This window comes from Formosa sp. Hel1_33_131 (assembly GCF_001735745.1).
Classification (GTDB): Bacteria; Bacteroidota; Bacteroidia; order Flavobacteriales; family Flavobacteriaceae; genus Hel1-33-131.
This window is the reverse complement of the sequence record NZ_CP017260.1, coordinates 2,283,684-2,341,354: the sequence shown is the minus strand read 5'-3', so window position 1 is coordinate 2,341,354 and position 57,671 is coordinate 2,283,684. Positions and strand designations below refer to the sequence as shown.

General features: G+C 34.5%; 51 protein-coding genes and 1 tRNA gene (2 of these 52 cut by a window edge). 32 read left to right on the top strand and 20 right to left on the bottom strand.

The window, feature by feature from the left end:
• The 3 genes from aroC to FORMB_RS10785 form a co-directional block, all read right to left on the bottom strand.
• Positions 1–239: the start of a chorismate synthase gene (gene aroC / locus FORMB_RS10795; RefSeq protein ID WP_069677462.1), read on the bottom strand. 826 nt of this gene lie to the left of the window's left edge; only the first 239 of its 1,065 coding nucleotides appear in the window; its start codon is at positions 237–239; its stop codon lies beyond the left edge, outside the window.
• A 94-nt stretch (positions 240–333) separates the two neighbouring features.
• On the bottom strand, positions 334–1,470 hold the full coding sequence (bshA, locus tag FORMB_RS10790; RefSeq protein ID WP_069677461.1) for an N-acetyl-alpha-D-glucosaminyl L-malate synthase BshA: 1,137 nt from the start codon (positions 1,468–1,470) through the stop codon (positions 334–336).
• Between the two features lie 2 nt (positions 1,471–1,472).
• Positions 1,473–4,388, bottom strand: a complete 2,916-nt coding sequence (locus FORMB_RS10785; RefSeq protein ID WP_069677965.1) for a glycoside hydrolase family 3 N-terminal domain-containing protein — start codon at positions 4,386–4,388, stop codon at positions 1,473–1,475.
• A gap of 330 nt (positions 4,389–4,718) precedes the next feature.
• Between FORMB_RS10785 and FORMB_RS10780 the strand changes: the two genes are divergently transcribed.
• The 11 genes from FORMB_RS10780 to FORMB_RS10730 all read left to right on the top strand — a co-directional run bounded on the left by FORMB_RS10780 (position 4,719) and on the right by FORMB_RS10730 (position 17,307).
• A complete protein-coding gene (locus FORMB_RS10780; RefSeq protein ID WP_069677460.1) occupies positions 4,719–7,232 on the top strand; it encodes a T9SS type A sorting domain-containing protein in 2,514 nt (837 codons plus the stop codon).
• A 66-nt stretch (positions 7,233–7,298) separates the two neighbouring features.
• Positions 7,299–7,730 carry a hypothetical protein gene (locus FORMB_RS10775; protein ID WP_069677459.1) on the top strand — a complete coding sequence of 144 codons (432 nt, stop codon included), beginning with the start codon at positions 7,299–7,301 and terminating at the stop codon, positions 7,728–7,730.
• 270 nt (positions 7,731–8,000) lie between these two features.
• Positions 8,001–9,146: a tetratricopeptide repeat protein gene (locus FORMB_RS10770; RefSeq protein WP_069677458.1), complete on the top strand. Its 1,146-nt coding sequence runs from the start codon at positions 8,001–8,003 to the stop codon at positions 9,144–9,146.
• A 131-nt stretch (positions 9,147–9,277) separates the two neighbouring features.
• Positions 9,278–10,177, top strand: coding sequence for a hypothetical protein (locus tag FORMB_RS10765; RefSeq protein ID WP_069677457.1), 900 nt, complete (start codon positions 9,278–9,280; stop codon positions 10,175–10,177).
• Positions 10,178–10,566: 389 nt separating this feature from the next.
• Positions 10,567–11,043, top strand: coding sequence for an ASCH domain-containing protein (locus FORMB_RS10760; RefSeq protein WP_069677456.1), 477 nt, complete (start codon positions 10,567–10,569; stop codon positions 11,041–11,043).
• 110 nt (positions 11,044–11,153) lie between these two features.
• Complete coding sequence (gene katG / locus FORMB_RS10755) at positions 11,154–13,349, top strand: catalase/peroxidase HPI (protein ID WP_069677455.1); 2,196 nt, start codon at positions 11,154–11,156, stop codon at positions 13,347–13,349.
• A gap of 185 nt (positions 13,350–13,534) precedes the next feature.
• On the top strand, positions 13,535–14,017 hold the full coding sequence (locus FORMB_RS10750; RefSeq protein ID WP_069677454.1) for a DUF6428 family protein: 483 nt from the start codon (positions 13,535–13,537) through the stop codon (positions 14,015–14,017).
• A 386-nt stretch (positions 14,018–14,403) separates the two neighbouring features.
• Positions 14,404–15,123 (top strand): TlpA family protein disulfide reductase, encoded by a 720-nt coding sequence (locus FORMB_RS10745; protein ID WP_069677453.1) that lies wholly within the window; start codon positions 14,404–14,406, stop codon positions 15,121–15,123.
• A 77-nt stretch (positions 15,124–15,200) separates the two neighbouring features.
• The gene (locus tag FORMB_RS10740) at positions 15,201–15,752 is read left to right on the top strand and encodes a DUF3575 domain-containing protein (RefSeq protein ID WP_069677452.1); all 552 of its coding nucleotides are present in this window, start codon (positions 15,201–15,203) and stop codon (positions 15,750–15,752) included.
• A 300-nt stretch (positions 15,753–16,052) separates the two neighbouring features.
• The gene (locus FORMB_RS10735) at positions 16,053–16,745 is read left to right on the top strand and encodes an SIMPL domain-containing protein (protein ID WP_069677451.1); all 693 of its coding nucleotides are present in this window, start codon (positions 16,053–16,055) and stop codon (positions 16,743–16,745) included.
• Between the two features lie 7 nt (positions 16,746–16,752).
• Entirely contained in the window at positions 16,753–17,307 is a 555-nt protein-coding gene (locus FORMB_RS10730) for a methylated-DNA--[protein]-cysteine S-methyltransferase (protein ID WP_069677450.1), read from the top strand.
• A 2-nt stretch (positions 17,308–17,309) separates the two neighbouring features.
• On the opposite strand, the gene FORMB_RS10725 is transcribed toward FORMB_RS10730, so the two are convergent.
• Genes FORMB_RS10725 through FORMB_RS10700 form a run of 6 tightly spaced genes read right to left on the bottom strand, consistent with a single transcriptional unit; the run spans position 17,310 to position 22,514 of the window.
• Entirely contained in the window at positions 17,310–17,792 is a 483-nt protein-coding gene (locus FORMB_RS10725) for an ABC transporter ATPase (RefSeq protein ID WP_069677449.1), read from the bottom strand.
• Between the two features lie 21 nt (positions 17,793–17,813).
• On the bottom strand, positions 17,814–18,602 hold the full coding sequence (locus tag FORMB_RS10720) for a (Fe-S)-binding protein (RefSeq protein WP_069677448.1): 789 nt from the start codon (positions 18,600–18,602) through the stop codon (positions 17,814–17,816).
• 10 nt (positions 18,603–18,612) lie between these two features.
• The gene (locus FORMB_RS10715; protein WP_069677447.1) at positions 18,613–19,059 is read right to left on the bottom strand and encodes an LNS2 domain-containing protein; all 447 of its coding nucleotides are present in this window, start codon (positions 19,057–19,059) and stop codon (positions 18,613–18,615) included.
• 22 nt (positions 19,060–19,081) lie between these two features.
• Positions 19,082–20,374 carry a (Fe-S)-binding protein gene (locus FORMB_RS10710; RefSeq protein WP_069677446.1) on the bottom strand — a complete coding sequence of 431 codons (1,293 nt, stop codon included), beginning with the start codon at positions 20,372–20,374 and terminating at the stop codon, positions 19,082–19,084.
• 14 nt (positions 20,375–20,388) lie between these two features.
• Positions 20,389–21,351 (bottom strand): MlaD family protein, encoded by a 963-nt coding sequence (locus FORMB_RS10705; protein WP_069677445.1) that lies wholly within the window; start codon positions 21,349–21,351, stop codon positions 20,389–20,391.
• Between the two features lie 56 nt (positions 21,352–21,407).
• Positions 21,408–22,514, bottom strand: coding sequence for an N-acetylmuramoyl-L-alanine amidase family protein (locus FORMB_RS10700; protein WP_069677444.1), 1,107 nt, complete (start codon positions 22,512–22,514; stop codon positions 21,408–21,410).
• 181 nt (positions 22,515–22,695) lie between these two features.
• Here FORMB_RS10700 and FORMB_RS10695 point away from each other — a divergent pair, with 181 nt between their 5' ends.
• Both FORMB_RS10695 and FORMB_RS10690 read left to right on the top strand, forming a co-directional pair.
• The gene (locus tag FORMB_RS10695) at positions 22,696–25,326 is read left to right on the top strand and encodes a putative LPS assembly protein LptD (RefSeq protein ID WP_231925541.1); all 2,631 of its coding nucleotides are present in this window, start codon (positions 22,696–22,698) and stop codon (positions 25,324–25,326) included.
• A gap of 10 nt (positions 25,327–25,336) precedes the next feature.
• Positions 25,337–25,717 (top strand): RidA family protein, encoded by a 381-nt coding sequence (locus tag FORMB_RS10690; RefSeq protein ID WP_069677442.1) that lies wholly within the window; start codon positions 25,337–25,339, stop codon positions 25,715–25,717.
• Positions 25,718–25,721: 4 nt separating this feature from the next.
• Here FORMB_RS10690 and FORMB_RS10685 read toward each other — a convergent pair whose 3' ends face one another.
• From FORMB_RS10685 to FORMB_RS10670, 4 genes are all read right to left on the bottom strand, one after another.
• Positions 25,722–26,594: an N-acetylglucosamine kinase gene (locus FORMB_RS10685; RefSeq protein WP_069677441.1), complete on the bottom strand. Its 873-nt coding sequence runs from the start codon at positions 26,592–26,594 to the stop codon at positions 25,722–25,724.
• Positions 26,595–26,751: 157 nt separating this feature from the next.
• Complete coding sequence (gap, locus tag FORMB_RS10680; RefSeq protein WP_069677440.1) at positions 26,752–27,753, bottom strand: type I glyceraldehyde-3-phosphate dehydrogenase; 1,002 nt, start codon at positions 27,751–27,753, stop codon at positions 26,752–26,754.
• 27 nt (positions 27,754–27,780) lie between these two features.
• Positions 27,781–28,767 carry a 6-phosphofructokinase gene (gene pfkA, locus FORMB_RS10675; protein ID WP_069677439.1) on the bottom strand — a complete coding sequence of 329 codons (987 nt, stop codon included), beginning with the start codon at positions 28,765–28,767 and terminating at the stop codon, positions 27,781–27,783.
• A 160-nt stretch (positions 28,768–28,927) separates the two neighbouring features.
• Entirely contained in the window at positions 28,928–33,364 is a 4,437-nt protein-coding gene (locus tag FORMB_RS10670) for a translocation/assembly module TamB domain-containing protein (protein ID WP_231925540.1), read from the bottom strand.
• Positions 33,365–33,583: 219 nt separating this feature from the next.
• Between FORMB_RS10670 and tsaD the strand changes: the two genes are divergently transcribed.
• From tsaD to FORMB_RS10610, 12 genes are all read left to right on the top strand, one after another.
• Positions 33,584–34,606 (top strand): tRNA (adenosine(37)-N6)-threonylcarbamoyltransferase complex transferase subunit TsaD, encoded by a 1,023-nt coding sequence (gene tsaD / locus FORMB_RS10665; RefSeq protein ID WP_069677438.1) that lies wholly within the window; start codon positions 33,584–33,586, stop codon positions 34,604–34,606.
• A 5-nt stretch (positions 34,607–34,611) separates the two neighbouring features.
• Complete coding sequence (locus FORMB_RS10660) at positions 34,612–35,316, top strand: 16S rRNA (uracil(1498)-N(3))-methyltransferase (protein WP_069677437.1); 705 nt, start codon at positions 34,612–34,614, stop codon at positions 35,314–35,316.
• Positions 35,309–35,953, top strand: a complete 645-nt coding sequence (locus tag FORMB_RS10655; RefSeq protein ID WP_069677436.1) for a DUF4159 domain-containing protein — start codon at positions 35,309–35,311, stop codon at positions 35,951–35,953. The genes FORMB_RS10660 and FORMB_RS10655 overlap by 8 nt, the downstream gene beginning before the upstream one ends.
• Entirely contained in the window at positions 35,943–36,470 is a 528-nt protein-coding gene (locus FORMB_RS10650; RefSeq protein WP_335583322.1) for a TrmH family RNA methyltransferase, read from the top strand. The genes FORMB_RS10655 and FORMB_RS10650 overlap by 11 nt, the downstream gene beginning before the upstream one ends.
• 6 nt (positions 36,471–36,476) lie before the next feature.
• Positions 36,477–37,661 (top strand): THUMP-like domain-containing protein, encoded by a 1,185-nt coding sequence (locus tag FORMB_RS10645; protein WP_069677434.1) that lies wholly within the window; start codon positions 36,477–36,479, stop codon positions 37,659–37,661.
• 251 nt (positions 37,662–37,912) lie between these two features.
• Complete coding sequence (locus FORMB_RS10640) at positions 37,913–38,812, top strand: DUF6443 domain-containing protein (protein ID WP_157498154.1); 900 nt, start codon at positions 37,913–37,915, stop codon at positions 38,810–38,812.
• A gap of 27 nt (positions 38,813–38,839) precedes the next feature.
• Positions 38,840–39,406: an REP-associated tyrosine transposase gene (locus tag FORMB_RS10635; protein WP_069677432.1), complete on the top strand. Its 567-nt coding sequence runs from the start codon at positions 38,840–38,842 to the stop codon at positions 39,404–39,406.
• Positions 39,396–40,208 (top strand): hypothetical protein, encoded by an 813-nt coding sequence (locus tag FORMB_RS10630; RefSeq protein ID WP_069677431.1) that lies wholly within the window; start codon positions 39,396–39,398, stop codon positions 40,206–40,208. The genes FORMB_RS10635 and FORMB_RS10630 overlap by 11 nt, the downstream gene beginning before the upstream one ends.
• 35 nt (positions 40,209–40,243) lie before the next feature.
• Positions 40,244–40,918: a hypothetical protein gene (locus FORMB_RS10625; RefSeq protein ID WP_069677430.1), complete on the top strand. Its 675-nt coding sequence runs from the start codon at positions 40,244–40,246 to the stop codon at positions 40,916–40,918.
• An 84-nt stretch (positions 40,919–41,002) separates the two neighbouring features.
• A complete protein-coding gene (locus tag FORMB_RS10620) occupies positions 41,003–41,569 on the top strand; it encodes an REP-associated tyrosine transposase (protein ID WP_069677428.1) in 567 nt (188 codons plus the stop codon).
• A gap of 138 nt (positions 41,570–41,707) precedes the next feature.
• The gene (locus FORMB_RS10615) at positions 41,708–42,322 is read left to right on the top strand and encodes a hypothetical protein (protein ID WP_157498152.1); all 615 of its coding nucleotides are present in this window, start codon (positions 41,708–41,710) and stop codon (positions 42,320–42,322) included.
• Positions 42,323–42,533: 211 nt separating this feature from the next.
• A complete protein-coding gene (locus tag FORMB_RS10610) occupies positions 42,534–43,100 on the top strand; it encodes an REP-associated tyrosine transposase (RefSeq protein WP_069677428.1) in 567 nt (188 codons plus the stop codon).
• A 226-nt stretch (positions 43,101–43,326) separates the two neighbouring features.
• Here the strand turns inward: FORMB_RS10610 and FORMB_RS10605 are convergent, their stop codons facing one another.
• Together FORMB_RS10605 and FORMB_RS10600 are read right to left on the bottom strand one after the other, a co-directional pair.
• Positions 43,327–44,280, bottom strand: a complete 954-nt coding sequence (locus FORMB_RS10605; RefSeq protein WP_069677427.1) for a glycosyltransferase family 4 protein — start codon at positions 44,278–44,280, stop codon at positions 43,327–43,329.
• The gene (locus FORMB_RS10600; RefSeq protein WP_069677426.1) at positions 44,277–44,930 is read right to left on the bottom strand and encodes a CDP-alcohol phosphatidyltransferase family protein; all 654 of its coding nucleotides are present in this window, start codon (positions 44,928–44,930) and stop codon (positions 44,277–44,279) included. The genes FORMB_RS10605 and FORMB_RS10600 overlap by 4 nt, the downstream gene beginning before the upstream one ends.
• Positions 44,931–45,940: 1,010 nt before the next feature.
• Between FORMB_RS10600 and FORMB_RS13175 the strand changes: the two genes are divergently transcribed.
• From FORMB_RS13175 to FORMB_RS10575, 5 genes are read left to right on the top strand one after another with little or no spacing between them, the layout of a single operon-like run.
• Entirely contained in the window at positions 45,941–46,930 is a 990-nt protein-coding gene (locus FORMB_RS13175; RefSeq protein ID WP_197493471.1) for a sulfatase-like hydrolase/transferase, read from the top strand.
• A 5-nt stretch (positions 46,931–46,935) separates the two neighbouring features.
• Positions 46,936–48,336, top strand: coding sequence for a lipopolysaccharide biosynthesis protein (locus tag FORMB_RS10590; RefSeq protein WP_069677424.1), 1,401 nt, complete (start codon positions 46,936–46,938; stop codon positions 48,334–48,336).
• Positions 48,333–49,226: a RibD family protein gene (locus FORMB_RS10585; protein ID WP_069677423.1), complete on the top strand. Its 894-nt coding sequence runs from the start codon at positions 48,333–48,335 to the stop codon at positions 49,224–49,226. The genes FORMB_RS10590 and FORMB_RS10585 overlap by 4 nt, the downstream gene beginning before the upstream one ends.
• Entirely contained in the window at positions 49,226–50,170 is a 945-nt protein-coding gene (locus tag FORMB_RS10580; protein WP_069677422.1) for a hypothetical protein, read from the top strand. Before FORMB_RS10585 ends, FORMB_RS10580 begins: the two co-directional genes overlap by 1 nt.
• Before the next feature lie 18 nt (positions 50,171–50,188).
• Positions 50,189–50,563, top strand: a complete 375-nt coding sequence (locus FORMB_RS10575; RefSeq protein ID WP_069677421.1) for a 6-pyruvoyl trahydropterin synthase family protein — start codon at positions 50,189–50,191, stop codon at positions 50,561–50,563.
• Between the two features lie 42 nt (positions 50,564–50,605).
• On the opposite strand, the gene FORMB_RS10570 is transcribed toward FORMB_RS10575, so the two are convergent.
• The 3 genes from FORMB_RS10570 to FORMB_RS10560 form a co-directional block, all read right to left on the bottom strand.
• Positions 50,606–51,073 (bottom strand): tRNA (cytidine(34)-2'-O)-methyltransferase, encoded by a 468-nt coding sequence (locus FORMB_RS10570; protein ID WP_069677420.1) that lies wholly within the window; start codon positions 51,071–51,073, stop codon positions 50,606–50,608.
• Between the two features lie 12 nt (positions 51,074–51,085).
• Positions 51,086–52,618, bottom strand: coding sequence for a Fic family protein (locus FORMB_RS10565; protein ID WP_069677419.1), 1,533 nt, complete (start codon positions 52,616–52,618; stop codon positions 51,086–51,088).
• A 306-nt stretch (positions 52,619–52,924) separates the two neighbouring features.
• Positions 52,925–53,269 carry a hypothetical protein gene (locus FORMB_RS10560; protein ID WP_157498150.1) on the bottom strand — a complete coding sequence of 115 codons (345 nt, stop codon included), beginning with the start codon at positions 53,267–53,269 and terminating at the stop codon, positions 52,925–52,927.
• 258 nt (positions 53,270–53,527) lie between these two features.
• Here FORMB_RS10560 and FORMB_RS10555 point away from each other — a divergent pair, with 258 nt between their 5' ends.
• The gene (locus FORMB_RS10555; RefSeq protein WP_069677417.1) at positions 53,528–55,585 is read left to right on the top strand and encodes an acylase; all 2,058 of its coding nucleotides are present in this window, start codon (positions 53,528–53,530) and stop codon (positions 55,583–55,585) included.
• A gap of 121 nt (positions 55,586–55,706) precedes the next feature.
• On the opposite strand, the gene FORMB_RS10550 is transcribed toward FORMB_RS10555, so the two are convergent.
• Positions 55,707–55,771, bottom strand: a tRNA-Arg gene (locus FORMB_RS10550).
• A gap of 55 nt (positions 55,772–55,826) precedes the next feature.
• Between FORMB_RS10550 and FORMB_RS10545 the strand changes: the two genes are divergently transcribed.
• On the top strand, positions 55,827–56,936 hold the full coding sequence (locus FORMB_RS10545; RefSeq protein WP_069677416.1) for a tyrosine-type recombinase/integrase: 1,110 nt from the start codon (positions 55,827–55,829) through the stop codon (positions 56,934–56,936).
• Between the two features lie 48 nt (positions 56,937–56,984).
• Here FORMB_RS10545 and FORMB_RS10540 read toward each other — a convergent pair whose 3' ends face one another.
• Positions 56,985–57,671, bottom strand: partial view of an ion transporter gene (locus FORMB_RS10540; protein WP_069677415.1) — the 3' portion only. The gene runs 3 nt beyond the window's last position; the window shows 687 of its 690 coding nt (coding positions 4–690); its start codon lies off the right edge, out of view; the stop codon is at positions 56,985–56,987.

Below are 57,671 nucleotides of genomic sequence, written 5' to 3'. Positions count from 1 at the left end.
GGTGTACCAGTAGTAATCCCTTCAAAAATTCCAGATAAAAACTTAACGGTATCCGGTTCTTTTCGTTGGGTCACAATGTTGGATTGTCCGGGTTTCCGACGGTCCATTTCAAGCTGAATCGCTTCAAAATTAATTGTAATTCCCGCAGGGCATCCATCAATCACACCGCCAATAGCAGTTCCATGAGATTCCCCAAAAGTTGTCAGTTTAAAAATCGATCCAAATGCATTCCCTGCCATATACTAGTCCTTAAGTCTTTTAGAATGTAAAAGTAATTGTATTATTATAAAAACAAAAATTCCAACGCTACTAAGTGTCGAATCTTTTTACGAATTAAATTGAAATGCAGTTTTGGAGCGCTTCTTCATAAATAGCTTCGTAAAAAGGAACAATTTTGTGAATATCAAATTTAGTCGCCGTGGCTTGTGCCCCTTTTTTAAATACATCTAAAACAGCGTCCTCTTTAAGAATTTTTAGTGCGTTTTGAGCCATTTCATCAATGGCACCTACGGGACTTAAAAATCCAGAAACCCCTTGAATGTTCACTTCTGGAATGCCTCCAGAATTACTTGAAATCACAGGAACTCCAGAAGCCATGGCTTCTAAAGCCGCCAATCCAAAACTCTCCGTTTGGGAGGGCAATAAAAATAAATCACTAAAACACAAGATTTTATCCACTTCACTACTGTTGCCTAAAAACACAACTTTATCTTCTATTTTGTACGTTTCACAAAGCAGTTCGGCTTCCTTCCGCTCAGGCCCCTCGCCTACCATCATTAATTTTGCAGGAAGTTCTTTTTGAATTCTATAGAAAATTTCAATCACATCTGCAATGCGTTTGACAGGTCTAAAATTACTCACATGGGTAATCACACGTTCCTCAGGAAGTGCCAAAAGATCCCGATCACAGTCTTTATAAGTGTTTTTATATTTATCTATATCGATAAAATTCGGAACGACTTTAATCTCTTTTTTGGTGTTAAATAATCGTTGGGTATCTTCTTTTAAATTTTGAGACACAGAGGTCACCGCATCTGATTTATTGATGCTAAACGTTACCGCCGTTTTATAAAAAGGATGGCTTCCTACTAAGGTAATATCGGTGCCGTGCAAAGTAGTAACAATTGGGACATCAATGCCTTCTTCGTGAAGCATTTTTTTAGCCATATAGGCGGCATAGGCATGCGGAATAGCGTAGTGCACATGCAAAACATCAATTTTATGAACTTTGACCATATCCACTAGTTTACTTGACAACGCCAACTCATAAGGCTGGTAATGAAACAGCGGGTATTCTGGCACGTTGACTTCGTGAAAATGTACATTGGAACTCAATAATTCCAAGCGTACAGGTTGACTGTACGTAATGAAATGTATCTCATGTCCTTTGCGAGATAATTCTAAACCCAATTCGGTTGCCAAAACACCACTTCCTCCAAAGGTTGGGTAACACACAATGCCTATATTCATAATTATTCTATAATTGATTCGTAGATCAAACGTTGTATTTCCGTTCTAATGTTTTCTTGTGAAAGCCGATTCGGATCGGATTTCGGAAACGTTCTATTGGCCAAAAATACATAAACTATTTCTTCTTCTGGATCTGCCCATGCATAAGTTCCCGTAAATCCTGAATGTCCAAAACTCGTCATCGACAAACAACCACAGGTAGGGCCTTCGTCTTCTAATTGTGGTTTATCAAATCCAATGCCGCGACGGTTTTCTTGATCGCAATAATGACAGGTATTAAACGTCTTAAATGTATCTGTTGAGAAATAACGTTTCCTTCCATAAACCCCTTCTTGAAGATACATTTGCATCAGTTTTGCAACATCATTGGCATTACTAAATAAACCTGCGTGTCCACCAACACCATCTTGCATTGCAGCACCCATATCATGCACATATCCATGTACGGTATCATATCGAAAATAATCATCTATTTCTGTGGGAGTGATCTGGTATTTACTAAACTTCTCTAACGGTTTATAGGTTGTATAATTAGCCCCTAATGATTTATAAAAATGCTGTTGTACCAATGCATCCAGTGGTAAATTATAATGATTTTCTATAATTGATTTTAAAATATAATAAGGTAAGTCGCTGTAACGATATTCTTGTTCTTCGAGCAATTCTGAATTGATGATTCGATTTTGAATACTATCCCTAAAATCCTTTCGTAGATATAACTGTTCGTTTATTTTTATTGGAAATTTATTAGAAGGTTTAACTTTATAAAACTTAGGGTTTGGTTTTTGAGTAACAGAGTCTAAGGTAGATACATAAAATGGAATCCATGGTTTTAGTTGTGCAAAATGAGAAAGCATCTCCTGAATTGTAATGGCTTCTTTATTGGTGTTTTTATAGGACGGCAATAAGTCGCCTAAGGTAGAATCTAAACCAATCACTCCTGAATCAACCAACTCCATAAGCAAGGGAAGTGTGGCTAATATTTTAGTGAGAGACGCCACGTCATAAAGGGTATTAAACTTTACTTCAGATGCTTTTTTATAGGTGTGGTACCCAAACGATTTTTCGTAAATCACTTTTCCTTTGCGTGCCACTAACAATTGAATACCTGGGGTCATTTGTTCCGAAATAGCATAGTTCGCGATGGAATCAATTTTCTGTAAGCGCGTTGCATCCATCCCCACCGATTCTGGCAATCCGTAAGTCAATCGATTTAAGGAAGTGGTTGGTAAACCAGCGCCTGCTTTAAAGTTGATGCCACAACTCACAGGCAAAATTCCTTTGGCCGGCAAGGCTCCAAAAATAATTTGAGCGGCTTTTTGCTGCGCAATCGGACTGTTTTGATACGCCATCAGAATGCTTTCAAAGTTTTCAAACGTCTTGAAATCATTCAAAGCATACGGTTTTGCAAACAGGGTTAAAATCACGTTGTTGGTGCGTGCTATTTCATAAAGCCACACGAGTTCCTTATCCCTAAATTGATACGATTTCCAAGGGTTTGCATTGGATTTATGAAAGCCAACAATCACGGTGTTGTAGTTACTTAAAGACGTTATCAATGCATCTAAATTTTTGGCATTTACGACATCCACTTGGGTGTATTTGTTGAGTGTATTGACAAACGGGCTTGCATCGGTATCGCCCATATTGACATAGGCAATTTTGTGTAATTCTAAATTTTTGAGTGGCAAAACAGCTTTCTTATTTTGAACCAGCGTGATTGCATTTTCCATCAATTCCCCATACAACAGATCGTCTTTTTGGCGATTCAAATCGGCACCTAAATTGGTGGTATCGATGGGCTCAAATTGATGCAGTCCAACCTTGTATTTGGCACTTAATATTTTTTTGACAGAATGGGCTAAACGCTCTTCTGAAATAACGCCCGATTCCACGGCTTTCTGCAAAGCATCTATGCCTTGAGTGACATCATTAGACATGAGCATCACATCATTTCCAGCCAAAAAGGCTTGCAAATCTATTTCTCCGGGACTGCTAAAATTAGAAGCGCCTTTCATACTCAGTGCATCGGTAAAAATCAAACCTTTAAATCCTAATTTTTCTTTTAGTAAATCGGTGACAATTGGATAGGATAAAGAGGATGGATACTCGGGTCTTGAATCGAGATTGGGCACATTAAGATGGGCGACCATCACAGACGACAGTCCTTTTGAAATGAGTTGTTTGTAAGGATATAATTCTAGGGAATCAATGCGTTTGGCTGAGAAATTAATTGTGGGAAGTGTCTTGTGCGAATCGGAACTGGTATCGCCATGCCCCGGAAAATGTTTGGCATTTGCCAACACGCCTACGCTTTGCATCCCTTCCATAAACGCTAAAGAACGTTTGGTGACTTCTTCTTTTTCTTCTCCAAAAGAGCGATTTCCAATGATTGGATTTTTGGGATTGGTATTGATATCCACTACGGGGGCAAAGTTAAAATGCACGCCAATCCGTTTGCAATGCTCTCCTATTTGAACACCGGTTTGACGTATGAGGTCTAAATTTTTCACAGCTCCCAAAGTCATATTCCATGGAAAAGCATAGGTAGAATCCAAACGCATGCTCAGTCCCCACTCCGCATCCATCCCAACTAACAAAGGAATTTTGGAAGCAGCTTGTAGCTCATTATTTAGTTGGGCTTGTCGCACGGGGCCTCCATTGGAATAGATAACGCCTCCAATATGATTGGCAGTAATTTGGTTTAGAATCGTTTTTTTGGTGGCTAAATCTTGATTAGAAAATACTTGCACCATATACAATTGTCCAATTTTTTCTTTCAGGCTAAGTGCATTGTAAGTACTGTCCACCCATGTTTTTTGCAGCTCTACATCGGAAGTGTCCAAAGGAGAAGCCGATTCTTGAGCGAAAAGTGAGAGCGAAAAAATAAAACAAAAGAGTGTAAAAAAATGGCGCATAAATGGTTTTAAAAATAGTGGAGTTAAATCCAATACCAAGTTACTATTTTTAATAGAAACACTGAATGTTTTTAAGAGCAATTTAGTATTTGTGATTTGTTTTTCTAAATACGAACCCTCTAAATTAATAGATATAAACAAGTTAACCTTAAGATTTATTTGGCGGTTCCATTTATTTTATTACTTTTATAACAGACTTAGACCTCAAATAGGACTCTTCAATACTTTATAGTACCGAAAGTAAGATATTAAATTTCTGTGAATGATTATTAGAAAAATTCTGATATCTATTTAATACTAAATTTTAAACCTATACTAAAGCAACATATTATGAAAAAACAACTACTATTTTTATTTGGAAGCTTACTATTATTTTTTAATAATTCTATTGCACAAACCAACGATTGGCGGAATTCATCATTACAAGAAAGTGCCAACTATTATGATATTGTAGCGGAGAATGAAGCGAGATTACTTCCGCTAAGAAATCAAACGGACAGAAGAAGCAAAAAACAAGTCAAACAATTTGATCGTTGGGCTGCTTTTTGGAAAGATCGAATTCTAGCAGATGGTTCATTTATTTCTGCAGCTCATACTTATAATGCGTGGAAAAACGAAAAACAACGTCAAAATAATTTACGTTTAAATGGCAGAAATGTTAATTCCGTTAATTGGACTTTAATTGGCCCTTCAACACTACCGACATCTTCTATCCCTTATTATCCAGGAATGGGCAGACTTAATGCCATCGCTTTTAATGGTACTGATGTGAATACAATTTATGTTGGCAGTCCTGCTGGCGGTATCTGGAAAACCATAAATGGAGGAACAACATGGACACCAAAAGGAGACGATCTCGCAAACCTTGGGGTTTCAGACATAGTGATTAACCCAACAAATACTAATATTTTGTACATAGCAACTGGTGATTGGGATGGTAGACATAATAGGTCTATCGGAGTTTTTAAATCTACAAATGGCGGAGATGATTGGGCGAGTACAGGTCTTGCTTTTACTCTTGGTCAAAATGATATTATAAGCAAATTACTGATTGATCCAAACAATGTAAATACTGTTTTCGCAACCACAAGAAACAATATTAAACGAACAACAGATGGGGGTACCACTTGGACCGATGTGTTTACCGAAAGTTCTGCTACTTTCAATGATATTGCCTATAAGATTGGAAGTAACAGTGTTTTATATGCAACATCTATATGGGGTAAATTTTATGTCTCTACTAATAATGGTGCAAATTGGTCTCTAGCATCAAGCCCTTCATCTAGCAGGTTAGACTTAGCACTGACAGCAAACGATACTGATTTGATATTAACTTTAGATACTAATGGAGTTCTAAGAAAATCCATTGATCAAGGATCAACGTGGACAACCATCTCTACAATTTCAGGATATAATCCTCAAGGAGGTTATGATATGACACTTGCAATTTCACCTTTAAATAAGGATTTAATTTTAGCTGGAGGCATAGAAGGCTGGAGATCTTCTGACGGAGGGGCCACTTGGGAAAAATATTTAGATGGGTATTGGGTACAAGGAAATCCTTATTTTTACGTACATTCAGACCATCATGATATGAAATTTATTCCCGGAACCAATACTGCTTTTTCAGTTAACGATGGAGGAATATTTAGAGGAGATGCATCTATAAACACCCCATGGACAGATTTATCTTCTGGATTAGCAATTGCACAATATTATAATGTTTCTGGAACGCCTCAAAATGCTGGGAAACTAATAGCGGGGGCACAAGATAATGATATCGCTGTTTTTGATGGAGGAACAATTACAGGAGCAAATCCAGGAAGCGATGGCGTTGAAGGCTTGTGGGATTATTCAAACTCCACTATTGCTTGGACGTGTAGTCAAGCAGGATCAATGTCCAGAACTATGGACGGGTTTGTTAACTCACAAAATGTAGGAACGCCTTCTGGAGCTCCGTTTGTATGGGAATTAGAAATTCACCCAACAGTTCCAACTACTATTTTTGGAGGGTTTGGGGATATTTATAAATCTACAAATAGAGGCGATTCTTGGACGAACTTAAGCTCTGGAGTCGGATCAATAGAGTATATTTCTATCGCACCCTCAAACGCTGATGTCATATATGTTTCAGGAACAAATGGACTAGTAAAAAGAACAGCTAATGGCGGAACATCATGGACAGCAATTACCAAACCCCAAGTAGGAAATGTAAAAAGTATAGAAGTGCACCCGACGAATCCAAGCGAAGTATACATCGCATATTCAGGGTATCAGACTGGAAAAGTTTATAAATCTACAGATAGTGGAGCTAATTGGACTAATATTACAGGTTCTTTGCCAAACATACCAACGCACCAAATACGATACAAAACAGCTAGTACAGATGGAGAGCTTTTTTTAGCCACAGATTTAGGAGTGTATTACAGAACGAATACAGCTGGAGACTGGGTTAAATTAGGAACTGGACTACCTAATGTAATTGTTTACGATTTAGAAATTCATTATGCCACTGAAAAGTTAAGAGTCGCTACTTTTGGAAGAGGTGTTTGGGAAGCTCCAATAGATGCGGCGTCTTTAAATATAGAAAAAGAACAATTAGCTGAAAACGCAGTAAGTATTTACCCAAACCCAACAAAAAACAAGCGTTTTAATATTAAACTCAATAATTTAACTGGAGAAACAACCATCTTAATTTATAATGTAATTGGAGCAGTTGTTAAAGAACTTAAAACCAATTCCATTGAAGAAAACGTAAATCTTGCTTCCTTCTCAAAGGGGCTTTATCTTGTGAAATTCACTAACAACAATAAAAGTATTACTAAAAAAATAATTTTAAATTAAAACTTATCATAGAAATTATTGAAGTGAAAACGACTTCAATAGTTTCTATTCGTTATTAAATAACACATGAAGGCTACCTTGTTTCTCACACTCTATCTTTTACTTTTTTCAGGCTGTAATTCTTCTTTAAAATTAACATCTAAAATTAAGCAAACTGTTTACCCAGGTCTTCAATCTGAAAAAACATACACAAACTATGTTTTAAACTATTCTGTACATACAGATAAAACTATAAAGATTGATAGTATCGTTGTATTTAAAAAAGGGAAATGCTATAAAGTCAATTCTTATTTACTCAAAAAAGAATTGTCAGCAAGCTACTCAGAAAAAATTACCAAAAAAGGGAATTATATTTTAGAAATCCCTCTCAAAGAGGACTCTATTGGTGCTGAATGTAAAAACCAACAAGCTGAAATTAGCCTGTACTATATAGAGGGTTCAGTAGCTAAAACTATGTATCTCGACAATTTCGTAGCGGAACGAAAAACAAAACGATAACAAACACCGACAACAATTTTTATAGATAAATAAATCGCTTTCCATAAAAAAAAGGTGTAACCAACAACTCCCTAAACTGATAAATTTAAGCAGCTTAGCAGTAAAAAATATTTGGAAGTCTTATTTTTTTCATTACTTTTATCACAGACTTAGACCTCAAATCTGACTCTTCAAAATTGATAGTACCGAAAGTAAGATATTAAATTTCTGTGAATTTTAAACTCAGAGCATCTCTATGTATTAGACAGAGTTGTTCATAATTTATACGAAATGAATAAAAAAACAATCTTATCAATAGGATTTTTGGGATTAGCAATATTATGTTATTCCCAAAAGAAAAAAAAAGATATTGTAGTTACTGACGGCGTGAAAAACAATATAACAGCAACATCTACAGGAATGTACGAAGGCACAAAATCACTTAAAGCAAAATCATATTTTGAAAAGGCTTCTGATTTTTCAGAAAAGAACGATTTTGTTAACGCTGAAAAATTTTATTTAAAAGCAATAAAAGAAGATTCTCAATTTATAGAATCTTATGACAATTTAGGAAGAGTTTATAGAAGAATTGGAAAATTAGACAAAGCTATCAAATACTATTCAAAATCAATTGAGCTTTATCCGGATGGAATTATGGCTCATCAAAATTTAGCCGTCGTATTTGATATTCAAAAAAAATATGCTAATTCAATAAAGCAATACAAAGAAATATTAAGGATTTCTCCAAATAATGTTGAAGGCTTCTTTGGATTAGCAAATTCATATATGATGAATTTAAGCTTTGAAATGGCCTTGGAAAACGCATTAAAAGTAGTTAAAATTTATAAAGAAACAAATTCACATTATCTTAGTGAAGGTTATTATTTAACGGGTTTAATTAATTATCATAGTGGCAATAAAAGTGAAGCAAAAAAATATTTATTATTAGCTAAAGAAAATGGAGTAAACTTAAATCCTGCCTTAGAGAGTGAATTATTTGACGATAATTCCGATAGCTCTGAAATTACTTTAGTGACCAAAGAAGATTACGCTAAGTATGAACAAAAAGTTATTAGAGATTATAATTGGTTATTTGAAACACCCATTGATGTTAATCCCGAAAAAAGAAAAGAAACAAATGCATTTTTAATGCAGTGGATGTCGGGAAGTCCAAATGTGTCAATCGAATTATCTGAAAAAATAACTCCGTATTTGGATTGTTCAGAGTGCTTAATGATTTTTATGGCAGGATGGTCAAAATATACTTTGGAAACAAAAAAATTCAACAAATTTAAAGCAAACTTGACAGGTACTGAAAGCGTGATTGAATTTTATTTGTTTAATAAAAGTAAAATTGGAGAAAATAAAAAAATTGAAAAATTCGTGAAACTAAAAAAAGCAGGGAGGCTTGAGAAATATATAAGATCGAAAATATAGCTCTTGGGTCAAAGTTTGGAGACCTTACGGAATAGTAGGTATAAAGGAATCCAACATATTCGAAAACTTTTTGAGTTTCGAAGTTGTTAGACGTACAATACCCTGATTTTAAATTTTTAAATAAAATATCTATGAAAAAAACAATCATTTTAATCTTAATAATCTCATTTTCACAGAATATCTTGGGTCAACACTCAGATTATGAAAAAGGACTAGTAAAATTAGCGAAAATTTATAAAAATTTTCATTTCAGAAGTGACCCTCCGACTAATACTTATGAGGAGATTAATTCAATTTCTTCTAAAGAGCTTTTAAAAGCTAAGAGATTTATCTCAGAAATCGTTACATCAAACAATAAATTAACAACAACAGAATTCTTAAAAAAAGCTGACACTCTTACATTAAAAAATTTATATATTATTCGTGGAATTAACTGGAACTTGCACGAAGCTGAAGCAGAAGACAATTTTGTAATTATAGATTCACTTAAAAATGAAAAAACAAACTATTATGAATTAGTTTCTTGTTATTATGGAATGCTATTCTCAGCTGTTGGTAATAAAAATAAGCCATTTGATTTGTCTGATGTTAATTTTACATTGAAAGACTACAATCTAGATAACGATACTGAAAAAGGAATATTCTTTTTAAAAAGCATGAGAATCTTTGGTACTATGATTTGGGGTTATATTAATGTACCTAAACCACCTAACTTAAAAAAAGCACTTAGCTACATAGATAAATATCCTAAATATAATGGCTTGAAATATTATAGATACTCAGATTTAAACTTCAAGGATTTTAAAATAACCACAGACAAAAGAAACCCAAAAGAAAGTTTTAAAAAATACTATATCAATAAATATATTGAAACACTTCTATATCATTCTTATTGTTTATCTAGAAAGAAAAAATATAAAAAAGAAAAAAACAATTTGTTACTTGAATCAATTTTAAGGAATGATTCATATTGGATATACACGGAATATAAGACAACATTAGAAAAAATATTTAAAAAAGTTAAAGAATAAGAATGCCCTTTAAAACTCTATTCAAAATCAATAAAAATGACACTCATTAAAACACTAACTATTTCTTTCACTTTAATGTATTAAACCTATTCAGAACTAGTGATTGCACAAATTGTTCAAATTCAAGGTTTGATTATAGAATAACAAAAAGTGTGACAATGTCTCACTAATCATAAAACAGTCATCAATCCTCAAATTTATCTAAAAGGAGGTTATCTATTTTTTTTCTTGTCAAGCTGAACCTGCCTGTCGGTAGACAAGCTCGTTTCACCTTCTCAAAATTAATGATTTTAATACTTTGAGATTCTGAAATAAATTCAGAATGACAGACTTCTTAGTTTAAGAAAGCCTATTATTGAATTGGTAACATTATTATGAATTATTAAAAAATGACCAAAAAACTACACCCTTCAGTATCCGAACTATGGAACTATTATATTCTTAGCAACCCTAAATTTAAGAACACCCCCATTCCTGAATCTTACCATTTCTGTGATAATGAAAAAGATGCCAATGAATGTTTACAATGGGTTGTGGAGGGTGTAAAACGAGCTACGACTACTTCAATGTGGTGGTTTGAAACGAATAAGCATCCCCTGCCCAAAATTGGAGACCTCTATATTGTAACCGATTGGGAAGGAATAGCGAAAGCCATCATTCAAGTGCTGAAAATTGAAAAAACGCCTTTTAATAAAATCACCCCTGAATATGCTGAAATTGAAGGAGAAGGCGACAAATCTTTAGCGTATTGGAACAAAGTCCATTGGGACTATTACACCCGTGAAATGAGTGAAAAAGGAGAACATCCCAAAGAAGATATGCTCCTTATCTGTGAACAATTTCAAACCGTATGCATTAAAAAATAATTATAACCAAAAACAAAACACTTATTGAAGCATTGACAATATCTATAATGCATCGTGTTTTAATTCTTTGATTTTATCTTACATTTATCCCAATCCTAAACCTAAACATCATGAATGATTCAAATGAAAGTAAATGCCCGTATCTAAACGGACAAACAAAATCAACCAATGGCACAGCTAACAACGATTGGTGGCCAAACCGTTTAAACCTCAACAGTCTTCGATTGCATTCTCCAATGGTAAATCCTATGGATAAAGATTTTAACTACTCAAAAGCATTTGAGAGCTTAAACCTAAAAGAGATCAAAAAAGACATTTATGCATTGATGGTGGATTCACAAGAGTGGTGGCCGGCAGATTATGGTCATTACGGTCCCTTATTCATTCGGATGGCGTGGCACAGTGCCGGTACCTACCGAATGACGGATGGTCGTGGTGGAGGTTCTACCGGAAACCAACGTTTTGCACCCGTCAATAGCTGGCCAGATAATGGAAATCTCGACAAGGCTCGAATGTTGCTGTGGCCAATCAAACAAAAATATGGACAAAAAATATCCTGGGGCGATTTAATGATTCTTGCAGGAAATTGTGCTTTGGAATCGATGGGACTTGAAACCTTCGGTTATGGTGGTGGACGTGAAGATATTTGGCAACCCGAAGAAGATGTCTATTGGGGCAAAGAAACGGAATGGTTGGGAGATAAACGGTATTCCGGCGAACGCGATTTAGAAAATCCTTTGGCAGCCGTTCAGATGGGATTGATATATGTAAATCCCGAGGGGCCTAATGGAGAACCGAATGCGATTGCTTCGGCAGTCGATATTCGCGAAACCTTTGCACGTATGGCAATGAATGATGAAGAAACGGTGGCACTGGTTGCTGGTGGACATACCTTTGGTAAATGCCACGGCGCAGGAGACCCTGAAAATGTGGGCAGAGAACCAGAAGCGGCTCATATTGAGGCACAAGGAATGGGATGGAAAAATAGTTTTGGAACAGGTAAAGGCGTAGACACCATCACAAGTGGGCTTGAAGGTGCTTGGACTCCAACACCAACGCAATGGGATCACAGCTATTTTGAGACCTTGTTTAGCTATGAATGGAATTTAGTGAAAAGTCCCGCAGGGGCTTGGCAATGGGTGCCTACCGACCCCAAAGCAGCGACCCTAGTTCCAGATGCACACGATGCTTCTAAAACGCATGCACCCATAATGACCACGGCAGATTTAGCGTTGCGAATGGATCCTATTTACGAACCTATATCGAGACGTTTTTATGAAAATCCGGATGAATTTAAGGATGCATTTAAAAGAGCTTGGTTCAAATTGACACACCGAGATATGGGGCCCAAAGCCTGTTATTTAGGCTCTGAAGTTCCTGATGGAGATTTAATTTGGCAAGATCCAATTCCTGAAGTAAATTATAATTTAGTGAATGATGTAGATATTTCAAATTTGAAAACACAGATTTCAGAATCGGGACTCTCTGTTTCGCAATTGGTTTCAACGGCTTGGGCATCTGCTTCTACCTTCCGTCATTCTGATAAACGTGGCGGTGCCAATGGCGCTCGCATTCGATTCGCTCCTCAAAATAATTGGGAGGTCAATAATCCCGTACAATTAAAAACGGTCATAGAAGCCTTGGAAATAATTCAAAATAAATTTAACGGAGTAAATGATCTCAAAAAAATATCCTTGGCAGATTTAATTATCCTTGGGGGCTGTGTGGGTATAGAAAACGCAGCGAAAAAAGCGGGACAAGTTTTAACCGTTCCCTTCACTCCAGGTAGAACGGATGCATCGCTAGATCAAACAGATGTGGACTCTTTCAGCTACTTAGAACCAAAAGCAGATGGGTTTAGAAATTATAAAAAGGATAACTGTGATTTTATAACGGAAGAACTCTTAGTGGACAAGGCGAATCTTTTAACTCTAACAGCTTCAGAAATGACGGTTCTTGTTGGTGGAATGCGTGTTTTAAACACCAACTTTAATGGCTCAAAAAATGGTGTCTTTACAGAAAACCCAGAAACATTGTCAAATGATTTCTTTGTGAATCTTTTAGACTTAAGAACCAAATGGACGGCTACGGACGAAAAAGGCGAATTCTTCAAAGGAAGCGACCGAACAACGGGAGATGAAAAATGGAACGCAACACGTGCCGATTTAATTTTTGGATCAAATTCTGAATTAAGAGCGATTGCAGAAGTGTATGGATCTAGTGATTCTAAAGAAAAATTTGTAAAAGATTTTGTAAACGCATGGGATAAAGTGATGAATTTAGATCGATTTGATTTAGGTGACTAAATTTATCAATATTATAAACCTGAAAACTCCTTCCTGAAAAGTTAAATTATATTTCGTTTTAGGAAGGTCCATTCGGGTAAAACAGAATCAAAGGATTTTAGTTCCTTTTTTTGTTTGGTTTTTAATCTGTTTTAGGTATTTTTAAAGTTCATAACAGTAATCGTGTAACCCAAAAAAACATTTCTATGAAATTATCAGAAGTTAAATTAGTTTTAAAAAAATTAGATAAAATCGGATTTCAATTGGCGAATGGTACATTGGTTCCTAATCACTTTCATGTCACAGAAGTGGGAAAAATCACCAAACACTTTATTGATTGTGGAGGCGTTGTACGCAATGAGGAAGTCGCCAACTTTCAACTTTGGAATGCAAACGATTACGATCACAGGCTGCACCCCGAAAAACTCCTAAACATCATAGAACTTTCTGAAAAAATTTTAAAAATAGACAATTTAGAAATTGAGGTCGAATACCAATCACAGATCGAAGGGTCGGAAACCATTGGGAAATTTGGACTGGATTTTGATGGCAAAAACTTTTTACTCACCTCAAAACAAACCAATTGCTTGGCACAAGACCAATGTGGGGTTCCGGAAGGAAAACAAAACGTAAGATTATCCGATTTGAATGAGGAGCCTTGCTGTACTCCAAGTAGTAATTGTTGTTAAATTTTAGTAAGCAGATTAAAAACCAAGGTTTCTGATCATAACCAATGACGATGAATGTGTTAGCATTTAAATTCATTTGGCTGCATGTATTTATTTTCTTACATTTATGCCAGACTTAGACCCCAAATCTAATTCTTCACAAACTGTATATTTAAAAGTAACTGTAAATATAGCTTCGTTTGATAAGTATTTAATTTAAGGGTTCTATAATTAGCAGCTATTAGGATGGACTTAATGCTGCCGTTGATTTTAATTCATTTTAAAAAAATAGCTATGAACCATCCATATCTAAATCTTGATACCCAAGAAAATGATAAAATGGATGTACCATACTTGCACTGAGCGCAGTCGAAGTGTGACCACTAAAAAACAATAAATACAATCATATGAAACGATCACTTATTATCGCACTTACCTTGTTACTATTTTTGAATCACAATGGATATTCACAAGAACCCACAGATGACCCTATTACAATTGATGAGAACACACTCATTAAAGATGAAGCAGGAAATAAAATTGACGTACTCAAATTAATGGAGCTGTTGGACTCAGCTGAGTGGTCCATGGATCCTGTAAAAGACAAAGACGGAAAATTGTTGTACATGCAAATGCGAAAAGCAACTGAAGAAGAAAGAAAGGAGATGGGACTAACATCGATGCTACCCAATAGTACCGATATCATTGGAAAACCCGCACCTAATTTTAAAATGACAGACCTAAATGGAAATGAAATTTCTTCTGAAACCACCAAAGGAAAAGTAGTGGTTTTGAATTTTTGGTTTGTGAGCTGTAAACCCTGTATTGCAGAGATTCCAGAATTAAATGAAGTCTATAAAACATATAAAAACAATACCGAAGTTGTTTTTGCATCCATTACCTTTGATGAAAAAGAAAAAGTCGTTACTTTTTTAGAAAAATACCCACTACAATATCCTGTTGTTTCAGATGCAAAAGAAATCTGTACTTTATTTAACACCTCATCATACCCAACAAACATAGTCATTGACAAAAATGGTAATTTTTATGACCACGTAAGTGGAGGCTTTCCTGAAATTGGACATCAAATTTCTAATTCCATTCAGAATGCGTTGGAGGGGAAATAGGGGTTGTTAAAACTACTAATTCCCCTATTTTGCATACATAAATATTTTAACGTATTTGACTGAAACACAATTTAAAAATGAAAAAAAATCTAAGCTTCCTACTTGCTTTACTTTTATCTTTATCTATGCTGAACGCTCAAAACAATTCAGAAGGAGTCAAAAAACACCAGCTTAAAGTAAATCTGTTGCCTGCACCTAATATAGACTATGAATTCGGAATTTCAGAATATGCAACTCTTAGTTTACAAATTGGTACTGAACTTGGAAGCATAACAAATATAAAAACAAATAAAAGTCACATTGGCCTTTTCCCTTTAGCGGAAATTTCATTCCGACAGTACTATAATTATGAAAGAAGACTCGAAAAAGGAAAAAATACATTTAATAATTCCGCTAATTTTTATGGAATAATAGCATCCTATAACAGTTCAAATGCAATTATTATTGAGAATAATATAAATGTTGTAAATGATTTATTTCAAACTGGAGGGGTTTATGGTTTTCAAAGAACCTACATCAAAAAACTAAACTTTGGTTTTGAAGTTGGAATTGTGTATAGCTATTCCAAACCGATAGGAGGTAAAGTTCAACCGTACTTGAATTTTAACTTGGGATGGATTCTATTGTGATATATTACAACAGAGAGGCTCCTGTGTAAAAAGAAAAACACCCCCAAATTTGTTAAATTCTAGCGCGTTCGTGTTAAAATTTTTTGGCAGTCCCATTTATTTTCTTAAATTTACGCGAGACTTAGACCCCAAATCTGATTCTTCAAACCAATAAAACCAAGAGTAGTTTACTTTATTACTGTAAACCAAGACCCCTTTAGTTAGGGTTGTTTTGGGTATGTCCTTTGTTTGAGGGATGCTATTATTATAACTAATTATAACTATTTAACTAAATGAAGTCATAAAATAAAAAACAAAGAAATGAAACATTACCTTACAGTAGCATTCTTTGTCGCTACAACTTTAGTTGGATTCTCTCAAGCTAAAAATTTTATTGATCAACCCTATTTAGAAACAACCGCTAAAGTTGATTCATTGGTAAAGCCTGATCGTATTTATTTGTCTATTTTAATTCAAGAAAAAGAAGACCGCAACAAAACATCTGTTGAATCTCAAGAGCAACTGCTCGCTGACGTTTTAGAGAACTTAAACATCGATTTAAAAAAACAATTAAAAATTGAAGACCTCGCCAGTAACTATAAAAAATACTTTTTAAAAAAGAAAAGTGTTCTCAAATCAAAAGCGTATGAATTGGTCGTCTATGATGGACTCACAGCGAGTCAGGTCTTAATCCATTTAGAAGCACAAGGCATTTCTAATGTGCGCTTAACCAAAACAGAATACTCAAAAACCGAAGCCTTAAAACTAATTTTACGCTCAAAAGCAATACTAAAAGCGAAGGCACAAGCCAATGCATTGATCACGCCCCTAGAACAGCAGCTTGGAAAAGCAATTTTTATCTCAGATAAGTATTACACTAACTCTTACAACCCAAGAAATGGACAAATGAGGATGGCGTATGCTGTTGACATGAAATTAGAAGCCCCTATTGATATCGAGTTTTCGGATATTAAAATTGAAAGTGAAGTGATGGTACGATTTTCTATTAACTAACTAAACTATGGCTCCAAAAAACATCATTTTTATAAAATACTACAAAACAACTATTGGAGAGTTGATCATTGGATGTTTTGAAAATCAGATCTGTATATTAGATTTCCGATACCGAAAAATGCGAACGCGTATTGACAAGCGAATACAAACAGGCTTAAACGCAGTATATCTTGAGAAAGAAACACCTCTTTTGAGAGCTGCAAGGTTACAAGTTAAAGCCTACTTAAATGGAACGCGAGACGAATTTACGTTGCCAATTAAAATGGTAGGAACTCCCTTTCAGTTCAGCGTTTGGAACGCTTTACAAACAATCCCTTATGGGACCACAAAATCCTATTTAGAATTAGCGAAACAAATTGGAAATAAAAAATCCGTAAGAGCTGTGGCCACTGCCAATGGTGCCAATGCACTCGCGCTTATAATTCCCTGTCATAGAGTGATTGGATCCAATAATAAATTAGTGGGCTATGCGGGTGGACTCCCTGTTAAAAAGAGTTTATTGGAGTTAGAACTAGCGCATTATCAAAATCCAGATGAATTGCCCTTTGAGGCTACTGAATAATTTTAAACAAACCGACTGTGCCAGCTTTCAGAAGCAGGGACTTCCCAAAACTCTAAGTATTCTGCCTTAGAATTTACTAGGTTATTAAATACAATTGTGTTTTTAGAAACCGCTTTATCTTTCGCCATCTTTTTAAAATCGGTCAGCGTTTTATAAGCCACGTACTCGCCTTGCTTGTAGGAAACATTCATCTTATCCATCAAATCAACCTTATACGCTGTTTCAAGTTCTTGAATAAACTTCACAGAGGCATCTATAGAACAACCGGTTGCGGCATTCATTTCTTGATCTAAAGCAATCACAATAAAACGTTTGTATTTGATCTCAAACCCCGATTGCAAGTCGGCGCCATGCGCCGTCCAACCTTCTAAAAAAGTGGTTAATTTTTCAGAAATTTCTTCTAATTCAGCATCAGAGAAAGAGCGGTTGCATTGGTAGATCCAAATACGAGCGGTTTCAGGAAGGGTATCAAAATTAACAAGCATTGTTTTTAGGAATATTTTATTTTATAAATCTTGAGCGTTTGCAATCAGTTCAGCCACATCCATGACTTCTATCTGACCTTCCACTTTGTTCTTAACACCATCCGTCATCATCGTATTACAAAACGGACAGCCAGCCGCGATGATATCGGGTTTGACTTCCATAGCCTGTTCTGTTCGTTCGATGTTAACCTCTTTGTCTCCTGGTTCAGCATCTTTAAACATCTGAGCACCTCCAGCACCACAACACAGTCCTTTTTTGCGACAGTTTTTCATTTCAACAAGTTCGGCATCTAACTTTTTAATCAAGTCACGAGGGGCTTCATACACATCATTTCCACGACCTAAATAACAGGGGTCATGGAATGTAATGCGTTTGCCTTTAAACTTGCCACCTTCAATCGTCAAACGGCCTTCATCTAACAAGCTTTTGAGAAATTGAGTGTGATGCATCACTTGATAATCGCCTCCCAAAGAAGGGTATTCATTTTTGAGTGTATTAAAACAATGAGGACAAGCAGTTACAATTTTTTTAATCTCGTAAGCATTCAATACTTCGATATTGGTCACTGCTTGCATTTGAAATAAAAATTCGTTCCCAGCACGTTTGGCAGGGTCGCCTGTACAGCTTTCTTCAGTTCCTAATACCGCAAATTCAACCTCTGCCTTGTGTAATAATTTCACAAAAGCTTTGGTTATTTTTTTGGCACGGTCGTCAAAACTACCTGCACAACCCACCCAAAATAAAACTTCAGGTTGTTTGCCTTGGGCCGTAAATTCGGCCATTGTAGGAACTTTTAATACATCGCTCATTTTCTAAATATTAATCATGTTGACCATCGTCAAAAACTTCGATCGTTACTTCTTTTTCTACTAAATCAGTGAATTTACCATTATAGCGTGTTGCTTTCACTAAGTGGTTATCAATCCAATGGTAATTTCCTCCTCTTGGTTTGCCCATTAAAAGGCTGTGGTAATTGAAGCCGTGTTGCTTCAACCAGTTTTGAGTGACTTCTCTGTGCGATTCCGTTCGAGATGTGAAAAAGCAAATCATATGCCCTTCTTCATACCAACCATTACACGTCTTTAAAGCATCCAAAAAAGGCAAGCAAGTTGCCATACGTTCTGGTTCTTCATTGGGAACATCTTCAGTGATGGTTCCGTCAATGTCTATTAAATAATTTTTTACACCTCCTGGAAGTACTGGGCTTATCAATTCACCAGCTTCTACTTTTTCGTGTAATAATTTGTCTGCCTCTTCTCTTTTCATGTGTTTATTTTATTGATATTTTTTATTCGTTTTTCCAGTTTAATCGGTCCATTTGGTTGTAAGGCCAAGGGGCACCATTGTTTTCTATATTAGACATCATGGTGTTTAACTCCATCGGAGCAGCACTTTGTTCCATGACCAAATAGCGACGCATTTCAAGAATAATTGAAAGGGGGTCGATACTTATGGGGCAGGCTTCTACACAAGCATTACAGCTGGTACAGGCCCACAATTCTTCATTGGTAATATAATCACCTAAAAGCTGTTTTCCGTCTGGTACAAATTCCCCTTTATTCGCGTCTATATTAATGCCTACTTCTACCAAACGATCCCGTGTATCCATCATTATTTTTCGGGGAGATAATTTTTTCCCTGTTTGATTGGCGGGACATTCACTTGTGCAACGTCCGCATTCTGTACAGGTATAGGCATTTAAAAGTTGTATCTTATTTAAATCTTGAACATCACTAGCCCCAAATTTATCGGGAACAGAACCATCATCGTCAGTCGCTGCAAAAGGATCGATGTTTGGATCCATCATTAACTTCACCTCGTTAGTAACGGCTTCTAAATTGTTAAATTGACCTTTGGGTTTTACGCTGCCAAAATAGGTGTTTGGAAAGGCTAATAAGATGTGTAAATGTTTAGAATAATATAAATAATTTAAGAACACCAAAATTCCAATAATGTGCATCCACCAAGCCACGCGCTCAATTAAATCAACATTATACCCTTCAAACATCGGGGCGAAAAATTGACTGATCACGTTCCCGGAATTCATGGATTGAAATTCTACATCCGTCGCATTCATGAGGATAAACAATCCCATCAAAACAATCTCGAAATAGAGAATTAAGTTTCCATCCAGCTTCGGCCAGCCTTTCATTTCGGAGCTCAGGAAGCGTTTTATTTTCACGACATTTCTTCGAAACCAAAAGATCACGACGGCTACAAATACCAATGTTGCTAGAATTTCAAAAGTCCCGATCAATACGCCATACAAACTTCCAATTCCTGATAAAATTCGATGGGTTCCAAACAAACCATCAATAATGATTTCTAAAACTTCAATGTTTATAACAACAAAACCAACATAAACAACAATGTGAAGAATTCCAGCAATTGGACGGCGCACCATTTTACTTTGTCCGAGTGCGATTCGTGCCATGTTTTTCCAACGAATTTTGGAATCGCCATTCACATCTACATCTTTTCCAAGGAAGATATTGCGTTTTAGTTTGCTTATGTTTCGAGCAAAAAAACCAATACCTAAAACAAGTATAATTGCAAAAATGATATTTGGCAAAAAATTCATTTGGTTAATTTTTGTTATTTTTTAGTCTTTATTTCATTCCCTTCAGAATCGTATTGTTTGGCTTTTTTCCCAAATAGAGAAAAATGCACATAACGCTTCGGATTTAACTTCATATCTTCTAAAAGTTCTTCCAATTGTTTGGTCGCCCCTTCAAGGTTGTTATAGACTGCATCATCTTTCATGAGCTTTCCAACTGATCCTTCTCCATTTTCGATACTTGTCAATAATTGATCGAAACTAGAAATCGTAGACTTTAAATTTACCATGATGGTGTCTAAATCAGCCGCTGCCAATGAAGTACTTAGGGTTGTTAAATCCTCCGATATTTTATTGAAATTTGTGATCGTTTCTCCAATCGCTGATGTATTATCAACTACTAAACCGTTCAAGGATTCAGAAGTGGATTTGAAAGAGGCAATTGTTGTGCTTAGTTCAGCGATGCTTGATTTTATGTTATTTTTGGTTTGTGTGTCAAAAAGTGTGTTGAGATTCACCAATAATAAATCTGCACTGACCATCATGGTTTCCATTTTTTCTTGCAATGGTGTCAACCGTTGATTGACCAAATCCGTGAGTCCTGGTTTTACATCAGAATTTAGAATGTCTCCAGATTCTATGGATGGTGCCCCATCAAATGCAGGAATGATTGCAATGGCTTTCCCACCAATAAGACCCGCTTCGTAAAGTTGAGCTGTACTGTTTTTTGAAAATTCGAAGTCACTGTCAATAAGCATATTAACGTTTAATTTTCCAGAGCGATCGTTTGTAAAATCTATCGATTGCACTTTCCCTATTTTATGACCATTAATGGTAACCGCAGCAGATGGCGCCAGTCCTTCAACATTGTCATAAATTGCAGTGATTTTTTTAGAGTTATCAAGTATGTTCTCACCTTTTAAATAGTAAAAAATAAATACAAAAAGTAATATTCCTGAGATGACTAAAATAGCCGTTTTAATTTCCTTAGATAATTTCAATATGATAGTTTTTTCTTCTTACAAATTTATGAATAATATTGAAATAATAGGGTCTATTATTCCGTAGATTTTAAGGCGGATTTAACTGCTATCTTTTTACCGTTTTTATAGGCTACAACATAAGCACTTTTATATCCTTTGGTAATTGCTTCATTTTTTAACATAAGAACTTCCTCATAACTTGAAGTATTGCCGTAAAAGTAACGGTAAACTTTTTTAGACTTGGTTCTTGAAATAGGGTTTAATCCTTTAAAATTATATGATTTGGTGACTAATTTTTTAGAGCCCGCCGCAATTTGAACTTTAAATATTATGGATGTATCTATAGATGTGGGAATTTTATCAGGTACATCTGTTGTCAACGGAGGTTCAACCATCTCCTCTACCGATATTGCTGTATTTAAATTAGATTTATAATCTACGATAGCATCCGATATGCTTTTTGAGATATTGTTATTTCCTACAACAGAGTTTAAATAATCTCCTTCACTTCTATTAGTTATAAAGCCTGTTTCAATTAAAACACTTGGCATATAAGTGTTGTGTAACACCCAAAAAACCGCTTGTTTAACGCCTCTGTTTTTACGTTTTAATCTATTGGTAAAGTTGTCTTGAATGTTACGAGCCAACAGAATACTTTGGTCCAAATAATCTTCTTGCATAAGCGTCAACCCGATGAGGGTTTCAGGGGAATTTGGATCAAAACCTTCATAGTTTGTTTCATAGTCATCTTCGTAGAAAATAACTTCATTTTCTTCCTTGGCAACTCTAAAGTTAGATTCGCTTCTACCAAGTCCCAAAACATAGGTTTCGGTACCATAGGCCTGAGAGTTGTGTGCGTTGCAATGCACGGAGACAAATAAATCAGCATCGGCTTTATTGGCAATCTTTGCGCGTTGCCTTAATTCTATAAAGACATCCGTTTTTCGAGTGTAGATGACTTTTACGTTTTTATATTTTTCTAAATTTTCACCTATTTTTAACACAATTTTTAAAGCAATATCCTTTTCTTTATACCCGAATTTAGTGGGTCTCCCCGGATCTTTACCTCCGTGGCCTGCGTCTAAAACAACGATAAAGGGTTTGTTATTTGTTTGTGAGTACCCTTTGAATATTCCAAAAAATAAAAGGAATACTAAAAAGAATTTTATTTGCTTATGCATGTTGATTAATTTGCCTGTGAATCGAATGGTTAAAATATAAAAATCAAAAAAAAATATCCGTAACTTTGGTTTTTCAAAAATCGAGTCATATAATACAAAAATACTCTTAAAAGCATTGAAAACAAGATTCTTTCAACTAGTTTTTTCTTTAAGTTTTACAGTGTTTACTAACAGTGTAGGCATGGCTCAGGATATTCCCAACCCAAAACCATCCACTGAAATTCCTGCTTCTAAGGAGTTGGAAGTGAAAAACGATTCGATTCCTACTCAGGAAGTAAAACGTATCGAAACAGATTCTATTGTCAATGACAGTCTCTCAAAACCAAAGAAATTATTGGAAGCGATTGTCACCTATAAAGCCAAAGACTATACTTCTGTCAATCAAAAAACACAACAAATATACCTTTACAACGAAGCTGAAATCCAATATAAAGACATGGATATCAAAGCGGGAGTGATTGTTATTGATTACGGAAAAGACATTGTGTATGCTGGACGTTTAAAAGATTCGATGGGGAATTATAGCCAACATCCTGTATTTAAACAAGGGAGTGATGTTGTGGAACCCGATTCAATTGCTTTTAATATGAAAACAAAAAAAGCACTGATTTGGAATTCAAAAACAGAACAACAAGGCGGACGTATTATTTCCAATTTGACCAAAAAAGAAAATGACTCTGTCTATTTTGTAAAGCGTGCTAAATTCACCACTTCAGAAAACGAAGAGAATCCAGAATATTATTTTTTATTGCGAAAAGCGAAAATTGTGCCTGGTAAAAAAGTAGTTACAGGACTTACCAATCTATTTATTGCAGATGTCCCCACTCCTATTGGATTGCCGTTTGCTTTTTTCCCACTGTCTCAAACACGAACTTCGGGGGTGTTATTTCCTTCATTTGGAGAGCAAAGCGATCGTGGTTATTTCCTTCAAAATGGAGGGTATTATTTTGCGATCAGTGATTATTTTGACCTTGCAGCACTTGGAGATTACTATACGAATGGGAGTTACGGAATTCGCCTTGAAAGTAATTATGCCGTGCGTTATAAATTTAGAGGTTCTCTAAGTTTTCGGTATGAAAATCTTATAAATAGCGAACGAGGATTTCCTGATTACTCAAAAAGCACCATCTATAATTTACGATGGAATCAAAGTCAAGATTCAAAGTCAAGTCCAAATTCACGGTTTTCGGCTTCTGTAAACTTAGGTTCTAGTACCTATTTTCAAGAATCTGTAAATCAGCTCAATTCTTCAAATTTTTTAAATAACTCTTTGTCGTCCTCTGTTTCCTATTCCAAAACATTTCAAGGAGAACCACAAGTAAATATAAGCTTGTCCGCAACCCACTCTCAAAACACAAATACGAAAGTCATCAATATGACCTTGCCAACATTTCAAGGAAGTATCGACAGAATTTACCCCTTTGCACCAAAAACTGGGAGTAAAAAAGGGGCGATTCATAATATTAATTTACAATACAGTGTGCGTGGAGAAAATAGTATTCAAACGACAGATTCTTTATTTTTAACAGGAGCAATGTTTGACGAAGCCAAAGCAGGGTTTCAACATTCTATTCCTTTGAGTACAAATTTTAAAGTTTTTAAACATTTTAGTATGAGCGCCAGCACTAATTACAAAGAAAACTGGACCTTCAATACAATCAATAAATCGTATGATACAGAAACCGAGGAAGTGGTCACAACTCCCTTAAAAGGGTTTGATGCTTTCAGAACGTATAATTTTAGCACTAGTATAGGAACCACCGTTTATGGAATGTTTGATTTTGGAAAAGATAAAAAAATACAGGCCATACGACATGTGATGCGGCCTTCAATTAGCTATAATATCAATCCCGCATTTGATCAATATTACGAAACTTATGAAGTCATAAGTGCCGATGGTGTGACGACTGATCAAGTCGATTACACACGTTTTGAAGGTTCCCTAGGTGGAACGCCTGGGAAAGTTTTTTCCAGCTCGGTTGGGTTATCACTTAATAATAATTTGGAAGCAAAGGTTCGTGACAGGGATACGACTGCCACAGATGCAAAAAAGGTGTTTTTATTGAATTCCTTAAATTTCTCTACAAATTATAATGTTGCAGGCGACTCATTGAACTGGAGCCCTGTAAGGGTCTCGGGGGGAACACAGCTATTGGATAATAAATTGAGTTTGAATTTTGGAGCAACTTTAGATCCGTATGCCTTAGATAATAACAACACTAAAATCAACACGTTCAATATTAACAACGGTGGTAGTTTATTCCGCTTATCCAGTGCAAACATGACCATGAGCTATAGTTTGTCTAGTGATTCTTTTGAAGGAGATGATTCCAACAATGATGCGGCAGCTAGAGATGAATCTATTCGAAGTGGCGGACGTGCGGATGATATGTTTGGTAAATCGCAAGATTTTGCAGCCCAACAGATAAATAACAGGGATACCTCCGAAGAGGTAGGACCAACGGATCTTTACAATTACAAACTCCCTTGGAGTTTACGACTTGCCTATGCTGTTAACTACAGCAATACGAGGCGTCAGAGTGAGATTTCATCGCATTCGTTGATGTTTTCAGGAGATATAGAACTGTCGCCACGATGGAGTATCGGAGCGTCTTCTGGATATGACCTTAAGGATAAAGGTTTTACATATACACAGTTGCGTTTTGAACGGGATTTAGAAAGCTGGCGAATGAATTTTTCTTGGATTCCATTTAGCAATCGAAGTTCTTGGAATTTCTTTATTGGAATTAGATCCAGCATATTGAAAGATATCAAATACGAAAAGCGAAAACAACCTGATAAGCAATTGTAAATAAAGACACATGAAAACGATTATAACTACAGACAAAGCACCGCAGCCTATTGGCCCTTACAGTCAAGCTGTTTTAGTGGGGAACACTTTATATACTTCAGGGCAAATTGCATTGCATCCAGAAACGGGAGAATTGGTAATGGATTCAATTGAGGTAGAAACCACGCAGGTTATGAAAAACCTAAAAGCAGTTTTGGAAGCCGCAAATATGACTTTTGAAAATGTCATTAAGGCGTCTATATTTATATCTGATATGAATTCTTTCGGAGCGATAAATGCCGTTTATGCACAGTATTTTAATGAGGCTACTGCTCCTGCCAGAGAAACTGTGGAAGTGGCAAACTTACCGAAGTTTGTGAATGTAGAAATTAGTGTGATTGCTATAAAATAATTACCTAAGAGCTTTTGGCAATTTCTGCATGGTAACTCACCAAGCCTTCAATTGGACGTCTTTCAAAATTACCGACAGTAAATCCGTATTCTTGAGCCACTGCTTTGATTTCGTCTTTAGTAAAATAAGCAATCGAACCTGCAAAGTGAACAGGAACTGTTTTGATTTCTTCCGCGTATTGTAGAATCATGTTTTCTACAAATTCACGAAGCCCTTGCTTGATAACCTTTTGGATATAATCAGATTCTTTATTAAGAATCATAAATTCAGCAAACGTTGCTAAATAAGCATTAGGATTCGGTTTTTTGTAAAGGTTATTTTTAATTACATCTTCATTGACATTGTAACGTGTTTTGAAGACGAGCTTCAAATCGTGTGGCATGTGATTAAAATAATAATCTCTTAACAGTTTTCTTCCAAAATAATTACCCGAAGCATCGTCCATTATTGAATATCCAAGTGATGTGACTCTTTGATCAACTTTTTCACCATCGTAATAGGTGCAGTTAGAACCTGTTCCTAAAATACAAACCACTGCGGGACGGTGTGCCACACCAACAGTTGCATAAATAGCGGCATAGGTATCTTCTTCTACCACAACTTCAGCATTTAAAAAAATAGACTCTAATACATCTTTAAGCATCTTGCTTGGTTTTTCAGTACCACAGCCAGCGCCATAAAAATAGATGTGAGAAACTTTTAATTTATTTTCATAAATTATAGCGTTTGCCTTGATGACATTAAATGCATCTGTATCAGAAATAATGGCTGGATTTAAACCTTTGGTACGTTGCTTTTCAAAAAGAGGGGCGCCAGTTTCTGAGTCTATTGCAATCCAATCACATTTTGTAGAACCACTGTCTATTATAAAAATCATATTCTAAATATTAAAAAAAAGAGGATGTCTAAAAAGACTTTGTTTTGTCAATCTGAACTTGTTTCAGATTCTGAAATAAAACTGCCTACCGTCAGGCAGGTTCAGAATGACAGATTTCCTACTCTTCGGACATCCTCTTTTTTAGAAATTATGTAAATTATAGTACGCTAATATAATGTGCTAAATCTACTAGTTTAGCAGAGTAACCATATTCATTATCGTACCAAGAGATCAATTTAACGAAGTTGTCATTCAATCCCATACTTGCATTGGCATCAAATGTACTTGTCTTTGTTTCCGATACAAAATCTTGAGATACTACACCTTCTTCAGTGTATCCTAAGATTCCATTTAATTCGTTTTCTGAAGCATGCTTGATCGCTGCTTTCACGTCTTCAAAAGAAGCACCTTTTTCTAAACGACATGTTAAATCAACAACCGATACATCTACCGTTGGAACTCTAAAAGCCATTCCTGTTAATTTACCGTTTAATTCTGGAATCACTTTTCCAACTGCTTTTGCAGCTCCTGTAGAAGCTGGTACAATATTGTTTAATGAAGCACGTCCAAGTCTATAATCTTTTCTAGACGGGCCATCTACTGTAAATTGAGTCGCCGTTGCTGCGTGAACAGTGGTCATCAATCCTTCTACAATTCCAAAGTTATCATTGATCACTTTAGCAAGTGGTGCTAAACAGTTGGTTGTACATGATGCGTTTGAAACGATCGTATGATCTGCTGTAATTTCTTTGTGGTTGACACCCATTACAAACATTGGTGCATCTGCAGATGGTGCAGAAATAGCCACTTTTTTAGCGCCAGCAGTAATATGCTTTTGAGCACCTTCTAAGTTTGTGAAAATCCCAGTACAGTCTAAAACAACGTCTGCTTGCACAGCATCCCATTTTAAATCTTCTGGATTGCGTTCAGCAGAGACACGAATTTCATTCCCGTTGACTACCAAATTTCCATTCTTCACTTCAATGGTTCCCTGAAACTGACCGTGTACAGAATCGTACTTAAGAAGATATGCTAAATGCTCTACATCTAACAAATCATTAATTCCAACGACTTGTACGTCAGATCTACCTGCAGCAATACGAAAAGCAATTCTTCCTATTCTACCAAATCCATTAATTCCAATTTTTACTTTTGACATTTTATTTCTATTTTAATTAATTCGTTATTAAATACTCATGATATCTGAAACTCTTAAAAGCTCAGCATCTATTGTTGAATGTCCTTTGACTGCTTTGTCAATAGGATATAATTCTAATTTATTGTTGACAGTCCCAACCATGTAATTGAATTTACCTTCCAATAAAGACTCCACGGCTTTGACGCCCATTCTACAGGCCAATACTCTATCGAAACAGGATGGTGACCCTCCACGTTGCATGTGCCCTAAAACAGACACACGAACGTCGTAACCTTCTAAATTTTCTTCAACATAATCTCTTAGTTCAAAAACATTTTTACCTGTTTTATCTCCTTCAGCAACCACAACTATACTAGACGATTTCCCTGTATGTCTACTTTTTTCTAAAGATTCTAAAAGACGATCCAGTCCTAAATCTTCCTCAGGGACCAAAATTTCTTCGGCTCCAGAACCAACTCCTGCATTTAAAGCAATATGACCCACATCGCGCCCCATAACCTCCACAAAAAACAAGCGTCTATGCGAACTGGCAGTGTCTCGAATTTTATCAATTGCTTCTACCGCAGTATTAAGTGCTGTATCGTATCCTAGTGTATAGTTGGTTCCAACAATATCGTTATCAATAGTACCCGGAATCCCTATAATAGGGAAGTTGAATTCTTCATTAAAAATCATACCACCCGTAAACGTTCCATCTCCACCAATTAATACCAAGGCATCAATTTGTTCTTTTTGAAGTTGGTCATACGCCTTTTTACGGCCTTCTTTTGTTCTGAATTCTTCAGAACGCGCAGACTTTAAAAAAGTACCTCCTTTGTTAATGATATGGTTTACACTTCGTGCATTTAAAGATTTAAAGTCACCTTCTATCATTCCTTCATAGCCTCTGTAAATCCCAACACATTCAATGTTGTGATAGGCACAGGCACGTGCAACAGATCGTATGGCTGCATTCATCCCAGGGGCATCGCCTCCGGAAGTTAATACACCAATTTTTTTTATCTGATTTTCCATAGTTGTAATGGTTTATGTTGTAAAATTAATAAACTTATAAGTTAAAAAAACGTAAGTAGGAGTCAATTTTCTTTTCTTCTTTAAATTCAAACGTTTTCGTTAATAACTATTTGATTTTAAAGCCAAAAAATTAATTATTAGTAGGTTTTGATGGGCTGATTTACTTGAAATCGATATAATTAGGAAGTCCTGAATCAGGCTCTTCTATGATATTTTCGGGTTTGGATTGTTTATTTTTATTTTTAAACAATTCCTCAAACAATTCCCTTAGGGTATCAAATTCAATATTATAAGAAATACCAACCCCTTGGGTATATCCAATTTGTTCTCCAAAATTTTGAATGCTGTTTTCTCTATTGAAAAATTTAAGAGACAGTGTACGATCTTCATTCAGTAAAACTTCTACCTCAAAATCACCTGCCACCGTGGTTTCACTCACACCACCAACGGGCACTCCAACCTTTCCGTTGATAAGTATATTATCACTCAACTTTGTAGAGATTGTGACCCCTACCCGACTGTCGGTTTCATACTCAGGAGTGGTTTCCCCTAAATCGACATCAATTCCTAATTTGACTTTATTATCATCATCCGAAAACAAATCGTTCAACATATTGGTCACACCATCTGAAACGAGCCCAAAAGCATCTTGTGAATCCAAAGTCAGTTCGCTTCTAAAAGACCCCGTTGCCAATAGCGATAAAGCCTGGAATTCACGTTTATCTTTATCGCGTAATCGATCGGCTAACTCACTATTTAAAGTGGAATTGATATTTGGAAATCGTATGTCAAAGTTTAAATCGGGTTGCTCTAATTCTCCTGTTAAATGAATTTCAACCTCTGTTGGAATGCTTTGATTAATTGGGTTATCTAATAATGTGGAAGGATTGACGCTAATGCCATCGTAAAGGGCTTTGATATTTATTTCGGCACTCAGAGGGTTCCCATTCCAAGCAAGTGTACCATCTTTCACCACTTTGAATTGTTTTTGTATAATTTGCCCAAATGCGAAGTTATAAATCCCTGAGAGCACAATAAAATCTCCAAACATTTGAAACTTCCCTTTCGTATTTATTTGTGCCAACATACTTCCATTTCCACGCCCCATAATGGAACTTCCCGTTTCTTTATCGAGTACAATTTCAATTTCGGCATTATCGTTTATATCCATATTAAACTCCATCTCAACTCCCGAAATATCATCCACTACTAAGGCTTGACCACTGTTTTGATTCGATTTTTCCTCAGGACTCAAAAAATGAATGTAGGATTTTTCTGCTAAAATTTCATTGTCACTTAAAGGGATTTTAAAGATCGTTCCTTCAGATGTAGTCACATTCGCTTCAATAAATAATTGGTCTGTAGGACCTGAAACATCAATCGTTCCATCTACAAAAGCAGTTCCATAATAGATCGATTCGTCTTGTAAATCCGTGTTTAGCACCAATAAACGGTCCGAATCTATATGAAGATCTAAAGCCCAATTTGAAAAATTAATATGACTGATGCTTCCATTTAGAGACGCTTGAGATTCATAGTCGACATCGAGCATTAACGCTTTATCAAAAATAAAACGTTGCTCCTTTAAATTAACAATTGTATTATTTTGAAAGCCATAATCTACATTCAGATATGGAATCGCTAGTCCTCCATTATTGAGTCTTAAGACCCCTTCAATTTGAGGTTTTTCTAGACGACCACTAACGTTTGCAATTCCCGAAACGTCGCCACGAATTTTAGTAATCACCCCATCTCCAAAAGGGTTTAAGGGATTTAAAATAAATTTATTAAAGTAGATGTCTAGATTGAGCTCTGAATTTTCTCCAGACACATCCAAAGAACCAACGACTGATAACGATTCCAAATCGCCCTCTTTTAAAGATACATTGACATCATAATTGGTCAACGATTGATTGCCTTGAATGTCCGCTTTGAAGGATCCTAAATTAAATTCATTAACTTCCAAATTATCAATAGTCAAACTAGATTTTGGTAGATAGACGCTTTCTAGTTGGCTTATGTTTAATTGCCCATTCAGATTACCCCCGAGTTTTAAATTTTTGATTGTAGGGGTTACTTTGGCTAAATCAACATTCGTGAAATCAAGATTGATATCCTTATTTTGACTCCCCTGAATAGCAGCATTTAAAAGAATGTCTTCATTGTCGTAAGACATGTTTATGTTATCGACAATAATCTCCTCAAAAGATCTGTCAAATATAATTTTGTTTTGCTTGTTTTGCGCCCCATTTATGAGCCACGGGGTCTTTTTAAAATTAGCATTCGACTTCTTGAGACCAACAACCGATTTATTGTTTTCATCAATGGTGTAGTACAGATTTAGATCAAAGGCATCTAACGAATTTTTACCGCCTTTAAACTCCGATTTAACATAGAGCGTATCATTTAAGGTTACATTAATCAAACTAAATTCTGATGCATTATAATAAGGAGTCGCCAGACTGTCAACCTCAATATAGGAATTAAACAAAGGGTTGTCATTGACGAGTTGTACTTCAATTTTGCTTGCAAAAAAATCTTCCAATCGGATGTTGGGGGATCTAAAAGTTAAGTTGAAATTTTTAGGGTCGCTTTCTACTCTACCCCTTGTAAACGTATTAGACCCTAATTTTAATTCCGGTGAAAAAATTTCAACAATTTTATTATAAATTTTAAAATTGAAATTAAAATACTGACCTTCTTTAACCTTGTAAGGTTTGTATTTGGTATAAATATCTCCGAGTGCATTTCGTAACAAATTAGGCAATTCGTTAATTATAAATTTTCCTTTTAGATTCCCTTGAACGATTTCTGGAGAATTGACTCTGATAGTTCTTTCGTTCTTATCTCCAAACTCCGAAGTGATCTCAAAATCTTTGAATGCATAACTGTCATGTTGATTTTGATAGAGCGCATTTTTAAACTTGATGGCGCCATACACATCGTCAATAGTTGTGCCTTTCATGTCCATTGTCATTTGTCCATTTAGAACAGAAAGACTGTCTCTTTGCACAAAGTTTAAAGCATTCAGATTGGCGTGTTCAATTGCAGCAGAAAAATCATAAATATTTTCCTTTTTAGAAAAATCTACAAGCCCTTCAAAATTGAATTTCAGGTTCGGATCATCGATATCTAATTGACCATTAAAGATTTTATTTTTAATTACTCCTGAAACCTCTAAATCTATGTAGATATACTCTTGAAATGAAAACGAATCAAACGTACCTGTGATGTTAGAATTGAGCGTTTCTTTATTAAAACCACGCCCCTCAACATTTAGGCTTGATGTTACCAATCCAATTTTCGGTTCTCCCATTACATTGCCTAAATCAAAATCGGTCAATTGAATTTGGCCTACATAAGACGCATTGTCTATCGCTTCGATTTGATCTAAATTCAAATCCACAAAAAGAGTGCCAATATCCGTCTCAATATCCATAAGCGTTTCAATTGTTTTATTAGAAACCTTTGCTGTTCCTCGCATATCAAAACGCCCCAGAGTGGCAAAATTAGAAGGGAGACTATTCCCTAAAACTCTTGGTAATAATGCTTTTAAATCGGAGTAAGTGGACGCTATTTGTTCAAAATCTCCTTCCATTTCAAAATTTTCCGAGGTGTCTTTAAACAGATGTTTAAATTGAATTTCTCCAACAATAGACGTATTATCTACCGTTATTAAATCAATTTCTTCTAGTAGTAAATCATTCAATGTTCCTGAAAAAACAGTGTTTAAATCCGCTTTTTGATTGGATCCAAATTCATCATAAAACACATTCAATTCTTCGAGGTCTATAGTGCTGTTTTTAAAAAAACCAGAAATTTTAACTTTCTCTAAAAAGTCTTTAAAATCCGTTCGGTCGTAATCAAATTGCAGGCGACCTGAAAGTGAGGAACGTGGACTTTTAATTTCTAGTTGCTCAAACGTCATTTGAGTTAACGAATATGAAAAATCAGTTTCGAGATTTTGCATTTGAGCCCCTCTTGAATCTTCAAAACTTAAACTCGTAATAGAAGTTTTTACGTCAGCACCTAAGATTAAAAAATCAGAAGCCGATAAATTAAGGGTATGAAGATCTAAAACCGTAGGGTTCTCTAGGTTTTCATCTGTTAGCAAAAACTTGCTGTTGTGTATTCGAACCTCGCTTGATGATAAAAGAAACTTATCGGGAGGCAAAAAATCACTGCTTTTTTGTGAATTCGTTAGCGTTATTGACTTGTCAATCTTTTTAATTGGATTATTTTCATCAAACTTAGCAACAAAAACATCTAAATTCGTATCAACTTCCCCCTTGTAGTTTTTTATGTGAAAAAACAGATCGTACAAATCGATGTCTGCAAATGTGAGTTTACTATCTGCGAGTTTAACAAAACTTAAAATAGAACTGTTTAATTCAGTAATGGAAATCAAGGGGGCATCGTAATGATCCTTAATGAGAATGTTTTTAAGTTCCACATCGCCATTAAACTGAAGTCCTACTTTTTCTATTTTAATAGCAGTCCCGTAGGTCTCATTAATTGAATTGGTGGCATAACTTCCTAGACGTGTTTGGACCGTTGGAATGGACAACACCAAGACCAATAGCAAGAATATCAGCACGAGGGCTGTTACAAATTTTATCAGTATTTTAAAATAGTTCTTGATAAGCGAGACTGGTTATTTTATTTACAATTTAACTAATTATCCTAAAATTTAAACTACCCAAAGCATTTATTTTAGTGCTATTTTTTTTATTTCTTTGCAGTTGTCCTGTTAATGGACAATGTAAGTCGTTTATTTTAATACAAATTAAACGAATATTATCACTAAATCGTCTTAATGCGCTCAAAAAATACATACATTTTAGGAATTGAATCTTCTTGTGACGACACGGCAGCGGCCATTCTGTGCAATGGAAACGTACTGAGTAATGTTGTTGCCAACCAAGCAATCCATCAAAAATATGGTGGGGTGGTTCCAGAATTGGCTTCAAGAGCGCATCAGCAAAACATCGTTCCTGTGGTCGATCAGGCCATTGAACAAGCAGGGATTTCGTTAGCAGACCTCAGTGCCGTGGCATTTACGCAAGGCCCTGGATTGATGGGGTCTTTGTTGGTAGGGACTTCATTTGCAAAATCATTGGCTTATGGACTCGACATTCCGTTAATCGATGTCAACCACATGCAAGCTCATATTTTGGCACACTTTATTGAAAATGAAGATACTGAAAAACCTGAATTTCCATTTCTAGCGATGACCATTTCTGGTGGACATACGCAAATTGTGCGTGTCGATGCTCATTTTAAAATGACGGTTATTGGCGAAACGATTGATGATGCCGTTGGAGAAGCCTTTGACAAGAGTGGTAAAATTTTAGGACTCGGCTATCCTGCTGGCCCCGAAATTGACAAACGTGCAAAATTAGGAAACCCGAAAGCGTTTAAGTTTACGAAACCTAAAGTAGCGGGGCTCAATTTTAGTTTTTCAGGGTTAAAAACAGCGATCTTATACTTCATACAAAAACAGCTGAAAGAAAATCCTCAATTTATTGAAGAGAATCTGGATGATGTGTGTGCGTCCATCCAATATACCATTGTAGGAATTTTGATGGACAAACTAAAATTAGCTGTCAAAGAAACGGGAATCAACCGCATTGCGATCGGCGGCGGTGTTTCTGCAAATTCAGGAATCAGAGACGCTTTGAAAGAAGCTGAAAGTCGCTATGGTTGGAAAACCTTTGTGCCTGCTTTTGAATTCACAACGGACAATGCCGCAATGATTGCGATTGTAGGGCATTTAAAATATTTAGAGAAAAATTACGCGGATCAAAGCATTATGGCTACGGCTCGACTTAAACTATAACTCAAATGCAATTATTCTACAATTCAGAGCTGGAGGCGTCTACAGAAACTTTTAACTTTTCAAAAGATGAAAGTCGTCATATTGTAAAAGTATTGCGGAAATCTACGGGAGATTTGCTTCTAATCACCAACGGAAAAGGGTGGATGTTTGAAGCAGAAGTGGTCATCCCAAACCATAACAAATGTGTGGTTACCATCTTAAAATCAACCTTTGAAGCGCCAAGATCTTATACAATTAACCTAGCCGTTGCACCCACAAAAATGAACGATCGTTACGAGTGGTTTATCGAAAAAGCCACTGAAATTGGCGTGGATCAAATCACACCAATTATTTGTCAGAACAGTGAGCGAAAAGTCATCAAAACAGAACGGTTTGAGAAAATCTTACAATCTGCGATGAAACAATCGCTTCACTCCTATTTGCCAACTTTGGCTCCCGCCATTCGTTTTTCTGATTTCATAAAAACAGCTCAAGAAGGTTCTAAATTTATAGCGCACTGCGAAGACGGAGAGAAATTAAAATTTAAAGATCAAATCAAAGCTGGAGAATCCATCACGATATTAATTGGTCCCGAAGGCGATTTTAGTCCCAAAGAAATTGAGGAAGCTTTGAAACATCAGTATATTCCTGTATCTTTAGGAGCGTCAAGACTTCGCACCGAAACGGCTGGAATCGTGGCGAGTCACACAATTCAACTTTGCAATGAATAAACGGTATGTATATATATTTTTGATTTTAGGAATTCACTTCTGTGGAAGTCAAAATTTAGCGGTTTTAAAATATGATGGCGGAGGCGATTGGTATAGCAATCCGACAGCTTTAAAAAATTTAATTCAGTTTTGTAATTCCAACATTCAAACGGCCATGGACGCCAAACCCCAAACCGTGGAAGTGGGAAGTGCTGCTATTTTTGAATACCCGTTTATACACATGACAGGTCATGGGAATGTGGCATTTTCAGAATCTGATTCCGAAAATTTAAGAGCCTATTTATTGTCTGGTGGATTTTTACATATTGATGACAATTACGGCATGAAGCCTTATATTTTAGAAGCTCTAAAAACAGTATTTCCAGATAAAAAGATGAGTGAAATTTCTTTATCACATCCGATATACAACAGTGCGTTTTCGTTCCCAAGAGGGTTGCCGAAAATTCACGAGCACGATGGATTGGCACCAAAAGCATTGGGTTATTTTCATGAAGGAAAACTAGTTTTATTATTCACTTTTGAAAGTGATTTAGGTGATGGATGGGAAGATGCGAATGTGCACAACGATCCCGAAGCGATGCGCTTAAAAGCCTTGAAAATGGGGGCGAATATTATTAAATACGCCTTTGAAAACTAGACGCTCCATGCAACTCAATCATTACACTTCTAAGTTTACAAAACAACAGTTTCCAATTGTTTTAATAAGTGACAATGTATCGCATGCTGCCAATTTGGGCAGCTTGTTTAGAACGGCTGATGCGTTTGGTATTGAACACTTAATACTTGGCGGTCCTGTTGTGGAGCTGGGTCGAAAATTTACTAGAACGTCTAGAGCAACGGAACAATCGGTTTCTTTTGAACAAGTCGAAACGCTTTCGGATAAAATTCAAGAATTAAAGGCTCAAAATTATATACTTATTGCACTTGAGATTACAGACAAGAGCATTCCGATTTCGGAACTGAAACTTAAGAAAAATTCTAAAATCGCATTCGTGATTGGCGATGAAAGTCATGGGATTTCAGCTTCCATTTTAGAGTGTTGCGATTCTGTGGTTCATATTGAAATGTATGGACAAAATAGCAGCATGAATGTGGTGCAAGCCACCAGTATTGCACTGTATGAATTCACTAAAAAATTATCAAAAAACAGCTAGTTTCACGTGAACAAAATTCTTCTAAATAGCGATATACAAGATTTTATAAATACCCATATAAACTCAAATATTCATGAGTTAATTCTAAAAGGAAGTCCTTTTGAGGGGCTTGATATTAAGGAATTGATTGAGCAAATTGAAGCAAAGAAAAAGTGTGCTTTAAAATTAAAAACTTGGTTTGAGACGCCTAAAATTTATTACCCCAACAAACTCAATATTGAACAGACGTCTTCCGAAACGGCAGCCCTTATAAAAAGTGAATTTATGCAAGGCGAATCACTTGTAGATTTGACGGGCGGATTTGGTGTCGATAGCTATTATTTTTCAAAACAATTTAAGTCGGTGGTGCATTGTGAAATGGACTCCAAATTGGCTGAGATAGCCGCTTATAATTTTGAGATTTTAGGTGTTAAAAACATAGAATCTCACAACAAAGATGGAATTGAATTTTTAAAATCATGTTCCGATACGTTTGATTGGATGTACATTGACCCATCGAGACGGGATGCACAAAAGAATAAAAAATTCCTGATTGAAGATTGCAGTCCAAATGTGATTACACATCAAGATTTATTTTTTAAACACACTAAAAATGTGCTTATTAAAATGTCACCAATGCTTGATATTAGCGTTGGAGTCACAGCCTTGAAGCATGTGAAAACTGTTTATATTGTGGCGGTGAAAAACGAGGTAAAAGAGTTATTATTTCATCAGGAAAAAGACTTTAATGGCACGGCGACGCTTCAGACGCTTAACAGCCATCCTAAAAACACGGAACACTTTTCCTTTGAAATACCCCAAGAAGAAAATGTAGAAGCGACATTTAGCTCCCCAAAGACGTATCTCTACGAACCAAATGCCGCCGTGATGAAGTCTGGTGCGTTTAAATTAATTTCAACTAAATATAGGCTAGACAAACTAGACCCGCACACGCATTTATATACCGGCGATGAAAAGATAGTTGATTTTCCAGGGAAAGTATATACGATTTCAAATTGCTACCCCTATCAAAAGAAGCTTTTGAAAAAAGCCATTGGCGGTCTAAAAGCCAATGTGAAAACACGTAATTTCTCAGAAAAAATAGAGGCTCTTAAAATTCTTTTTAAACTCTCCGATGGCGGGGATTTATATTTGTTTTTCACCAGTTCAAATGACAAGAAAATTGTTGTGGAAGGTCGGTTGGTGTCCTGAAATTCTCTTATAACTTTTGATGGTTTTTCTTACTGAGTTCTGTAGCTAACAAAACCAATCCCTTACTTCAAAACTAGATAGTATTCTTAAATTCTTGAAATTAAATTTCAGCTAAAATATTGGCATAAAGTTCAATAGTTAGGTTTTTTGATTTTACACTTGTTAAATAAAAGTTAATTATTAAGTATGTTGTTTTGTTTTTTAACATTTTATTAATAAATTTCGGGTGCCCAATTATAATCTATCAAATTATGAAAAAAAGGAATCTTACGCTATTGATGAGTCTATTTATGGCTTTTGGATTTGCACAATCACCCGACCAAAACTATGTGAAGTCAATAGAGCTGTTAGAAGCAACTGATATAAACACGCTTAACACTGACTATAATTCTGTCAAAAAAATAGAAAGTGTTACCTATTTTGATGGTTTTGGTAAAGCAAAACAATCTGTTGGAATAAAACAGAGTCCAACAAAAAAAGATATTGTACAGCACATTCAATACGATCAATTTGGAAGAACTACCAAACAGTTTTTAGCGCTGCCAACCACACAAGATACGGGTCATTATATTTCTAATGCAGAGACACAAATAACATCTTATTATCAGAACGCGTTTGCGGATCAACATCCTTTTTCGGAAGTACGGTATGACAATTCGCCTTTAAACAGAAAACTAGAAACTTCCGCGCCTGGAAACATATGGCAAATACTTAGTAATCCAGATACAAATCATACCGCAAAATATGACTATGGTGTCAACAACCTAAATGAAGTTCTTTTGTTTAAGATCCGAAATGAAACGAATAACCCTTTCATCATATCTTATTATAAAACAGGGGAACTTTTAAAAAATAGTGTAAAAAATGAAAACTGGACTGTTTCGGATGGATTACTAAATACCAAAGACGTTTTTACAGACAAAAATGGAAGAAAAATAGCTGAATTTGGCTATGAAGAGGACGCAGGAATCCTGAAAAAATCCAGCAGCTATTATGTTTATGACGATATAGGAAATTTACGTTATGTGATACCTCCTAAAGCAATTGAAAACCTTTATGTTTTAAATAGTTATACGCCTTTTAATCTCAGTTTTAATTGGACCCCCCGCTGCCGCACGAATCCTTTCGTGTGGTGTCGTAAACAACAATAAAGGTATGCATGCTAAACTATTAAAGACATGAGTAGAAATTATAAATTTAATAATCCAGAAGGACTTTATTTTATAAGTTTTTCTGTTGTAGGTTGGTTAGACGTATTTACTAGGAATGAATATAAAGATTTGTTTTTAGAGAGTTTAGAGTACTGTCAAAAAAATAAAGGATTAGAAATCCATGCTTGGAGTCTTATGAGTAATCATGTTCATTTAGTTTTTAGAAGTATAAAGGGTCAAAAACCAGAATTATTGGTTGGAGATTTAAAACGATTTACCAGCAACTCAATTGTAAAAAGTATACAGGAAAATCCAAGAGAAAGTCGAAAAGAATTCATGTTGGATTTTTTTAAAAAAGAAGCTAAAAAAAGCTCTAATGTAAAACACTATCAATTTTGGCGACATGATAATAAACCTATTGAACTTTGGAGCAACAAGGTTATTCAACAAAAAATAAATTATGTACACAATAATCCTGTACAAGAAGGATTGGTTTATAATCCAGAAGACTATGTTTATAGTAGTGCCGTTGATTATGCAGGCCAAAAAGGACTTATAAATGACGTGTTAATTTTTAGAATGTATGAAAGCTAATTACAAACTACCAAACCACTACGCTTTAGCGTGGCGGCAGTTACACACACGAAAGGATTCGTGCGGCAGCGAGGGAACTGGATTTTATAATGGGGCGATTATTGGAGCCTCTGGTGGTTTTGCATCAGGAGCAACTGCCAGTGGATTAAACGAAGATAACTTTGGCCAAATTCTTGGAAATGCAGGAATAGGTGCTGGCATAGGCGCTGCAATAGGTGGATTGACAGCTGGACTTAAGGCACAAAGTGATGGAAGAGATTTTTGGAGTGGTAAGCAATGGAATGAGATAACTACTGGACTTGGATCTGAAGGAGCGACTTTCGCAGACTTTGAAGATGCATTAGATTGGGATGTAGATAAAGGGTTGAAATTACGAAATATTCCTCAAAAAGAAGGTTTCGACTGTTATATAGCCTGTAAAAAATCTGTTGATAATTATTTCGGGGTAACTCAAGAAAATGTAAATTCAGATTATTTCAATATAGCAAAGTTAAATAATGGGTTATCAGACCAAGCAGCTTTTCGGATGTACTCTGAAGGAGGTTATAAAGGTAAATTTTTTGAAGGTACTTTTAAAAAGGAGATTGTACTTAAATGGGTGGTTGATGAAATGAAACTAAATCATGTTGTGCAAGGTGCATTTAAAGTCAAAGGTGGTTATCATGCTAGTCTTATAAAACGAGTAAGGTATTTATCGGATTTTTCGAAATTCAGAATATCTATCATGAATCCAAGTGGGACATATGTAAGAATAAAAGACTTCGAATCTTACCATAAATTATTTAGTTTATGGAGAAAATAGATTTAAAATTATTTAATTAAAATAAAACAATATAAATGAAGCTAATATTTAGTAGTGTTATTGTATTAATCTTCTTGGGACTAGATTTCTCAAGTGATGGTTTTACTAAGCAGAATGAAGATTTAAGTTTTTTAATTGGTTTGATGAATGACTACGGAGGGAAGCCGTTTTTACCAAATCATCCAAAGGAAAAAAATTATATAACTGATTTTTATTCTGGTCAAAGTGAATCTTTGGAGCAATTTAAGTTAGGAATATTAAAAGTGAATTTGAAAATGGAAGATTTCGAATTTATTGAAGGGGACGGAGATTCTCCTATAACGAGGGTTTATTCTTCAAAGTATTCAAAATTGTTTAATTCTTATTACAAATTTAAAAAATCTGATGATTTTTATTATGATGATGAAGCTTTAGATAAAGAATTTTTAGTTAAAACGGGGATGTTGAAAAAAAATAAATTTAAACAAAAACATCAAAAAAAACAATTCTTAAAAGGGTGTTTCATAAGAAATGGCGTTATAATTAACGACCAACTGTATGAGTTTAGGTTTTCAAATTCCAGTTCAAAATATAAACTCACTAAACTGTTGTGCAAAGATTTGCATCTAGAAATTGTAAAAACCGAAGTCAATAAAAAAACGACTCCTGCGTCAATGATTATCCACTTTAAACCCAAAGAAGATGTTATAGATTTTAAATTAATGAATTAATATGAGTCCCCCCGCTGCCGCACGAATCCTTTCGTGTGGTGTCGTAAACAACAATAAAGATATGCATGCTAAACTATTAAAGACATGAGTAGAAATTATAAATTTAATAATCCAGAAGGACTTTATTTTATAAGTTTTTCTGTTGTAGGTTGGTTAGACGTATTTACTAGGAATGAATATAAAGATTTGTTTTTAGAGAGTTTGGAGTACTGTCAAAAAAATAAAGGATTAGAAATCCATGCTTGGTGTCTTATGAGTAATCATGTTCATTTAGTTTTTAGAAGTATAAAGGGTCAAAAACCAGAATTATTGGTTGGAGATTTAAAACGATTTACCAGCAACTCAATTGTAAAAAGTATACAGGAAAATCCAAGAGAAAGTCGAAAAGAATTCATGTTGGATTTTTTTAAAAAAGAAGCTAAAAAAAGCTCTAATGTAAAACACTATCAATTTTGGCGACATGATAATAAACCTATTGAACTTTGGAGCAACAAGGTTATTCAACAAAAAATAAATTATGTACACAATAATCCTGTACAAGAAGGATTGGTTTATAATCCAGAAGACTATGTTTATAGTAGTGCCGTTGATTATGCAGGCCAAAAAGGACTTATAAATGACGTGTTAATTTTTAGAATGTATGAAAGCTAATTACAAACTACCAAACCACTACGCTTTAGCGTGGCGGCAGTTACACACACGAAAGGATTCGTGCGGCAGCGAGGGGTTATATATAAATTCTGTAAGAAATAACTCATATTCTTTATGGGACTAAAAATTAAATTACAAATGAAAAAAATTACAACATTATTTTTAATTATTTTTTGTATCACCTCTTGTATAATGGTGCCAAAAGGAGTGCGTGAAAATTTTAATTATTGTTTTGATGGAAAAAAAACAGGATTAGATTCGCTAATAAATATAAACGGGTTTTATTATTTAGGGGAAGATTATGAATACCTTACAAATGGCGAATTTATTTTTTATGATAATGGTTTTGTAAAATCAGGACATGGTAAATCCTGGTCAGAACAAAATTTTGATAATTCTATTCAATATGGCTCTTATGGAAAATATAGCTTATCAAATGATACCATTAAAATGCAAATTATAACAAGCCCAGAAGGAATGGGGGTTACTGAGTATAAAATTTGGTTTAAAATCATTAATTATAATTCTATAGAAATAATCTATAGAGGCAAGTTAAATGATATTACAAAATCAGACTTAAAGAAATTTAAGGATGATATTAAATCCGATATTTTTTACAAGAAAAAGGGTCGCATTTATAAGATTTCCCCTACAAAAAGAAAGTCAGACATTAACAAAACATACATCATCCATAAAAAATGGTTTTGGTGTAATGAGCTAGACTACAAAACGTACAAGAAAAATAATTTATAAAACCGTACTGATGCGAAGTGAGTCATATCAACCCCTCAAAGTCCCCCGACTTTGAGGAATATAAAAAAAATAAACTAACATAGATATAACTAAACTAATTATTGAGGAACATAAAAAATGAAAACAAAACTAAGTCCCCCGCTGCCGCACGAATCCTTTCGTGTGGTGTCGTAAACAACAATAAAGATATGCATGCTAAACTATTAAAGACATGAGTAGAAATTATAAATTTAATAATCCAGAAGGACTTTATTTTATAAGTTTTTCTGTTGTAGGTTGGTTAGACGTATTTACTAGGAATGAATATAAAGATTTGTTTTTAGAGAGTTTGGAGTACTGTCAAAAAAATAAAGGATTAGAAATCCATGCTTGGTGTCTTATGAGTAATCATGTTCATTTAGTTTTTAGAAGTATAAAGGGTCAAAAACCAGAATTATTGGTTGGAGATTTAAAACGATTTACCAGCAACTCAATTGTAAAAAGTATACAGGAAAATCCAAGAGAAAGTCGAAAAGAATTCATGTTGGATTTTTTTAAAAAAGAAGCTAAAAAAAGCTCTAATGTAAAACACTATCAATTTTGGCGACATGATAATAAACCTATTGAACTTTGGAGCAACAAGGTTATTCAACAAAAAATAAATTATGTACACAATAATCCTGTACAAGAAGGATTGGTTTATAATCCAGAAGACTATGTTTATAGTAGTGCCGTTGATTATGCAGGCCAAAAAGGACTTATAAATGACGTGTTAATTTTTAGAATGTATGAAAGCTAATTACAAACTACCAAACCACTACGCTTTAGCGTGGCGGCAGTTACACACACGAAAGGATTCGTGCGGCAGCGAGGGGGGATTTGTATTTATTTTTCACCACTTCAGATGGAAAGAAAATTGTTGTAGAAGTTCGGTTGGTAGATTGACAGTTACATACTCATCAGTTGTTTGTGTCAATATAACATTGACAAGAACAGTAACTACTACTACCGTTAAAAATTAGTTCTTAAATTATAATTCGTTTGACTACTGCATTAAAATCTTCTTTAACATCCGTCCAGCTTCTGGGCACGACCTCCTCTTTTGCTTGGTATTTTTTAGATGTTTTTACTTCAGTAAATAATTCCACTAATTCATTTTTGAACGCTTCGATTGTATCAAAATTTCTAAAATTGGACCGCTTTGTAAACGTACTTTCCAAATTTGTCTTATAAGACATTACTGGCAACCCAATTTGCAAGGCTTCATAAATGGCCATTCCAAAGGTTTCGTACACTGAAAAATTAACGAATAAATCGTAATTTAAAAGCATCTTTAATAATTCTGAATGTTCTAAATAGCCATGAAAAAACACGCGTTCTTTCATATTACTGTCAACGATCAATTCTTGTAATTCTTGATAATACTCTGGGTCGGCTTTGGGACCATACAGATGAATTTCCCAAGGGAAATCACTCAGATCTTTCATTAGGTTTAAGAATTCTAAAATCCCTTTATTTTTAGTTACAGAAGCTACAAGTACAATTTTATTTACCAGTTTATTGAATTTCTTCTTTTTTATAATATCTAATACCCCAGGCGTAACGGTGGTTATATTTTCTGCTTTTAAATTATACTTTTGGATAAGGTTCAACTTAAAAGAATCTCCTGTAACGAGTAATGGGATTTTCTGGTAATAACTTAATTCATGTTTATTTTTTTTGCTTTCATTAAAAAAAAAGGTAGGCAAATGAATCATCCCTATAGTTTTATATTTTTCATGCAATTGGCTTTTAAAATAATCGACCAACAATAGACTGTCAATGATTACAATTGCGTTTGGATCAATCTTGTTTTCAATTTCATTCACTTCGGTAACTTCCAATAGTGTGACTAACTCATTTTCAGAAGTAATATAGTGGTTATACAGAGAGCCACCAGTGGGCTCACTTCCAATAGGGGGAGCGACTAAGTAAATCATATTTTTATAAAATCTTCGTAAAATCCTCTAGAGAATGAATATGCTAAAATAACATTTGCCGCTGCCAATGCATGGAGTTGATAGGTTCCTAAAACAAAAGAAATGGCAATGAGGATAAATACAATGCCGGCTAAAATCACATAAATACTCCTTCCTTCTTTGGGTTTTGTTTCTTTTTTCTTTAGAAAAAATACAGGGATTTCATAAAGGTAGCGGATCAACCCCATAAATAAAACCCAAAATGGCATTTCATAAAAAAGACAGACTCCAACCGAGCAAACGAGTACATATAAAGCATCTGACTCTGCATCAAAAATGGCTCCAAATTCAGAAGTCTGCTGCAGCTTTCGAGCTATGAATCCGTCCAGAACATCGATTCCAATAATTGTAAAACAAAGTATTGAAATTAAAGCCGCCTCTACTTGAGGGAATAAAAAAATTAAAACGATTGTTAATACTAATTTTATTAAGGTGATCCAATTGGGAACTAATTGGAAACTTGGACCTTTGGTCTTGTAACAAAAAACTGGAAAGCAGACGAGAGGAATGAATACCAAAAAACTTATCTCATTAAGAAAAACACTTAAGAAAACAGTCACAAAAACAGTGAGTGCATACATAAAACATAGAAAGGTAGAACTATAATTCATTTAGGGAGAATGTTGGCACAAAATTTGATTTAAAAATTGATATATTTGGGAGTGAATTTACAAATAAATTACAGAGAATAGGGGAAGTACTTTCTAAATTATTAAAAAACGATTTCAATGATTGTCTCAATGCAACAAGAAAAAATTAAAAACTGGTTTGATAAAACCTATTCACAAAGAGGTAACTTATATCTAAGACCAAAGGAGGCTTATCAAATATTAAACAATTACCAGAATGTATAAGTTGTATTGGTTCATTAGAGAGGTCTGATAATCAAAACACTTTTAAACACATTAGAAACGGTGTATAAACTCATCCCATTTACAAAATGACAGGAATTCTACTTTTTATAGGTATTAATTTTTTATGCTTCTTGCCTGCATATATCTTAAATTTTAAAAATCAACCAGAGCTGTTGCCTTCATATCTATTTTCTAAAACGAGTTTAAAAAACAGATTGAGAATATTATTATGGAAAAATTCTTCAGATTTTTTTAGAATCAATTTCGATTTTGCCATTATTTTTATTTTATTGATATACTTTAAAAACAATGAATTTCTGATAAGTATTTGTACTGTATTCTGTGTATTAGGAACAATCACTTTTGTTTATTCTCAATTAATAACGATTTTTTTTGAACGTGATATTTCAATACTAAACGATTTAATACTGGGGAAGTCGGGTTTGATTTTTTTGGGCAGATTACGGTATTTAGTAATTCCCGTTTCATTCCTTGTAATTTTAGTCCTTTATTTTTGTTTTGAATTTCTTATTTCAATACTAATTCGTCAAGAGTTCCATGAACCCTCACTGCTTGTTTTATATTTCTATATATGCATTTCAGGGCTGTACAAAATAAATGAACGCCCCATAGGAGATTATATAATGAGAACAGTGATATCGCCAACTATAACATTGGTGAAAAGTTGTATTTATTCAATAAAACAAAATAAGTTTAAAGTAAAAAAAGATTTTATAAAACAAAATCGTGTAGAAAACATCTCTTTATTGAAAAAACCAAACATCATTGTTATTTCTGTAGAGTCTTTAGGGCAAATTTTATTCAAAAAGAAAGATTTATACGATAAAATATCTCCTTTGTTAAAGGTGTTTAATGACAGGCTGTTGCTTAATGATTTTAAAACAGCGGCGTCATATACTGAATCTCCCATATATTCTGGAGGGTCTTGGATGGCTTTTTCCAGCTTTCTTTGTGGTTTAAAAATCGAAAATGAATTAGAATATGAAACAATTTTCAAGGATCCTAAAAACGACAATCTTCAATCCCTTCCTTCTTTCTTAAAAAGTAATAATTATAAAAACTATTGCTTAAATTCTATTGTTAATTCAAAACGCGATAAAATAGATTGGAAAACATTGTCTAAAATATTTGCAACAGATAATTTCATTAACCATGACCAACTTAATTATACAGGGAAATTACTAAAATTCATGACTCTCAAAGCGATACCTGATGAATATACGTTGAATTATGCCTACAACAAAATAAAAAATAGCGCTCCTTATTTTATGTTTTTTTCGAGCCTGAATTCTCACGCTCAATGGCATTCGCCATTAAAATCTCAGAAAAACTGGAAAGATTACAATACTTTGGATTTTAAAACTACCAAAAATGATAAAACTTTTAGTGAAGATAAATACCTGAAAGCTGCCAAATATCAATATGATTACCTCACTAAATTTATAGCAGACAAAGCCGATGAAAACACAATATTTGTGCTGTTTGGAGATCATCAACCTCCTAAAATAACCACAAAAGAAATGGGGAAAAATACGCCCTTATACATAATTTCAAAGAATGAAAATTTTATTAGCTCTTTTCATAAAGAAGGGTTTCACAACCATCTGGATTTACACACTATTGAAAAGACAATTAAACACGAAGGATTTTACACGCTTTTTACGAAAAAATTATTAGAAAGTTACGGCGTTGGTCATGAAAATTTTAAAATATTACCAGACGGTATAATTCCATAAAGCCTATGATTTCCTTTTTGAAATTTACCTTGATTAGTTTTCTCCAACCTTGCCTTGGTTTTATTCTATTACCCATTTACCTCAATTATATCCCTGTTGAGGAATATGGAGTACTGACTTTATTAATCGCATTCTTCGCAATTTTCAATTCCTTTTCCTTCTTAAAAACGGATATGGCAATGCGTACGCTTTATTTTGAGTACAGTGAAAAAAAAGAAAAGGAAAATCTTTTTTCACAGCTCTTTAGTTTTAATATTTCTCTTGGTTTACTTTGGATTGTGTTTTTTTTGATCGCTGGAAACTTCATTTTTGAAATTAGTTTTGTTAACGCTATAAATTTTTACCCTTATGGGATTCTTTTTTTAATTCAAACACTTTTGAGCGGGATCAATAATTTATATATAATTTATATCCAAAATCAAAAGAATGCAAATTTGTATTCTAAAATAATTAGTACTACGGTTTTGGGTCAAGCTTTTCTCCAATTTTTTTTAATTGTTATTTTTTCTGAAGGCATTCTGGGTTATTTGTATGGAACAATTGCAGTGCAACTTGTTTTGTTTTTATATATTTTATTACACCAAAAAAAATGTAAACTTTTCAATTTCAAAAATGATTCTCTTATAAAAAGTTTAAAGTTTTCTATAGCTTTTGTCCCCTTTCTGATCCTTTTGATTATTGAGGGAAATATTGACAAATTCATACTTGAAAAATATAAACCGCTTACAACTGTTGCAGAATTTGGTGTACTTCTAAGTCTCTCAGCTATTTTAGTTTTATCTCTTAATATATTAGATAACGCGATTAGACCTTTCCTCTATTCTTTTCTTGTAAAACCAAACAAAAATAATACTTTAGAAATTTCAACACTCACCCAATTTTATCTAGACTTTGCTGCGGTAATTAGTTGTGTATTATTTTTTATTGGGGTAAATATTAGTGAGATCCTCCAACCACAACACTATCAAAATATTTATTCGTTTTTGCCTCTGCTTAGCATTTCATTAGTGCCCTATATTCTCAATCGTTATTTTTCAATGGTATTAGTTCAACAGAAAAAAACAAAATTATTAAACCAAGTCTATTTCTTTAAAGTTCTAATCATTATCGTGTTATTATATGCATTGATTCCTTCTTATGGAATTAATGGAATTCTATACACTGCACTCATTTCCAATAGTATTAACCTTATTATTTATTACAAAATTGTTAACGGTATTACTAAAACAATTTTAAATTTAAATACCTTACGAACCTTGGGATTTGTTAGTTTATTTCTAAGTTTCACTTTACTCATAAAAAAACATGAATACCTTCAAATCTATTCCATAGTATTGTTACTTTTTGTAGTAATTATTGTTTTAAAAAATCATTTAAACGAACTAAAAAAATACCTACGCAGATGAATATTAAAAAAGAACATTGGCGAGCAATTTTAAAAATAAAAGAATTATTCCCTACTCTAAGGTTGATCAACCAGGGGCTTAAGATAAAAAATGATGTTGTTTCTATTTCTGAAATAACTTCTACAGTCGAAAAAGACGCAGTTTTAATTGTCAACAATAAGAATACTTATTCAATAAAATCAAATCCTGAGGTCGATCAAAATCTTTTAAAAGCATTGCAATTGTATCTGCCATTTATATGGATCCCTTTAGGAAATAAATTACCAGTTGTTTATTTGCATGTGGCACAAAGCTTAGATGGGAAAATCGCTACCAATTCTGGTCATTCCAAATGGATAGGTAACATGGAGAACAGAATTCATTCCCATCGCATTAGAGCGCTTGTAGATGGTGTGATGATTGGTGGAAATACGCTGAGAAATGATAAGCCAAAACTCAATGTTCGGCATGTGGAGGGAAAAGACTCCGTGAAAATAGTCATTACTTCAGAGGAAAACAATTACGATTCCTTGTGTACCAATAATAACTCTAAAATTATATGCATCGGACCCAAGAATGACAAATTAAAAGATCCGAAGGTAACCTATATTTCTGTTGAAAAAAACAACGGAGTTTTGAACCCAAGCGAAATACTAATGGCCTTAAAAACCCAAGGAATTCGTTCAATTTTGCTGGAAGGCGGAAAGGAAACCATCAAACATTTTTTAAAAAATAATCTGATTAGCATGATGGAATTCCACATCGCTCCACTCCTTTTTGGCTCTGGAATTAATGCGATCGAATTCGATGAAATAAAAGAAGTATCAGAAGCAATTCAGTTGAATAACCCAGAATATTATCCGTTTGGAAATGCCATTATGATGCGTTCTTACTTAAACCCAAAATTCTAATGGTACAGTCTAAAAGTTTATGGCATCTTTCTTCACAAGAATCTATTTTGAGAGACGAGGCGATACCAACGGAATCAAGTTTGCTGTTGGGTATGGCGGTTTGTTCTAACATCAGCACAGGCACCGAGCGTTTGGTTGCTACGGGGAACATTCCTAAAGAACTTCAAGAAACTATGAAAGTCCCTTACCAAAAAGGAGATTTCAATTTCCCCATTCAATATGGGTATTCGATGATCCTTGAAATCGAAAAACGCTTTTACCACCTTATGCATCCCCACCAAGATTATTGCCTTATTTCTGAGGACAGTCTGACCCCTATCCCCACAGGGATGGATCTGAAAGTTGCCTCTCAAATTGCAAATATGGAGACTGTGATCAATGCGGTTTGGGATGGAAAACCAACAGAAATTAGTAAAATTTTGGTGTGTGGTTTTGGAAGTATTGGAAGTTTGCTGGCCGTCACATTGGCTAAAGAATACAACTTGGATGTCTATGTAAAAGAAAGCAATCCTCGTAAATTAGATATCGCCAAAAAACTCGGTTTTAAGACGGACAATTATCCTGAAGAATTCTCTATATGTTACAACACAACTGCCAATGAAAAAGCATTGCAATTTTGCATCGACAACAGTTGTGAAGAAGGCACTATTTTGGAGCTTAGCTGGTATGGAAATCGCAGCGTACAATTAAATCTAGGGGGAAGATTTCACACCAAAAGATTGCATATAAAATCAGTTCAAGTTTCTGAAATACCAATTCAAAAAAGAGATACGGAAACTTATAAATCCAGAAAAACTAAAGCGATTGAAATCCTACAAAATCACAGCAGTACTTATAAAAAATTAATCACCAACGAAATTCCATTTATAAAAAGTCCAGACTTTTTTAATGCATTAAGACAAGGACAATTCCAAGACACTATTATTAACATTATCAACTATTAAAAATAAACAAAAAACACTATGAACTATTTTGTAAAAATTAGAGAGAGTATCATGATTGCACATTCGTTGCCAAATCCTTTTTTTGGACCTGCACAGAACATGCACGGTGCTACATTTACTGTAGATGTCACTTTTATAAGTGATGAACTCAATGAGTTTAATGTCGTAATTGATATGGGAGAAGCACACCGCATTACTAAAGAGGTTTTAAGTGAACTCAACTATCAAAATCTTGATGAACTACCACAGTTTAAAAATCAGTTGAGCACTACAGAACACCTAGCAACTTACATTCAAAAGGAAATCAAAAGGGAAGCTGCTTCTATTTTTAATGGCACATTGAATATAACTCTCGGAGAATCTCACAATGCATGGGCAGGAGTGATAGAGTAACTTTAGATATAACAACTAGTACAGGGTGTACTTCAACGCTTTTTAGCCGTTCTCAGAAACCGCCATTGATCTTAGTCCTTCAAATACAACAATACTGACGGCATTGGCTAAGTTCAAACTTCTCACATGCGGGCTGTGAATGGGGATTTTATAGAGTTTTTCTGTGTTGTTTGCGACCAGTTCTTTTGGCAAACCAACGGACTCTTTTCCAAACACAAAAAAAAGTTCGTCCTTATAGTCGATAGAAACATAACTCTTCTTTGCAGCACTCGACAGAAAGACCATTTCCTTATTTTTATTCATGGCTAAAAACTCATCCAAGCTCTCGTAGATCTTGACCGTAATGTGTTTCCAATAATCCAGCCCCGCTCTTTTGAGACGTGTGTCACTCAATTCAAATCCAAACGGTTTGACTAAGTGCAATACAGAGCCTGAGGCTAAGCTCAACCGACCTATATTACCTGTGTTGTTAGGGATTTCTGGTTCTACAAGAACAATGTTAAATGGCATTTTTTTTTGTTATTAAAATATGATGTTATAATTTCCTTCGATCTCTTTTATCTCTAAATCTGTTAATACTGAAAATTCATTTTTTGAGGCTCTTTTTGATAATACGCCTCCATTTTGCTCCAAAAAACGAACGAGTATAGCAACCAACTTATCTGGCATTTCAAAATTGTTATCCAGATATCTTTTAAATGAGTCATATTTTTGTAAATAAGCTACTTCTTCTGGAATGACTCTTTTTAAAGTATCCTCTACACACTCATATAAAAACTCCGCTTGTTTTGTAGCATCAAAATAGCGATAAAAATCAATCGTGTTATTGGTTACCTCCACATTGTGAACTCCTGTTTCTTTCCATTCAATATGGTCTAGTAAAGGGTGTGAAAAGGATTCTAAGACAGCTCTGTAATTACCAATATGATCTAGTATTGATGATGATACAGGGAAAATAACTCCTTGCTGTGTTAATTCTTTTTTTGCCAAAATATGATGAATTATATAACGATGTAAACGACCATTCCCATCAACAAAAGGATGTATAAACACAAAACCAAATGCAATGGTTGCTGCTGCTAAAACTGCATCATAGGCTTTGTCTTGCAATGCTTCATTGGCTGTAATTAATCCTTTTAATAATTGCTCAAGGTCGTTTGCTTTTGCAGAAATATGGTTCGGAATTGGTTCTCCTGTAGTCCGATCATGTTCACCAACAAAGCCGCCTCTGTCTCTCAGACCCATATCAACAAACCTAGTGTTTTCTATTACAATCTGCTGCAATCGGATTAATTCTTCTATGCTTAATGGTTTTTGACCTGCCTGACCAATGGCTTTCCCCCAACGCATCGTTCTATTATTACCAGGGTTTTCACCCTCGATTGTAAAAGAGGCTTTAGAGTCTTTCAACAATAAAAAAGAAGAGGCTCTTTGCAATACATCTTTATGGATATTATTTAGGAATGCGTTTTGCTTACCAGAGATGTTTGCATTTATATGAAATTCTAGTTTTTTAGTTTTAAATATTAATGGACAAAAATCTCTTGTACCTGGAAGGTTATTAATAATTTTATGTTTTGCAGATTCTTTTCCTTTTAAGACATATTGCATACTTGAATCTACTAAAGGAATGTAGGTTCTCTTTTTTAAATCTACCTGTACATCAATTTCTTCTTGTTGCAGCCATTCAAATAAAAACCATATTTTTCGGCTATATTGCCCCATAGGTTCTATATGCAATAGTGTTTGGATACTTTCTTTAGATATAAGATTAAATAGCGATTTTAATACCAACAGATTAATGCCTTCATATTTAATAGCGAACACGAGTTGTTTGTATAATGTTTCTTCTGGTTGGTAAGATCTCGGAAATACGTTCCAATCTTCAGTCGTATGTTTTTTACTTTTTTTAGTAATTAGAGATAACACATTTGGAAATGGGATAGGTAACTTTAAGTTTTCAACAATCGCACCATAACCCACTATTTTCCCTTCTTCTGGAGTGGTTTTCCCTTGAAATATGGATGTTTCGATTGATGGTATTACTATTTCCAAGATTTATAATTTTTCTCAAATATAAGCAAAAAACGTGCGCTAATTAAAAAAAACGTGCGCATTTGTCGTTTTATTAAAAAAACGTGCGCAAACTTTCATCGAATACATAACGAATACTGAGACCAAGTCGACCTATATTGTTAGGAATTTCTGGTTCTACAAGAACGATGTTAAATGGCATTTGTTTTTTATTATTTATAGATACAAATTTAATGGAAATTAAGCATATCCGTGCAATTTCTATAGAAACAAAAAAAGCCTTACTATTTCTAGTAAGGCTTGATTTAATTGGTTTTGTATATTTGTTTACTCTAATCTAACATAAATATTCGCATCTCCTTCCGGAAAGGTAAGTTCAAGCTGTTGATTTTGTTCAGACAAAACATATCCAATTTCATCCAACTGGCCTTCTAAAGTACCAAAGATTGTAGTCGCATTCGAATACCATGTAAGTTCAGAAACATTCGTTTCTCCACCAAGTACAACCACATCAGTCAGAGAACCCGTACCGTCTTGATTAAAAACGATTGTTTGGATTGTAACCATTAATGGATCCTCATCATCTACCCCTGATCCTACCCATGTACCTACCAAATCAGAATTAACTGTTGGTGCAGAACTGTTATCATTGTCATCACTACTGCATGACATAATTAATAAAGATAAAATTGTAAAAAGTACTTTTTTCATAATATATTTAATTTTTGTTTAAACAAATTTAATAAATTATAAACAAATTATTAGATTGTATTATAAAATATTTGATTTAAAATAATACCAAGCTAAATGGATGTGACAAAAACCAATTAAAAAAATTAAATTATAATGAAATAAGGAAACTGTTAGGGCTACTTTATTAAACGGGCTTATCATTAATTGTATATCTTTATATTTTATTCAAAGTCTCTTATGAAAAACACCATTGTTATACTTTTATTTTTACTGACTACCCTTAACATATACTCCCAAATTGATCCAGACGCAATTGAAATTGTAAGAGATTCATATGGTGTCCCTCATATATATGCGCCCACAGATGCTGAAGTCGCTTATGGGTTTGCTTGGGCTCAAGCTGAAGATGATTTTAAAACAATTCAGCAAGCCTATCTTGCTGGAAATGGGTTGTTGAGTAAATTTATAGGTTTGAAAGGTGCCGTTGCTGATTTTCTTGCCCAACTAATTCAGTCTGAAAAAATAGTAAACGAACAATTTAACACCCTCGATCCAAAATTTATTAAACTACTTCAGGGTTTTACAAAAGGGCTAAATGCCTTTGCTGAAAAACATCCCGATGAAATTCTAGAATCTTCACTCTTTCCTCTCACTCCTCAAAAAATACTTCGCTATACACAACTTCAGTTATTTATTTCAAATGGCGCAGCAAATCTTGTCAGTGGAATTGTCAATAACGAACTGTCTTGGCCCTATGAAATTGAACAGGACACCAAAGGCTCTAATCTCATTGCTATCAGTCGCAGTCGAACCCAATCAGATGAAACATTTTTAGCCATCAATACTCACCAACCTTTAGAAGGTCCAACATCTTGGTACGAAGCGCATTTAGTGAGTGAGGAAGGTACCAATATTATTGGAGCCACCTTCCCTGGGTCTCCTTGTATTTTTACGGGAGCCAATGAATTCTTGGGATGGACACATACGGTTAATTACCCAGACAAAGCAGATGTATACGCTCTAGAAATGCATCCCCACAAAAAAGACGTCTATCTAGTGGATGGAAAGCCGTACAAGCTAGAAAAATTTAAAGCCAAAATTTACCTCAAACTACTAGGTCTTAAGATTCCAATTAAGAAAAAGTTTTACCGAAGTATCTATGGATCAACTCTAAAAAATAAAACAGGAGTTTACTCAGTACGTACACCAAGCACAACAAATATTAACGCTGTTGAGCAATTGTGGCGCATGAACAAAGCTACCAATTTTACAGAGTTTTATAAAGCCTTAGAAATGAAAGCACTTCCGGGTTACAATATTGGATATGCTGATAGAAATGATACTATTTTTTATATTTCTAATGGGAAAATTCCCATCCGAAATGAAGGGTATGATTGGACAGACGTTGTTCCCGGAAATACCCGTAAAACGCTTTGGGATTCCTATTATCCCATTAAAGAGTTGCCGCAGGTTATCAGTCCAAAATCAGGGTTTGTATACAACGCAAATCACAGTCCTTTTAAATCTTCAGGAAAAGATGACAATCCTCAAGCAGAAAATTTTGCAAACGCCATGAATTTTGAAACTTATGACAACAATCGATCGACACGTCTGCTCCAATTGCTTGAAGAAAAAGAACACATAGACTATGAGCGTTTCAAACGCATCAAATATGACCATCAATTACCAACTCCTCTAAGCTATAACTATATGGATTTAAATCCATTATTTGAAATGAAAACGGAGGACTATCCAGAAGTTAGCGCACTATTAACGAGTATTAAAAATTGGGATCGTGTTACCAACCCAAAATCTTATGGTGCTGGAGCCTATGCATTACTATACTATCAACTTGGACCCTTTTTTGATCAACTTTCTGAAGATCGTGTTTTTACGCATGACGTATTATTTGAAGCCTTGAAAACAACAAAAGCTTATATGTTGACTCATTTTAATAGTGAACGCATTCGCTTAGGAGATTTTCAAAAACTAGTGAGAGGAGAAAAAGAGCTCCCTGTTTTTGGCTTGCCAGATGTTGTTACGGCGATGCGAGGAGAGCCTTATAAAGATGGAGAAATAAAGATCACTCATGGTGAATCTTATATTGGGTTGGTGCGCTTTACGCCAACTAAAACCTATTATGAATCCGTTATTTCTTATGGAAATAGCCGAAGACCAGAGAGTCCACATTATTCTGATCAGATGGAGTTGTATGTTAATTTTAAAACCAAAACAATGTCATTTGACAGATCAGAGGTATTGGGTTCCGCTATAAAAAGGTATGCTCCTAAATAAATTCTGCCCCGCTCTAAGTTGAATTTGATATATGTTTTTTTCTGAAACCTATGATTTTAATTAGTTAAATAATTTTATAGAAACAAAAAAACCTGACTATTTCTAGTCAGGTTTTAAGTGATCGCACTAGGATTCGAACCTAGGACCGCCTCCTTAGAAGGGAGGTGCTCTATCCAGCTAAAACATTGAATTTTAGATTTTTAAAAGATTATAAAAATATAATCTGTCAAATGTCTGTCAAATGAATTTAATGTATCCAAAAGTAAAAGTTGACTCTAAAAGTAGGGTTTATGTAATTTTTAACCAAAATAACAAACGATATCGATTGTTTAATGGTTCTAAAATCAATTCAAATATCTACCCTAACTCCTACCCTGTTTCTGAACGAATGGAAATGGGTAATCTATTAGCATCAGAGGTATATCAATTTTTAATTAGTGGCTTAACCTTAGAGCAACTTAAAGTATCCAAACTCATAAAACCTAATATGACAGATAAGGATTACTTAACAGTAGCCTTAAACAACAAACTCAAAGAAAACTATACTAAGAAGTATAAGGAGATGTTACAGTTTATATTTAATAAGCTAATTGAAGAACTGAAAGACTCACCTATTGTTTCACTTCACATAGAAATAATATTAAATAAATACAATTCAGAAAGTTCCTATAACACTTATAGACTGAGGTTATGTTCACTAATTAATGAAGCAAGAAAAATAGGAATGACTTCCAATCCAATGCAGGGAATAAAGTCAAAAAGAGCAAATGCTCAAATGCACAAACCATTTGACAATATCAATAAGATACTTGAAGATATTAAAGCATACAACAAACAATTATATCTATGTTGTTTAATAACCTATGGATGTCTTTTAAGACCTCATCGTGAAATAAGAGAACTTACTTGGTCTGACTTTAGTGATGACTTGGGCTATATTCATTTGTCTGGTAATAGAAATAAATCAGGCAGAAATAGAATTGTTCCTGTACCCTCTTATATTAGAGAACTACTTATAAAAGGAGAACCTCATCATAATATCTTTTCTGGAAGACAACAACCATTAAACCAAGATTACTTTAAGACACTCTGGGGACGTTTTAAGAGGGTTTCTAAACTGCTTGAACAAGACCAAACACTCTACTCATTTAGACACTCAGGAGCTATAGAAATCTTTAAGAGAACAGGGTCTATAACCAAGCTACAAAAAGCTATGGGGCATTCATCTATAAATGTGTCTCTGACCTACTTAAGAGGTTTAGAAATAGCAGAACTGAAAGAAGAGGATATGCCTATGGTTTTGGGTTTGTATCTAAATATTTTTCTCCAAGTTTTGAGTTCACACTTGTAAAACTTGATTAGTGTTTCTTTTATGAAATCAGAATAGTTTTTCATTTAATTATTTTTTATTCTTTTCTTCTTCTAATATCTCAACAAACGAAGCACTTACTATGCCAGTAGGAACAGCTACAACTCCTATTCCAATTAAAGAAATAAATGTCCCAAACAGTTTACCACCAAAAGTTTGTGGGAATATTTCTTCAAAACCAACCCCAGTTAAAGATGAGACTGCCCACCAAAAAGATTCTGTAATACTCGAAAAGGCTTTAGGCTGTTCTGGGTTTTCTAGATAATATATTCCAGATGCTGAAAAGAAAAGCATAATGAAAGCAATAAAAAAGGTTATATATAATTCTCTTTTAACATTGTAAATACCATCTCCTAGTAATTCAAATGATTTGCTGAACTTTCCTAACTTTAATATTCTCGAAACCCTAAACAATCTAAAGATCCTCACAAACCTTCCATCGAAACCTAATGCAGTACTAAAGAAAAATGGTAGAATTGATAATAAATCTATGATTCCGAAAAAGGTAATGTTGTAGTTCTTTTTTTGTTTAATAGAGAACCAACTTCTAATTAAATACTCTAAAGTAAATATTGAAATTGAAAGAACTTCAAAATAAAAAAGATAAGATTTAGTATTTACTGTTAAATCTGGTTCAGACTCTATTACCATAGAGATGAGATTCAAAATTATTAATACATATATAAATTTATCAAAAAAAGCTGGTAACTGTTTCTT

Coding starts and splice junctions, on each gene's coding strand:
- FORMB_RS10770 (WP_069677458.1), top strand. CDS start 8,001: ATGAATAAAAAAACAATCTTATCAATAGGATTTTTGGGATTAGCAATA.
- katG (WP_069677455.1), top strand. CDS start 11,154: ATGAATGATTCAAATGAAAGTAAATGCCCGTATCTAAACGGACAAACA.
- FORMB_RS10655 (WP_069677436.1), top strand. CDS start 35,309: ATGAATAAACGGTATGTATATATATTTTTGATTTTAGGAATTCACTTC.
- FORMB_RS10610 (WP_069677428.1), top strand. CDS start 42,534: ATGAGTAGAAATTATAAATTTAATAATCCAGAAGGACTTTATTTTATA.
- FORMB_RS10710 (WP_069677446.1), bottom strand. CDS start 20,374: ATGAATTTTTTGCCAAATATCATTTTTGCAATTATACTTGTTTTAGGT.
- FORMB_RS10600 (WP_069677426.1), bottom strand. CDS start 44,930: ATGAATTATAGTTCTACCTTTCTATGTTTTATGTATGCACTCACTGTT.
- tsaD (WP_069677438.1), top strand. CDS start 33,584: ATGCGCTCAAAAAATACATACATTTTAGGAATTGAATCTTCTTGTGAC.
- FORMB_RS10570 (WP_069677420.1), bottom strand. CDS start 51,073: ATGCCATTTAACATTGTTCTTGTAGAACCAGAAATCCCTAACAACACA.
- FORMB_RS10740 (WP_069677452.1), top strand. CDS start 15,201: ATGAAAAAAAATCTAAGCTTCCTACTTGCTTTACTTTTATCTTTATCT.
- FORMB_RS10730 (WP_069677450.1), top strand. CDS start 16,753: ATGGCTCCAAAAAACATCATTTTTATAAAATACTACAAAACAACTATT.
- FORMB_RS10660 (WP_069677437.1), top strand. CDS start 34,612: ATGCAATTATTCTACAATTCAGAGCTGGAGGCGTCTACAGAAACTTTT.
- FORMB_RS10615 (WP_157498152.1), top strand. CDS start 41,708: ATGAAAAAAATTACAACATTATTTTTAATTATTTTTTGTATCACCTCT.
- pfkA (WP_069677439.1), bottom strand. CDS start 28,767: ATGGAAAATCAGATAAAAAAAATTGGTGTATTAACTTCCGGAGGCGAT.
- FORMB_RS10555 (WP_069677417.1), top strand. CDS start 53,528: ATGAAAAACACCATTGTTATACTTTTATTTTTACTGACTACCCTTAAC.
- FORMB_RS10700 (WP_069677444.1), bottom strand. CDS start 22,514: ATGCATAAGCAAATAAAATTCTTTTTAGTATTCCTTTTATTTTTTGGA.
- FORMB_RS10765 (WP_069677457.1), top strand. CDS start 9,278: ATGAAAAAAACAATCATTTTAATCTTAATAATCTCATTTTCACAGAAT.
- FORMB_RS10635 (WP_069677432.1), top strand. CDS start 38,840: ATGAGTAGAAATTATAAATTTAATAATCCAGAAGGACTTTATTTTATA.
- FORMB_RS10690 (WP_069677442.1), top strand. CDS start 25,337: ATGAAAACGATTATAACTACAGACAAAGCACCGCAGCCTATTGGCCCT.
- FORMB_RS10775 (WP_069677459.1), top strand. CDS start 7,299: ATGAAGGCTACCTTGTTTCTCACACTCTATCTTTTACTTTTTTCAGGC.
- FORMB_RS10780 (WP_069677460.1), top strand. CDS start 4,719: ATGAAAAAACAACTACTATTTTTATTTGGAAGCTTACTATTATTTTTT.
- FORMB_RS10750 (WP_069677454.1), top strand. CDS start 13,535: ATGAAATTATCAGAAGTTAAATTAGTTTTAAAAAAATTAGATAAAATC.
- FORMB_RS10785 (WP_069677965.1), bottom strand. CDS start 4,388: ATGCGCCATTTTTTTACACTCTTTTGTTTTATTTTTTCGCTCTCACTT.
- FORMB_RS10605 (WP_069677427.1), bottom strand. CDS start 44,280: ATGATTTACTTAGTCGCTCCCCCTATTGGAAGTGAGCCCACTGGTGGC.
- FORMB_RS10725 (WP_069677449.1), bottom strand. CDS start 17,792: ATGCTTGTTAATTTTGATACCCTTCCTGAAACCGCTCGTATTTGGATC.
- FORMB_RS10685 (WP_069677441.1), bottom strand. CDS start 26,594: ATGATTTTTATAATAGACAGTGGTTCTACAAAATGTGATTGGATTGCA.
- FORMB_RS10585 (WP_069677423.1), top strand. CDS start 48,333: ATGAATATTAAAAAAGAACATTGGCGAGCAATTTTAAAAATAAAAGAA.
- FORMB_RS10720 (WP_069677448.1), bottom strand. CDS start 18,602: ATGAGCGATGTATTAAAAGTTCCTACAATGGCCGAATTTACGGCCCAA.
- FORMB_RS10695 (WP_231925541.1), top strand. CDS start 22,696: ATGGCTCAGGATATTCCCAACCCAAAACCATCCACTGAAATTCCTGCT.
- FORMB_RS10625 (WP_069677430.1), top strand. CDS start 40,244: ATGAAGCTAATATTTAGTAGTGTTATTGTATTAATCTTCTTGGGACTA.
- FORMB_RS10590 (WP_069677424.1), top strand. CDS start 46,936: ATGATTTCCTTTTTGAAATTTACCTTGATTAGTTTTCTCCAACCTTGC.
- FORMB_RS10735 (WP_069677451.1), top strand. CDS start 16,053: ATGAAACATTACCTTACAGTAGCATTCTTTGTCGCTACAACTTTAGTT.
- FORMB_RS10630 (WP_069677431.1), top strand. CDS start 39,396: ATGAAAGCTAATTACAAACTACCAAACCACTACGCTTTAGCGTGGCGG.
- FORMB_RS10620 (WP_069677428.1), top strand. CDS start 41,003: ATGAGTAGAAATTATAAATTTAATAATCCAGAAGGACTTTATTTTATA.
- FORMB_RS10760 (WP_069677456.1), top strand. CDS start 10,567: ATGACCAAAAAACTACACCCTTCAGTATCCGAACTATGGAACTATTAT.
- FORMB_RS10640 (WP_157498154.1), top strand. CDS start 37,913: ATGAAAAAAAGGAATCTTACGCTATTGATGAGTCTATTTATGGCTTTT.
- FORMB_RS10545 (WP_069677416.1), top strand. CDS start 55,827: ATGAATTTAATGTATCCAAAAGTAAAAGTTGACTCTAAAAGTAGGGTT.
- bshA (WP_069677461.1), bottom strand. CDS start 1,470: ATGAATATAGGCATTGTGTGTTACCCAACCTTTGGAGGAAGTGGTGTT.
- FORMB_RS10745 (WP_069677453.1), top strand. CDS start 14,404: ATGAAACGATCACTTATTATCGCACTTACCTTGTTACTATTTTTGAAT.
- FORMB_RS10580 (WP_069677422.1), top strand. CDS start 49,226: ATGGTACAGTCTAAAAGTTTATGGCATCTTTCTTCACAAGAATCTATT.
- FORMB_RS10715 (WP_069677447.1), bottom strand. CDS start 19,059: ATGAAAAGAGAAGAGGCAGACAAATTATTACACGAAAAAGTAGAAGCT.
- FORMB_RS10575 (WP_069677421.1), top strand. CDS start 50,189: ATGAACTATTTTGTAAAAATTAGAGAGAGTATCATGATTGCACATTCG.
- gap (WP_069677440.1), bottom strand. CDS start 27,753: ATGTCAAAAGTAAAAATTGGAATTAATGGATTTGGTAGAATAGGAAGA.
- FORMB_RS10560 (WP_157498150.1), bottom strand. CDS start 53,269: ATGTCATGCAGTAGTGATGACAATGATAACAGTTCTGCACCAACAGTT.